General features: G+C 65.5%; 49 protein-coding genes (2 of these 49 cut by a window edge). 16 read left to right on the forward strand and 33 right to left on the reverse strand.

The window, feature by feature from the left end:
- The 7 genes in view from pyrF to pyrR are tightly spaced (each overlapping or abutting the next) and all read right to left on the reverse strand, a layout consistent with a single transcriptional unit that may run on beyond the window.
- On the reverse strand, positions 1-793 hold the 5' portion of the coding sequence (pyrF, locus tag WMN78_RS17735; RefSeq protein ID WP_340535051.1) for an orotidine-5'-phosphate decarboxylase. Its footprint begins 74 nt before the window's first position; 793 of the gene's 867 nt are visible here — the first part of the coding sequence; it begins with the start codon at positions 791-793; the stop codon falls past the left edge of the window.
- Entirely contained in the window at positions 786-4,085 is a 3,300-nt protein-coding gene (carB, locus tag WMN78_RS17740; RefSeq protein ID WP_340535052.1) for a carbamoyl-phosphate synthase large subunit, read from the reverse strand. Before carB ends, pyrF begins: the two co-directional genes overlap by 8 nt.
- Complete coding sequence (gene carA / locus WMN78_RS17745; RefSeq protein ID WP_340535053.1) at positions 4,085-5,392, reverse strand: glutamine-hydrolyzing carbamoyl-phosphate synthase small subunit; 1,308 nt, start codon at positions 5,390-5,392, stop codon at positions 4,085-4,087. The genes carB and carA overlap by 1 nt, the downstream gene beginning before the upstream one ends.
- On the reverse strand, positions 5,373-5,894 hold the full coding sequence (locus WMN78_RS17750) for a hypothetical protein (protein ID WP_340535054.1): 522 nt from the start codon (positions 5,892-5,894) through the stop codon (positions 5,373-5,375). Before WMN78_RS17750 ends, carA begins: the two co-directional genes overlap by 20 nt.
- Entirely contained in the window at positions 5,894-7,285 is a 1,392-nt protein-coding gene (locus WMN78_RS17755) for a dihydroorotase (RefSeq protein ID WP_340535055.1), read from the reverse strand. Before WMN78_RS17755 ends, WMN78_RS17750 begins: the two co-directional genes overlap by 1 nt.
- Positions 7,285-8,313 carry an aspartate carbamoyltransferase catalytic subunit gene (locus tag WMN78_RS17760; RefSeq protein WP_340535056.1) on the reverse strand — a complete coding sequence of 343 codons (1,029 nt, stop codon included), beginning with the start codon at positions 8,311-8,313 and terminating at the stop codon, positions 7,285-7,287. Before WMN78_RS17760 ends, WMN78_RS17755 begins: the two co-directional genes overlap by 1 nt.
- Positions 8,310-8,894: a bifunctional pyr operon transcriptional regulator/uracil phosphoribosyltransferase PyrR gene (pyrR, locus tag WMN78_RS17765; RefSeq protein WP_340535057.1), complete on the reverse strand. Its 585-nt coding sequence runs from the start codon at positions 8,892-8,894 to the stop codon at positions 8,310-8,312. Before pyrR ends, WMN78_RS17760 begins: the two co-directional genes overlap by 4 nt.
- A 221-nt stretch (positions 8,895-9,115) precedes the next feature.
- On the opposite strand from pyrR, the gene WMN78_RS17770 reads away from it, so the two are divergent.
- A complete protein-coding gene (locus tag WMN78_RS17770) occupies positions 9,116-10,396 on the forward strand; it encodes a PrsW family intramembrane metalloprotease (RefSeq protein WP_340535058.1) in 1,281 nt (426 codons plus the stop codon).
- Positions 10,397-10,476: 80 nt separating this feature from the next.
- Here the strand turns inward: WMN78_RS17770 and nusB are convergent, their stop codons facing one another.
- From nusB to WMN78_RS17845, 15 genes are all read right to left on the reverse strand, one after another.
- Positions 10,477-10,887, reverse strand: a complete 411-nt coding sequence (gene nusB, locus WMN78_RS17775) for a transcription antitermination factor NusB (protein ID WP_011692113.1) — start codon at positions 10,885-10,887, stop codon at positions 10,477-10,479.
- Positions 10,887-11,450: an elongation factor P gene (gene efp, locus WMN78_RS17780; RefSeq protein ID WP_340535059.1), complete on the reverse strand. Its 564-nt coding sequence runs from the start codon at positions 11,448-11,450 to the stop codon at positions 10,887-10,889. The genes nusB and efp overlap by 1 nt, the downstream gene beginning before the upstream one ends.
- A gap of 143 nt (positions 11,451-11,593) precedes the next feature.
- Complete coding sequence (locus tag WMN78_RS17785) at positions 11,594-12,127, reverse strand: tetratricopeptide repeat protein (protein WP_340535060.1); 534 nt, start codon at positions 12,125-12,127, stop codon at positions 11,594-11,596.
- Positions 12,127-13,218, reverse strand: a complete 1,092-nt coding sequence (gene aroB, locus WMN78_RS17790; protein WP_340535062.1) for a 3-dehydroquinate synthase — start codon at positions 13,216-13,218, stop codon at positions 12,127-12,129. Before aroB ends, WMN78_RS17785 begins: the two co-directional genes overlap by 1 nt.
- On the reverse strand, positions 13,215-13,754 hold the full coding sequence (locus tag WMN78_RS17795; RefSeq protein ID WP_340535063.1) for a shikimate kinase: 540 nt from the start codon (positions 13,752-13,754) through the stop codon (positions 13,215-13,217). Before WMN78_RS17795 ends, aroB begins: the two co-directional genes overlap by 4 nt.
- Before the next feature lie 59 nt (positions 13,755-13,813).
- A complete protein-coding gene (gene aroC / locus WMN78_RS17800) occupies positions 13,814-15,013 on the reverse strand; it encodes a chorismate synthase (protein ID WP_340535064.1) in 1,200 nt (399 codons plus the stop codon).
- Between the two features lie 26 nt (positions 15,014-15,039).
- Positions 15,040-15,900, reverse strand: a complete 861-nt coding sequence (locus WMN78_RS17805; RefSeq protein WP_340535065.1) for a shikimate dehydrogenase — start codon at positions 15,898-15,900, stop codon at positions 15,040-15,042.
- Positions 15,897-17,429 (reverse strand): endolytic transglycosylase MltG, encoded by a 1,533-nt coding sequence (gene mltG, locus WMN78_RS17810; RefSeq protein ID WP_425341175.1) that lies wholly within the window; start codon positions 17,427-17,429, stop codon positions 15,897-15,899. Before mltG ends, WMN78_RS17805 begins: the two co-directional genes overlap by 4 nt.
- Positions 17,430-17,596: 167 nt before the next feature.
- The gene (ruvX, locus tag WMN78_RS17815) at positions 17,597-18,196 is read right to left on the reverse strand and encodes a Holliday junction resolvase RuvX (protein ID WP_340535068.1); all 600 of its coding nucleotides are present in this window, start codon (positions 18,194-18,196) and stop codon (positions 17,597-17,599) included.
- A 7-nt stretch (positions 18,197-18,203) separates the two neighbouring features.
- Entirely contained in the window at positions 18,204-20,882 is a 2,679-nt protein-coding gene (gene alaS, locus WMN78_RS17820; protein ID WP_340535070.1) for an alanine--tRNA ligase, read from the reverse strand.
- A gap of 112 nt (positions 20,883-20,994) precedes the next feature.
- A complete protein-coding gene (locus tag WMN78_RS17825; protein ID WP_305941194.1) occupies positions 20,995-21,225 on the reverse strand; it encodes a DUF6167 family protein in 231 nt (76 codons plus the stop codon).
- A gap of 17 nt (positions 21,226-21,242) precedes the next feature.
- On the reverse strand, positions 21,243-21,617 hold the full coding sequence (locus tag WMN78_RS17830; RefSeq protein ID WP_011692124.1) for a DUF948 domain-containing protein: 375 nt from the start codon (positions 21,615-21,617) through the stop codon (positions 21,243-21,245).
- A 145-nt stretch (positions 21,618-21,762) separates the two neighbouring features.
- Positions 21,763-22,389, reverse strand: coding sequence for a 30S ribosomal protein S4 (gene rpsD, locus WMN78_RS17835; RefSeq protein ID WP_078027880.1), 627 nt, complete (start codon positions 22,387-22,389; stop codon positions 21,763-21,765).
- 276 nt (positions 22,390-22,665) lie between these two features.
- Positions 22,666-23,064 carry a cupin domain-containing protein gene (locus WMN78_RS17840; RefSeq protein WP_340535071.1) on the reverse strand — a complete coding sequence of 133 codons (399 nt, stop codon included), beginning with the start codon at positions 23,062-23,064 and terminating at the stop codon, positions 22,666-22,668.
- 242 nt (positions 23,065-23,306) lie between these two features.
- Entirely contained in the window at positions 23,307-24,731 is a 1,425-nt protein-coding gene (locus tag WMN78_RS17845) for a replication-associated recombination protein A (protein WP_340535072.1), read from the reverse strand.
- A 22-nt stretch (positions 24,732-24,753) separates the two neighbouring features.
- On the opposite strand from WMN78_RS17845, the gene WMN78_RS17850 reads away from it, so the two are divergent.
- The 6 genes from WMN78_RS17850 to WMN78_RS17875 all read left to right on the forward strand — a co-directional run bounded on the left by WMN78_RS17850 (position 24,754) and on the right by WMN78_RS17875 (position 33,205).
- Positions 24,754-25,431 carry an acVLRF1 family peptidyl-tRNA hydrolase gene (locus WMN78_RS17850; protein WP_340535073.1) on the forward strand — a complete coding sequence of 226 codons (678 nt, stop codon included), beginning with the start codon at positions 24,754-24,756 and terminating at the stop codon, positions 25,429-25,431.
- Between the two features lie 292 nt (positions 25,432-25,723).
- A complete protein-coding gene (locus WMN78_RS17855) occupies positions 25,724-28,249 on the forward strand; it encodes a galactose oxidase early set domain-containing protein (RefSeq protein ID WP_340535074.1) in 2,526 nt (841 codons plus the stop codon).
- Between the two features lie 59 nt (positions 28,250-28,308).
- Positions 28,309-28,992, forward strand: a complete 684-nt coding sequence (locus tag WMN78_RS17860) for a hypothetical protein (protein WP_340535075.1) — start codon at positions 28,309-28,311, stop codon at positions 28,990-28,992.
- An 85-nt stretch (positions 28,993-29,077) separates the two neighbouring features.
- Positions 29,078-30,367, forward strand: a complete 1,290-nt coding sequence (locus tag WMN78_RS17865) for a glycosyltransferase family 2 protein (protein ID WP_340535076.1) — start codon at positions 29,078-29,080, stop codon at positions 30,365-30,367.
- 58 nt (positions 30,368-30,425) lie between these two features.
- On the forward strand, positions 30,426-32,042 hold the full coding sequence (locus tag WMN78_RS17870) for an ArnT family glycosyltransferase (protein WP_340535077.1): 1,617 nt from the start codon (positions 30,426-30,428) through the stop codon (positions 32,040-32,042).
- A gap of 11 nt (positions 32,043-32,053) precedes the next feature.
- The gene (locus tag WMN78_RS17875) at positions 32,054-33,205 is read left to right on the forward strand and encodes a glycosyltransferase (RefSeq protein ID WP_340535078.1); all 1,152 of its coding nucleotides are present in this window, start codon (positions 32,054-32,056) and stop codon (positions 33,203-33,205) included.
- A 120-nt stretch (positions 33,206-33,325) separates the two neighbouring features.
- On the opposite strand, the gene WMN78_RS17880 is transcribed toward WMN78_RS17875, so the two are convergent.
- The 5 genes from WMN78_RS17880 to WMN78_RS17900 all read right to left on the reverse strand — a co-directional run bounded on the left by WMN78_RS17880 (position 33,326) and on the right by WMN78_RS17900 (position 38,912).
- Positions 33,326-33,649: a 2Fe-2S iron-sulfur cluster-binding protein gene (locus tag WMN78_RS17880; RefSeq protein WP_340535079.1), complete on the reverse strand. Its 324-nt coding sequence runs from the start codon at positions 33,647-33,649 to the stop codon at positions 33,326-33,328.
- A 13-nt stretch (positions 33,650-33,662) separates the two neighbouring features.
- Entirely contained in the window at positions 33,663-34,979 is a 1,317-nt protein-coding gene (locus tag WMN78_RS17885; protein ID WP_340535080.1) for an NAD(P)/FAD-dependent oxidoreductase, read from the reverse strand.
- Positions 34,980-34,989: 10 nt separating this feature from the next.
- A complete protein-coding gene (locus WMN78_RS17890) occupies positions 34,990-36,276 on the reverse strand; it encodes a cytochrome P450 (RefSeq protein WP_340535081.1) in 1,287 nt (428 codons plus the stop codon).
- Positions 36,277-36,381: 105 nt separating this feature from the next.
- Positions 36,382-37,149, reverse strand: a complete 768-nt coding sequence (locus tag WMN78_RS17895; protein ID WP_340535082.1) for an IclR family transcriptional regulator — start codon at positions 37,147-37,149, stop codon at positions 36,382-36,384.
- A gap of 20 nt (positions 37,150-37,169) precedes the next feature.
- On the reverse strand, positions 37,170-38,912 hold the full coding sequence (locus tag WMN78_RS17900; RefSeq protein ID WP_340535083.1) for an FAD-dependent oxidoreductase: 1,743 nt from the start codon (positions 38,910-38,912) through the stop codon (positions 37,170-37,172).
- A gap of 151 nt (positions 38,913-39,063) precedes the next feature.
- On the opposite strand from WMN78_RS17900, the gene WMN78_RS17905 reads away from it, so the two are divergent.
- The 5 genes from WMN78_RS17905 (at position 39,064) to WMN78_RS17925 (ending at position 44,180) form a co-directional block, all read left to right on the forward strand.
- Entirely contained in the window at positions 39,064-39,849 is a 786-nt protein-coding gene (locus tag WMN78_RS17905; RefSeq protein ID WP_340535084.1) for an IclR family transcriptional regulator, read from the forward strand.
- Positions 39,850-39,970: 121 nt separating this feature from the next.
- Entirely contained in the window at positions 39,971-40,732 is a 762-nt protein-coding gene (locus tag WMN78_RS17910; protein WP_340535085.1) for an SDR family NAD(P)-dependent oxidoreductase, read from the forward strand.
- Positions 40,733-40,785: 53 nt separating this feature from the next.
- Positions 40,786-42,462, forward strand: coding sequence for an FAD-dependent oxidoreductase (locus WMN78_RS17915; RefSeq protein ID WP_340535086.1), 1,677 nt, complete (start codon positions 40,786-40,788; stop codon positions 42,460-42,462).
- The gene (locus WMN78_RS17920; protein ID WP_340535087.1) at positions 42,431-42,793 is read left to right on the forward strand and encodes a Dabb family protein; all 363 of its coding nucleotides are present in this window, start codon (positions 42,431-42,433) and stop codon (positions 42,791-42,793) included. Before WMN78_RS17915 ends, WMN78_RS17920 begins: the two co-directional genes overlap by 32 nt.
- Positions 42,794-42,803: 10 nt before the next feature.
- Entirely contained in the window at positions 42,804-44,180 is a 1,377-nt protein-coding gene (locus tag WMN78_RS17925; RefSeq protein WP_340535088.1) for an MFS transporter, read from the forward strand.
- Positions 44,181-44,328: 148 nt separating this feature from the next.
- On the opposite strand, the gene WMN78_RS17930 is transcribed toward WMN78_RS17925, so the two are convergent.
- Complete coding sequence (locus WMN78_RS17930; RefSeq protein ID WP_425341176.1) at positions 44,329-45,108, reverse strand: GNAT family N-acetyltransferase; 780 nt, start codon at positions 45,106-45,108, stop codon at positions 44,329-44,331.
- Between the two features lie 113 nt (positions 45,109-45,221).
- Positions 45,222-47,006, reverse strand: a complete 1,785-nt coding sequence (gene aspS, locus WMN78_RS17935; RefSeq protein WP_340535090.1) for an aspartate--tRNA ligase — start codon at positions 47,004-47,006, stop codon at positions 45,222-45,224.
- 109 nt (positions 47,007-47,115) lie between these two features.
- Here aspS and WMN78_RS17940 point away from each other — a divergent pair, with 109 nt between their 5' ends.
- Positions 47,116-48,372 (forward strand): APC family permease, encoded by a 1,257-nt coding sequence (locus tag WMN78_RS17940; RefSeq protein ID WP_340535091.1) that lies wholly within the window; start codon positions 47,116-47,118, stop codon positions 48,370-48,372.
- A gap of 6 nt (positions 48,373-48,378) precedes the next feature.
- Here the strand turns inward: WMN78_RS17940 and hisS are convergent, their stop codons facing one another.
- Positions 48,379-49,722 (reverse strand): histidine--tRNA ligase, encoded by a 1,344-nt coding sequence (gene hisS, locus WMN78_RS17945; RefSeq protein ID WP_340535092.1) that lies wholly within the window; start codon positions 49,720-49,722, stop codon positions 48,379-48,381.
- Positions 49,723-49,977: 255 nt separating this feature from the next.
- On the opposite strand from hisS, the gene WMN78_RS17950 reads away from it, so the two are divergent.
- From WMN78_RS17950 to WMN78_RS17960, 3 genes are all read left to right on the forward strand, one after another.
- Positions 49,978-50,778 carry a peptidylprolyl isomerase gene (locus WMN78_RS17950; RefSeq protein ID WP_340535093.1) on the forward strand — a complete coding sequence of 267 codons (801 nt, stop codon included), beginning with the start codon at positions 49,978-49,980 and terminating at the stop codon, positions 50,776-50,778.
- 61 nt (positions 50,779-50,839) lie between these two features.
- Positions 50,840-52,564, forward strand: coding sequence for a DUF349 domain-containing protein (locus WMN78_RS17955; protein WP_340535094.1), 1,725 nt, complete (start codon positions 50,840-50,842; stop codon positions 52,562-52,564).
- Between the two features lie 101 nt (positions 52,565-52,665).
- Entirely contained in the window at positions 52,666-53,301 is a 636-nt protein-coding gene (locus tag WMN78_RS17960) for a hypothetical protein (protein ID WP_340535095.1), read from the forward strand.
- A gap of 39 nt (positions 53,302-53,340) precedes the next feature.
- Here WMN78_RS17960 and WMN78_RS17965 read toward each other — a convergent pair whose 3' ends face one another.
- The 3 genes from WMN78_RS17965 to secD form a co-directional block, all read right to left on the reverse strand.
- A complete protein-coding gene (locus tag WMN78_RS17965; protein WP_340535096.1) occupies positions 53,341-55,734 on the reverse strand; it encodes a bifunctional (p)ppGpp synthetase/guanosine-3',5'-bis(diphosphate) 3'-pyrophosphohydrolase in 2,394 nt (797 codons plus the stop codon).
- Positions 55,735-55,867: 133 nt separating this feature from the next.
- A complete protein-coding gene (secF, locus tag WMN78_RS17970; RefSeq protein WP_340535097.1) occupies positions 55,868-56,890 on the reverse strand; it encodes a protein translocase subunit SecF in 1,023 nt (340 codons plus the stop codon).
- Positions 56,891-57,671, reverse strand: the end of a protein-coding gene (gene secD / locus WMN78_RS17975; RefSeq protein WP_340535098.1) for a protein translocase subunit SecD. 977 nt of this gene lie beyond the right edge of the window; 781 of the gene's 1,758 nt are visible here — the last part of the coding sequence; the start codon falls outside the window, past its right edge — the gene reads right to left on this strand; its stop codon occupies positions 56,891-56,893.

Below are 57,671 nucleotides of genomic sequence, written 5' to 3' on the forward strand. Positions count from 1 at the left end.
GGATGTCCCGGCTTGAGGTGCCCAGGACCTGTGAGTAGGCGGCACCGAAGGTTGCCCGCAGATCAGCGGCCGTGGCGCCCTGCGCACCGAGCCCGGGTGCGAGGATGATTCCCCGCACGGCGGGCAGGTCCAGTTGCAGCTCCTGAAGGGCTCCGCCCACCGTCGCGCCCACTACCAGGCCCACCGAGCCCAGGTTGCCCTGGTACCGGAGGTTTTCCCCCGCCGCCGCCTCGGTGATCCGGCGCGCCACGGAATCCGCGCCGCCCACGTGCTGGACGGAGGCGCCTTCCGGATTGGACGTCAGCGCCAGGACGAAGACGCCGCGGCCGTAGTCAGCCGCCAGGTCCAGGGCCGGCCGCAGCGACTCGAAGCCAAGGTAGGGGCTCAGGGTCACCGAGTCCGCGGCCAGTGACGAGCCGTCCCGGAGCCAGGCGTCGGCATAGGCCGCCATCGTGGAGCCGATGTCGCCGCGTTTGGCATCGGCGATGGTCAGCACCCCGGCGCCGGCAGCGGCCGCGAGGGTGCGTTCGAGCACCGCCATGCCCGCCGAACCGTGACGTTCGTAAAGGGCCACCTGCGGCTTCACGGCGGCAGCGAGCGAACCTACCGCCTCCACGACGGTGAGCGAAAAGCGTTCCAGGCCGGCGGCGTCGTCGTTCAGTCCCCAGGCCTTCAACAGCGCCGGGTGCGGATCGATGCCCACACACAGCGGACCGCGGTCCGCCATGGCCCGGCCGAGCCGGGAGCCGAAGGACTCCCGGCCGGCCGTCACTGCTGCCGCTGGCTCAGCCATTCTGCAGGGCCTTAAGGTTCTCGGCGTGCTCCTGCAGGCTGGTCACGGACCATTCGTAGGTGCGCTGGGCTTCGATGGCCTGGACTGCTGCGTTGAACTCGGCCACCGTGGTGATGCACGGAATGCCGATGGACGTTGCCGCAGCGCGCAGTTCGTAGCCGTCGATGCGGGCCTCGCCGCCGGATGGCGTGTTGAAGACCATGTCGATCTCGCCGGCAATAATGAGGTCGGCAATGGTGCCTTCACCCTCGGCGCTGCTGCCCTCGGCGACCTTGCGGACCGGGGTTGCCTGGATGCCGTTGCGGCGCAGGACGTCCGCGGTGCCGCCGGTGGAGACGATCTCAAAGCCGAGGTCGGAGAGGCGCTTCACACCCATGATCACCGAGCGCTTGTCCCGGTTGGCCACGGAGACGAAGATCTTTCCTTCGGTGGGCAGGGCGTTGTTGGCGGCTGCCTGGCTCTTGGCGAAGGCGGTGTCGAAGTGCTTGTCGATGCCCATGACCTCGCCGGTGGACCGCATTTCCGGCCCGAGGAGGGAGTCCACGACCTTGCCTTCCGGCGTGCGGAAGCGGCTGAACGGCAGTACGGCTTCCTTGACCGAGACGGGTGCATCGAACGGCAAGGTGGAACCGTCACCGGTTTCCGGCAGCATCTTGTATGCGGTGCGGAGCTGGTTGATGGTCACTCCGGTGCCGATCAGTGCCGCCGCCTTGGCCATCTGGACGCCCGTGGCCTTGGACACGAAGGGCACGGTGCGGGAGGCCCGCGGGTTGGCTTCGAGGACGTACAGCACGTCGGACGCCAGGGCGAACTGGATGTTGATGAGGCCGCGGACGCCCACGCCCTCGGCGATGGCCAGGGTGGCGGTCCGCACGCGTTCGATCACGTTGTTGCCGAGCGTGATCGGAGGAAGCACGCACGCGGAGTCGCCGGAGTGGATGCCGGCCTCTTCAATGTGCTCCATGATGCCGCCGAGGTACATCTCGGTTCCGTCGTAGAGGGCGTCGACGTCGATTTCGACGGCGTCCTCCAGGAAGCGGTCGATCAGCACGGGGTGCTCGGTGGTGATCTCGGTGGCGTTGGCGATGTAGCGAGACAGGTTGGGCTCGTCGTAGACGATCTCCATGCCGCGTCCGCCCAGCACGTAGGACGGGCGCACGAGGACCGGGTAGCCGATTTCGTCGGCGATCTTCTTGGCATCCTCGAAGGACACGGCGGTGCCGTTCTTGGGCGAGATCAGCCCGGCCTCGTCCAGCACGCGGGAGAAAGCGCCGCGGTGTTCGGCGAGGTCGATCGCTTCCGGTGACGTGCCGAGGATCGGCACACCGGCATCGGCGAGCTGCTGTGCGAGCTTGAGCGGGGTCTGGCCGCCGAGCTGGACGAATACGCCCATGACGCCGCCGGTGCGCTCCTCCGCCGCGATGACTTCAAGGACGTCCTCGAGGGTCAGCGGCTCGAAGTAGAGGCGCGTGGAGACGTCGTAGTCCGTGGAGACGGTTTCCGGGTTGCAGTTGACCATGACGGTCTCGTAACCGGCTTTGCGGAGGGCCATCGAGGCGTGCACGCAGGAGTAGTCGAACTCGATGCCCTGGCCGATGCGGTTCGGGCCGGAACCCAGGATGATGATGGACGGCTTGGAGTGCAGCGCCACCTCGTCCTCCTCGTCGTAGGACGAGTAGTGGTACGGCGTGTAGGCGGCGAACTCAGCGGCGCAGGTGTCCACGGTCTTGTAGACCGGGCGGATGCCCAGCGCCTGGCGTACGCCGCGGACCACCGCTTCCTGGTTGTTGGTGAGGGCGCCGATCTGCTCGTCGGAGAAGCCGTGGCGCTTGGCGCGCTGCAGCATTTCCTGGGTCAGGGCGGTGGACTTGCGGATCTCCTGCGAGATCTCGTTCAGCAGCTGGAGCTGGTCCAGGTACCAGGGATCGATCTTGGTGGCCTCGAAGAGCTGCTCCACCGTGGCGCCGCCGAGCAGTGCGCGCTGCACCTGGTGCAGGCGTTCGGTGGTGGGCCGCTTGGACTTTTCGATGAGCTCCGGGACTTCCCATTCCGGAACGTGGCTGAAGTCCAGCTGCGAGCCCTTTTGTTCGAGGGAACGCAGGGCCTTCTGCAGGGCCTCGGTGAAGTTGCGGCCCATGGCCATGGCCTCGCCCACCGACTTCATGGTGGTAGTCAGCGTGGGATCCGCCGCCGGGAACTTCTCGAAGGCGAAGCGCGGAACCTTGACCACAACGTAGTCGAGCGTCGGTTCGAAGGAAGCCGGAGTCTTCTGGGTGATGTCGTTCGGGATCTCGTCCAGCGTGTAGCCCAGGGAGAGCTTGGTGGCGATCTTGGCGATGGCGAAGCCGGTGGCCTTGGAGGCCAGTGCCGAGGACCGGGAGACGCGGGGGTTCATTTCGATGACGACGACGCGTCCGGTGTGCGGTTCGACGGCGAACTGGATGTTGCAGCCGCCGGTGTCCACACCCACTTCGCGGATGACCGCGATGGAGATGTCGCGCAGGCGCTGGTATTCGCGGTCCGTGAGGGTCAGGGCGGGAGCCACCGTGATGGAGTCGCCGGTGTGGACGCCCACGGGGTCGAAGTTCTCGATGGAACAGACAACAACCACGTTGTCGTTCTTGTCCCGCATCATCTCCAGCTCGTATTCCTTCCAGCCGAGGATGCTCTCTTCGAGCAGGACCTCGCTGGTGGGGCTGTACTGCAGGCCCTGGCCGACGATCCGGCGCAGGTCGTCCTCCGTGTAGGCGAGGCCGGAGCCGAGGCCGCCCATGGTGAACGACGGGCGGACCACCATGGGGTAGCCGAGGTCTTCGGCCGCCTTCAGCGCCTCGTCCATGCTGTGGATGATGTGGCTGCGGGCGGACTCCGCACCGCAGCGCTCCACCACACCCTTGAACTTCTCGCGGTCCTCGCCAAGTTCGATCGCCGCGATGTTCGCGCCGATGAGTTCCACGTTGTACTTTTCCAGCACGCCGTTCTTGTCCAGCGCAATGGCGGTGTTGAGCGCCGTCTGGCCGCCCAGGGTGGGCAGGAGCGCGTCGGGGCGTTCCTTGGCGATGATCTTCTCCACCACCTCGGGGGTGATGGGCTCCACATAGGTGGCATCGGCGAACTCGGGGTCCGTCATGATGGTGGCCGGGTTGGAGTTGACCAGGATAACGCGCAGGCCTTCCTCCTTGAGGACGCGGAGAGCCTGGGTACCGGAGTAGTCGAACTCTGCGGCCTGGCCGATCACGATCGGGCCGGAACCGATGACCAGGACGCTCTTAAGGTCAGTTCTCTTGGGCATTACTTCTTGTCCTCAGTCTTGGAGTCGGTGGAAGTCTTTGCGGCGTCAGCCGTGGGCGATACAGCCGCGGGGGCGGCAGCCGCGGCCGCTGCCTTCGTGTCCGCCATCAGCTCGATGAAGCGGTCAAAGAGGTAGGCGGCGTCGTGCGGCCCCGAGGCGGCTTCCGGGTGGTACTGCACGGAGAAGGCGGGGATGTCCAGGCAGGAGAGGCCTTCCACGACGTCGTCGTTGAGGCTGACGTGGCTGACTTCTACGCGGCCGAAGCGCTCCTCGGGAGCCTGGGTGGCGCCGTCGAGCGGGGCGTCCACGGCAAAGCCGTGGTTCTGCGAGGTGATCTCAACCTTGCCGGTGCGGCGGTCCATGACGGGCTGGTTGATGCCGCGGTGTCCGTAGCGGAGCTTGTACGTGCCGAAGCCGAGGGCTCGGCCCAGGATCTGGTTGCCGAAGCAGATCCCGAAGTAGGGCAGCTTCTCGTCGAGCACCGAACGGAGCAGCTTGACCTGGTTGTCCGCGGTGGCGGGGTCGCCGGGGCCGTTGGACATAAAGAACCCGTCCGGGTTGACGGCCTTGACGTCAGCCAGGGTGGCCGTTGCGGGCAGGACGTGGACCCGGACTCCGCGTTCGGCGAAGCGGATGGGCGTCATCCGCTTGATGCCGAGGTCGATGGCGGCGATGCTGAAGCGCGGCTCGCCGTCCCAGCCCCAGTCCTTGGGCTCCACAATGTAGGCCTCGTCAACACTGACTTCCTCGGCGAGGCGGGCGCCTTCCATCGGGGCGCTGGCCAGCACGGCGTCGAGCAGTTCCTTGTCCATGGCTTTGGCTGCCTCGCCGGAGAAGATCCCGGCCCGCATGGTCTTGTGCTCGCGCAGGTGCCGGGTGATGGCCCGGGTGTCCACGCCCTGGATGCCCACGATGCCCTGTTCCACGAGCTCGTCGTCCAGGGAGCGCTCGGAGCGCCAGTTGGAGGGCCGGCGTGCGGCGTCGCGGACAATGTAGCCGGCCACCCAGATGCGGCGGGATTCGGCGTCGTCCCCGTTGACGCCGGTGTTGCCGATGTGCGGCGCCGTCTGGACCACCAGCTGGCGGGCGTAGGAGGGGTCGGTGATGGTCTCCTGGTAGCCGGTCATGCCGGTGGCGAAGACTGCCTCGCCGAGGGCTGTTCCGGTGGCGCCATAGCTGGTGCCGCGGAAGGTGCGCCCGTCCTCGAGCACCAGCACCGCGGGCAGGGAAGTTCCTTGTTCAGGTGCAGTAGCTGCGTTTGCTGTTACTTCGGTTTCTGTCACGTTGTTACTTTCCACTATCGGCATCTGCCTGAGGGGCTGCGGAGATCAATTCTTGAAAGGCTTCGAGGACGGCCGGTTTGTCGTCGGCCCGCCGCGTCCGGAACCCCGTATCCAGTTCGCGGCCGCCCAGCGTCCAGGTGACCACCAGGAGTCCGTCTTTTTCGACGAACTTTCCGGCCATGCCTCTGTCCTGGCGGACGCCGGTGAGCCTGTTTGCCGGGATAAACAAGGGACCGGCTCCGGAACGCTCGAACAGCACGCCTTCCGGGTGGACGGTAAGTTCGGCGTTGGTGCGGATCCCCAGGCCGCGGACGGCGATGCGGTCCAGCCAGTCGCCGGCCGTGGTGGTGGCAACGTACTGGCCGTCGGCGGCGGCAAGCGGAAGGCTCAGTTCCTCCGGAACGGCGGGGAGCTGTTCGACGTCGGACTGGCGCCGCAGGCGGTTGCGCCAGCCGAGGCCAATCAGGACCAGCACGAGGGCGATCAGCGGCAGCGTGATGACCAGCGTCAGGATCTTGTTGTCCATCAGTGCCCGCTGGCCGGCGCTGCGGCCGGGCCTGTTTCCTGGCCGGACCCGTGCCTGTACGGGGTGTTGAGCTCGCCGTTCAGGACGGTGGGGTGGCCCTTGAAGAAGGTCGCCACCACCTTGCCCGGGAGTTCCCTTCCGGCGAACGGAGAGTTACGGCCCATGGTTGCCATCTTAGAAGGGTCCACGGTCCAGCGTGCAGCCGGGTCCACCAGTGTGACGTTGGCGGGTTCGCCGGCCTCCAGCGGACGTCCCTGGTCCGCCACCCGTCCGATCACGGCGGGCACGATGGACGTGACGCGGGCGAAGTCGTCCCAGCCCATGAGGCCGGTTTCGATCATGGTCTCCTGGACTACGGACAGGGCCGTTTCCAGCCCGGTCATGCCCATGGCCGCCTGCGCCCATTCGCATTCCTTGTGTTCGCTCGGGTGCGGGGCGTGGTCGGTGCCGATGACGTCGATGGTGCCGTCCGCCAGTGCGGCGCGCAGGGCCTGGACGTCGGAGTCCGTGCGCAGCGGCGGGTTGACCTTGTAGACAGGATCGTAGCTGCGGACCAGTTCGTCGGTCAGGAGGAGGTGGTGGGGCGTCACTTCGGCAGTGACGTTGATCCCGCGGGCCTTGGCCCAGCGGATGATCTCCACCGAACCTGCCGTGGAAACGTGGCAGACGTGCAGCCTGGATCCGACATGCTGGGCCAGCAGGACGTCGCGGGCGATGATGCTTTCCTCGGCAACGGCGGGCCAGCCGGCCAGACCGAGTACGGCGGACACGTCGCCTTCGTTCATCTGGGCGCCGGCGGTGAGCCTGGGCTCCTGCGCGTGCTGTGCCACCACGCCGTCGAACGCCTTGACGTATTCGAGCGCACGGCGCATGAGAACGGGATCGTGGACGCAGATGCCGTCGTCGGAAAAGACCCGAACCCGGGCGCGGGAGTCGGCCATGGCGCCGAGTTCGGCGAGCTGCTCACCCGCGAGGCCAACGGTGACCGCACCCACGGGGCGGACGTCCACCCAGCCGGCAGCACGTCCCAGGGTGTGCACCTGTTCCACAACGCCGGCGGTGTCTGCCACGGGGTTGCTGTTGGCCATGGCGTGCACCGCGGTGTAGCCGCCGAGGGCTGCGGCCCGGGTGCCGGTCTCCACCGTTTCGGCGTCTTCGCGGCCGGGTTCGCGGAGGTGTGTGTGGATGTCCACCATGCCGGGCAGCGCCACCAGGCCGGCGGCCTCGATGACGGTGGCACCGTCAGCAGCGTCCGTGCCCGCCAGGTCGGTGCCGCGTGCGGCGATGATGCCGTCGCGGATCAGGAGGTCTTCGGCTGCGCCGCCGAGAATCGCTGCGCCGCGGATGAGGTATGCCCCGGGGGTGGCTGCATCCTGGTGATCGTGTGCCATCAGTGGCTCTCCTTGGTGGAATGGGCGGCGTTGGAATAGGCGGCGGTGGAGGCTGCGGCTGGTTCGCGGGTGTCCCCGGAGAGCAGCAGGTACAGGGCAGCCATGCGGACGGAGACGCCGTTGCGCACCTGTGCCAGCACGGTGGAACGGGGCGAATCCGCAGCCGCGGAGGAAATCTCCAGCCCGCGGTTCATGGGACCGGGGTGCATGATGATGGTGTCCTTCAGGCCCAGGCTGTCCAGGGCACGGAGGCGGTTGTCGTCGAACCCCCAGCGGCGGGAGTACTCGCGTGTGGTGGGGAAGAAGGAGGCGTTCATCCGTTCGCCCTGGACCCGCAGCATCATGACGGCGTCCACGCCCTTCGCCAGGGTTTCGTCCATGTCGTAGCTCACGCTGCAGGGCCATTGCCCGACGCCGATGGGCAGCAGGGTGGGTGGCGCCACCAGCGTGACCTCGGCACCGAGGGTGCGGAGCAGCCACACATTCGAGCGGGCCACCCGGGAGTGCAGGACGTCGCCGGCGATGGCGACGCGCATGCCCTTCAGGTCCGCGCCGGCGGACGGCGTCCCGTGAAGCCTTGCCCAGTGCCGCCGCATCGTGAAAGCGTCCAGCAGCGCCTGGGTGGGGTGCTCATGGGTGCCGTCGCCGGCGTTGATCACGGCGGCGTCGATCCAGTCCGTGGCCGCCAGCCGGTGCGGCGCACCGGAGGCCCAGTGGCGGATGACGACGGCGTCCGCCCCCATGGCGGCCAGCGTCTGGGCGGTGTCCTTCAGGGATTCACCCTTGGAGACGGAAGATCCCTTCGCGGCGAAGTTGATGACGTCCGCGGACAGCCGCTTCGCTGCCGCTTCGAAGGAGATGCGGGTGCGGGTGGAGTCCTCGAAGAACAGGTTCACCACCGTCCGGCCCCGGAGGGCGGGGAGCTTCTTGACTTCGCGGTCCCCCACGGCCGCCATCTCTTCTGCCGTGTCAAGGATGCGGACGGCGTTGGCCAGGCTGAGGTCTTCGGTGGAAAGCAGGTGCTTCATGCGCCTGCCTCGATGACCACTTCGTTGACCGGAGTGCCGTCAATGGAGTCGGTCTCTTCGAGCCGGACCCGGACCTTTTCGGAGGAGGACGTGGGGAGGTTCTTGCCGACGTGGTCTGCGCGGATGGGCAGTTCGCGGTGGCCGCGGTCAATCATGACTGCCAGCCGGACAATGCGGGGACGGCCAAGGTCAACGATGGCGTCCAGCGCGGCGCGGATGGTACGGCCGGAATACAGCACGTCATCAATCAGGACCACTACCTTGTTGTCGATGCCGGTGCGGGGCAGCTGCGTGGGATAGGGCGGCCGCGTTGGCTGGTGGGACAGGTCGTCCCGGAACATGGTGACGTCCAACTGGCCCACGATGGCGGCGGCATCCACGGCGGGATCGGCGGCGGCGATTTTCTTGGCCAGGCGCACGGCCAGCGGATAACCGCGGCGGGGTATGCCCAGCAGCACCAGATCCTGGGAACCCTTGTTGGCCTCGAGGATCTCATGGGCGATACGAGTGAGTGCACGGTCAATGTCCCCAGAGTTGAGCACAACCCTGGCCGGAACCGGTGCTTCTGTGACTGATGTCAACGCTCGTCTCCCCTTTCCCCGCCTCACGGGACGGAATTAAAAAAGGAACATTTGCTCTTCAAAATTACCACACGCAGCATCCCTGCCCGGCTGCCCGTCCGGCGCCGGGAGAGCGTTTAACATCACACCCGCGGGCTCGTGAGGCCTGCCCGGGGAGGCCTCTCCTCGCCGCCCGCCTGTCGCCTTGGTAGCGGCAGTTACAGGGACATAGGCTCAGTTCCATGACATCGAACGCGCCCTGGCCGCAGCAGGATCCGTCCGGCGGCCACAGGGACGGGCAACAGCCCCCCTGGCCCCGGCAGGACCTTCCGCAGCAGACCAACCCCACTTGGATGGGTCAGGTCCGGCCCGATCATTACCATGCGGCGCCTGCCAGCAACTACGCGGCTGCGGCGAACACCATCATGCCGCCGGCCGCGGTACGCAGCCGCTCCAGTGCCGGAGTGATCGGCCTCGTGGGCGGTGGCGGCTTCCTGGCTTTCGCCAGCCTCTTCCTGGTCCTCCCCTATCTTGTGGGCAACACCGGCATCACCGGGTTCGTGATCGGCTTCATCGCGTCACTGATTCCACTGGGCGCGGTCCTCCTGGCCGTGTACGTCATTGACCGCTGGGAACCCGAGCCCAAGCGCCTGCTGCTGTTCGCCTTCCTCTGGGGCGCCATGGTGTCCATCTCCGTCACGATGCTGATCCAGCCGTTCTTTGCCCTGGCGGCGGCTCCCCCGGCCGGCATGGACTACAGAACCTTTGCCGTCACCGTCCAGGCGCCCGTGGTGGAGGAATTCGCCAAGTCCCTAGGCCTGCTGCTGCTCCTGCTGCTGGCCCGGAAGCACTTCGACGGGCCGGTGGACGGCGTGGTGTTCGCGTTCACGATTGCGGGCGGGTTCGCGTTCACGGAAAACATCCTCTACTTCGGCCGGGCCATCGCCGAGTCCGATACACCGGGCGCCGACCTTGCGGTCGTCTTCTTCCTCCGGGGCGTCATGTCCCCGTTCGCCCACGCCATCTTCACCGGCACCACAGGACTCATCCTGGGCTTCGCGGCGCGGCGCTGGCACACGGGAATGGTGGTAGTGGCGTTCGGCGTCGGCCTGGTCCCGGCCATGATCCTGCACAGCATGTGGAACAGCATGGGCCAGAACTTCCTGCTCCAGTACATCGTGGTGCAGGTGCCCATCTTCGTGCTGGCCGTCGTCGTCATTGTGCTGCTGCGCGTGGCGGAGAACCGGCTGACGCGGCAGCGGCTTCTGGAATATGCGGCGGCAGGGTGGTTCACGCCGCCGGAGGTGGACATGCTGGCCACGGCCGGCGGGCGCCGTTCGGCGGTCCGGTGGGCGAAGCAATCGGGCCGGGGGCCGCAGATGAAGGCTTTCGTGCACTCGGCCACCCAGCTGGCCTTCATCCGGCAGCGGATCCTCAGCGGCCGGGACGTTCCCGCCCACCAGCTCGATGAGCACCGCCAGCTCGCGGAAATCACGGCCCGCCGGGACGCGGTCCTGCGCTGAGCAGGCAAACGAAAAGAGCCGGTGCCCGCCATGTTGGGCGGGCACCGGCTCTTCTCTTTGCTGCTAAGCCTCGAGCGGGCTCACGCCAGCAGCGAAGGCTTAAGCTGCTGGAGCCTTCCCAGCAGGCCGTTGATAAATGACGGCGACTCATCCGTGGACAGAGTCTTGGCGAGGGCTACGGCCTCGCTGACCGCCACGCCGTCGGGAACATCGTCGTTGTAGAGCAGTTCCCACGTGCCGATGCGCAGGATGATGCGGTCCACCGAAGGCATGCGCTCCAGGGTCCAGCCCTGGGAGTAGGTCTCCAGGAATTCGTCGATGGCGGCCTGGTGGGACACCACGCCCTCGACAATCTCGAGGGTGTAAGGGTTGACGATCTGGTCGGTTTTTTCACGGCGTGACCGCAGCACATCAAAGGCCGAGAGGGAGCGCTGCTCCGCCTCGAAGAGAACATCCAGGGCCCGGTTACGGGCCTTACCGCGGGCGCTCACTAGTCGTTGACCCGGCCGAGGTAGCTGCCGTCGCGGGTGTCGACCTTGACTTTGGTGTTGTTCTCAACGAACAGCGGAACCTGGATCTCGTAGCCCGTTTCCAGCGTTGCCGGCTTGGTGCCTGCCGAGGAGCGGTCGCCCTGCAGGCCCGGCTCGGTGTAGGTGATTTCGAGCACGACGCTCGGCGGCAGTTCAATGTACAGCGGGGTGCCTTCGTGGATGGCGATATTGACCAGCTGGTTTTCCAGCATGAAGTTGGTGGCGTCGCCCACCGTGGCACCGGAGACGGTGATCTGGTCGTAGTCCTGCGTGTCCATGAACACGAAGTCCGCGCCGTCCTGGTACAGGTACTGGTAGTCGCGGCGGTCAACAGTGGCGGTTTCGATCTTGAGGCCGGCGTTGAACGTCTTGTCGACCACCTTGCCGGACATAACGTTGCGCATCTTGGTACGGACAAAAGCGCCGCCCTTGCCCGGCTTGACGTGCTGGAACTCGATGATGTTCCAGAGCTGGCCCTCAAGCTTCAGCACGGTTCCGTTCTTGATGTCGTTTGTGGTTGCCACTGATATCCTCTGGTTTGTCTCTGACTGCCTTTAGCTGCCAGCCGGTTATTTCAGGCAGGCACGCCAAGGGGCGGCCAGCGAGTATTTGTCAAAAATCCAAGAACCATTCTACCGGTAATGCCGGCGGGCTGCTGCGACAGCCGCTACGAGGCCATTTCCAGGACGTTCCGGGCCCGTTGCAGCGCGACGGTGGAGGAGTAGATCAGCGCGGCATCCGCGGCCCCGGCGACCCGCAGGTCCAGGGCCTTGGCGAACTCCTCAACGGCGGCCGCGGTGTTGCCGCCGGCGTAGTAGGCGCGCCCGAGGTGCTGGTGCGCGAGGGCCTCCAGCCCGGTTCCCTGAACCTCGGCCAGGAGCTGGCGGTAAAGGTCCACGGCCCGGTCATAGCGCTTGGAAACCCGAAGGACTTCGGCTTCAAAGGCGCGCAGCCGGAAGGATTCGGGATCGTTGTAGCGGGCTTCGGCGAGGAGCTCCGCGGCGTCGCCGGCATGGCCTTCGGCCAGGAGGACCATGATGCGGTCCGCCGGATCGGAGGATGCCTGGAGCGCGGAGTTGCAGGCTTCTTCGTTGACGATTCCCGGCATCAGGGTGTCCGGGTTGATCTTGATGCCCGGGAACCCCGCATCCGGCCACTCGCTCGTGCCGCCCATAGCATCAATCATGACGTCGGTCATCATCAAGAGGCAATCTCCTGGTAGGCGGCGAACAGCAGGGACGTGTCCGGAACGTCCAGGATTCCCGGGCGGCCAATGCCGTCGAGCACCACAAAACGCAGCAGGTCGCCGCGTGACTTCTTGTCGCGGCGCATACCGTCCAGAAGCCCCTGCCAGCGGTCCCGGCGGTAGGTGATCGGCAGTCCCAGCGTTTCCAGGATCGTGCGGTGGCGGTCGGCGTCGGCATCGCTGAGGCGCCCCACGCTGCGGGCGAGTTCGGCGGCGAACATCATCCCCACAGACACGGCAGCGCCGTGGCGCCAGGAATAGCGTTCCACCAGCTCAATGGCGTGGCCCAGGGTGTGGCCGTAATTGAGGAATTCCCGCCGGCCCGTCTCTTTCAGGTCCTCAGACACGACGTCGGCCTTGACTGCAATGGCGCGTTCGATGAGCTCGCGCAGCACCGCTGACTGCGGATCGGTGACGGCGGACGGGTCCTTTTCAACAAGGTCCAAGATGGCGGGGTCTGCGATGAAACCGCATTTGATGACTTCGGCCATCCCGGAAATCAGCTCATTCCTGGGCAGGGTGTTGAGCGTGTCAAGGTCGGTGAGGACGGCGGCGGGCGGGTGGAACGCACCCACCAGGTTCTTGCCTTCGGCTGTGTTGATGCCGGTTTTGCCGCCGACTGCTGCGTCCACCATGCCGAGCAGGCTGGTGGGCATATGGATGACTTTGACTCCGCGGAGCCAGGTCGCGGCAACGAACCCGGCGAGGTCGGTCACGGCTCCGCCGCCGACCGCCACCACGGCGTCGGACCGGGTGAAGTCGTTTTGTCCCAGGACCTGCCAGCAGAACGCGGCGACCTGGATGTGCTTGCCTTCTTCGGCGTCGGGGATCTCGGCGGTGAGGGCGGTGAAGCCGGCCGAGGCCAGTTCATCGCGGACGGTGTCGCCGGTGAGCCGCAGCGCCCGCGGGTGGATGACCAGGACCCGTTTGACGCGCTCCCCCAGCAGTTCCGGAAGGCGTTCGAGCAGGCCGCGGCCCACAACGACGTCGTAGTTGTCAGCGGCAGTCTTGCCGGTGACTTTGATGACGGTTGATTCGCTACTCACTTTTCAACTTCCTTTGTTGCGGCCACTGGCTCCGCCGCTGCGGTCTGCGCCGCCGCGTACCCGCGCAGCGCCTCTTCCAGCCGATGCCCCAGATCCGCAACGGACCCCTTGCGGACATCGAAAACGAGATCGGCAAGCCGTTCATACACGGGCTGCCGGGTGGCAAACAGCGCACGCCAGCGGCCCATGGCATCGCCGGCCAGGAGCGGGCGGCCCGAATTCCGGGCAATGCGCTCCGAAACGGTGTCGGCGTCGCACTCAAGGTAGACAACGGTGCACCTGCCCAGCAGCTGCTGCGTGCCGGAATCAAGGACCGCTCCCCCGCCGAGGGAAATGACGGTGGCGGTGTTCTCCGCTTCTTCGATGACCCGGGCCACGGTCCGGGCCTCAATCTCGCGGAACGCACGTTCACCGCGGGCGGCGAAGATGTCCGCGATCGTGCCGTGGTTTTCAACGATCACGACGTCGGTATCGACAAACGCTGCCCCGAGCTGCTGTGCCAGCTGATGGCCGATTGCCGACTTGCCGACAGCCATGGGTCCGATAAGGGCGATGGGCCGTGATGGCGCAGCGCCGTTCCTGCTGCTGACGGGCACTACTGGCCGATCGAGTCCAGGGACGCCGGAATGTTGTCCAGGTAACCCTTGATGTTTCGTGCGGTCTCCGCGACCGAATCGCCGCCGAACTTCTCCGCCACTGCTTCGGCGAGGACCAATGCCACCATGGCCTCGGCCACGACCCCCGCGGCCGGGACTGCACAGACGTCCGAGCGCTGGTGGTGCGCCTTGGCGGCCTCCCCGGTGCTGACATCGATGGTTTTCAGGGCGCGCGGAACGGTGGCGATGGGCTTCATGGCGGCACGGACGCGCAGCACGTCGCCGATGCTCATGCCGCCTTCGATGCCGCCTGCCCGGTTGCTGGTCCGGATGATCCGGCCGTCGGAATCCTTGACGATTTCGTCGTGGGCGGCAGAGCCCCGGCGGGAAGCGGTCAGGAAACCATCGCCGACCTCAACGCCCTTGATGGCCTGGATGCCCATCAGGGCTGCGGCAAGCCGGGAGTCAAGGCGCCGGTCCCAGTGAACGTAGCTGCCGAGTCCGGGCGGAAGGCCATATGCCAATACCTCCACCACACCGCCGAGGGTTTCGCCTTCCTTGTGGGCGGCATCCACCTCGGCCACCATGGCGTCCGAAGTCTCCCGGTCGAAGCAGCGGAGGGGATCTGAATCGAGCGCGATCACGTTGGCGGGCACGGGCAGCGGGCGCCCTTCAGGCACGGAAACGCTGGCGATCGAAACTGTGTGGCTGACCAGTTCGATGCCCAGGTGCTTGAGGAACTGCGACGCCACGGTCCCCAACGCAACGCGGGTGGCGGTTTCGCGGGCGCTGGCGCGCTCCAGCACGGGCCGCGCTTCGTCGAAGCCGTACTTCTGCATTCCGGTGAAGTCAGCGTGGCCGGGGCGCGGCCGCGTCAGCGGTGCGTTGCGCGCCTGGTCGGCGAGGACCTCGGGGGCCACAGGGTCCGAAGCCATGATCTGCTCCCACTTGGGCCACTCCGTGTTGCCCACCTGGATGGCCACCGGACCACCCTGCGTAATGCCATGGCGCACGCCGCCCAGGACGGTAACGACATCCTGTTCGAACTTCATCCGGGCACCACGGCCGTACCCGAGGCGCCGGCGGGCCAGGGCATCGGCGATCTGGCCGCTGGTGAGTTCAACACCGGCAGGGACGCCTTCAATAATTCCGACCAGTGCCGGTCCATGGGATTCACCGGCAGTCAACCAACGCAACATAAAATCCATCCTGCCACGTAGGGCGGTTAGAACACTCGTCGAGGTGCCCCGACTGCGTCACACATCACATCTATGACTTCGGCCGTGACGTCGTCGCCAAGGCCGCTGAAAAACCGGACCTGCTCCACTGCCTGGTACAGCAGCATCTCCAGTCCGGGAACCACGGCGCCTCCCCCGTCGCGCCAGACGGAGGCAATGCGGCTGGGCCAGGGGTCGTACGCGACATCCAGCAGCACCCCCGGAGTCGGGATCCGGAGGGATGCCAGCTCCTCCGCCAGGGCGTCGGCCCCGTGCGGAGGGAGCGTGGAAATGACGACGTCGGCGGCGGCCATTGCGGGTGCCGCGCCGGAGAGCGGAAGAACGCGGACCGGAAGGCCCACGCCGTCGGAAGCGGCCCGTGCTTCCGCAGCACGCCCCACATCACGCACGTAGATATCAGCGGACTGCGCACCCAGATCCTTGAGCGCTGCGATCGCGGCAGCGGCGGTTCCGCCGCCGCCCAGGACCACGGCGGACGGGGCGGAGGCCACGCCGGCGTGGCGCACGGCGTTGACGATGCCCGCGACATCCGTGTTGTAGCCGATACGGCGGATGGACGGCCCGTCGGCTTCAAACACGACAGTGTTCACCACACCGAGGACGCGTGCCACCCCGCGGACCTCGTCCACTTCGGAAAACATGGCGGTCTTGAGCGGCATGGTGACGGACAGTCCGCGCCAGCCGGGCTCGTTGCGGACTGCTGCCATGAACGCCGGGAGGCCAGCGACGGTGACATCGACGGCGGAGTACTCCACGTCCACGCCGAGGCGGGCGTAGGCGGCACGGTGGAGTGCCGGGGACTGCGAATGGCCGATCGGGTGCCCAAGAACGGCAGCCTTCAAGGTCACGTGCAACGACCCGCGTTGGCGGCACACCAGGCGTTGTACTGCTCCACGTAGACGTTGTGCTCAGCCAGCGTCTTGGAGAACTTCGTCTCCTTGGTATCCAGGTTGATAGTCACCCAGTACATGTATTCGTTCGACTTCGGCTTGGCGGCCGCATCGATGGCATTCTTGCCCGGCGAACCGATGGGACCCACCGGGAGACCCTGGTTGGCGTAGGTGTTGTAGGGGTTCGACTTGTCAGCCTTCTGGTCCTCGTCGATGTGGAAGCTCTTGATTCCCAGCCCGTAGGTTACCGTGGCGTCGGACTGGATCAGGCCGGCCGTCTCGGTGTTGTTCGGCTTGAGGCGGTTGTAGATGGCACCGGCGACGTCGCCATACTCGGCCTGCCCGCCTTCGGCCTGCACGATGCTGGCAACCGTCACGACGTCGTACTGCTTCGCGGGATCCGTGACACCCTGAGCCTTGAGTTCGTCGACCGTGGTGGTCACGAGGTTTTGGAGGATCTCCTTGGCCGGTGTCCCCACCGGGAAGCGGTGCTCGCCGGGCGCCAGGTAACCCTCTAGGTTCTTGGCCTTCTCCGGCAGCCCGAACTGGACCGGGGAGTCGCTGAGGGCCTTCAGTTCCGTCACCGGGATGCCGGACCCCTGCGATATAGCCTGCAACGACTCGCCGATCCGCAGTCCGGCGCTCAGGGCGAAGTACATGACCTTGCCTTCGCCCTTGCCCAGCAGCACGGCCACGGCATCGGAGTTCTTCATTTCCTGGCGGAACTGGAAATCCCCTGGGGCAACAGTGCCCCCGGACGCGGTGAGCTCCCGCAGGAACGTGTCCGCATTGGCGACGACCTTCTGCTCCGCGAGCTTGGTGGCGACAGAGCGGGTGCCTTCACCGGGCTCCACGGATACATTCACTTCCCCGGTGCCGGGGCCGGGGTAGTCGGCGATGGTATCCCCGCCGAGCAGGGGTTTCAGGAACTGGGCTCCTACCACCAAGGCGGTGACGAAGACCCCGAGCGTCAGCAGGAGCGCCAGCCATCGGCGGCGGCGGCGGACCTTCTTGGACTTGGCCGGGGCGGCAGCGACGGTCGCGGCTCCGGCCATCAAGGGATGTTCCGGTTCGTCAAAGTGCTGCTCGGAGTGGTGTCCGGCTGCATAGACGTCGGCATCCTCGTAGACATGATGCGCCTCGTCCTCGTGGTGCACCGCGTAGCCCGCGTGCCCGATGTCGTCTGGGTGCCCGGCGTAGGGCGTGTGCCCGACGTCGTCGGGGTGCCCGGCGTAGGCGTGGTCCGCAGCGAAGTCCGGGTGAGCGGCTTCTCCGTGCAGGTCAGCGTGCGGATCATAGGCATCCGGCTCAGCGTGCGGGTCGCCCTCCGCGGAGGTTGCTTGGTGCACGGGTTCTTCGTGGTGCACGGGTTCCTCCTGGTGCGACGGCACGTTCTGGTACGCGGGTTCTTCGTGGCGCAATTCGTCGTGCGCAGCAGCATCGGGCTGAACAGCATCGTGCTGAACAGTGGGCGGCTCCGCCGGCATGGCGGGAGGAACCTGCGGCGAAGGGCCGGTTTCGAATGCCTGCGGTGGGACGACGTCGTTGCCTTCGGTCGTCAGGGATTTTTCCCTGGCCCGAATTTCCTTGCGCGTCAGCTGACGTCCGGAGTCGCTGAATTCCTCTCCCGAGGACTCGCCGCTGTTGACCGGGCTCACTGTAGCCTTCCATTTTCTGAAGATTGCACATTGATTCCTGAGACGGCCTGCCCTGCGTTTTCCGCTGCGGCGTCTCCGGACAGCCCCGGCTGGGAAGCCGCAAACACGCGGCTTCCTACATCCGTTCCCCTGGCTTTTTGCATGTCGATTGCGTGCTGCAGAATTCCTGCGGCGGCAACCTGATCCACTACCTTACGGTGATTCCGGCTGCTCATGCCAGCTTCGTGCAGGTTGCGGTGGGCCGTCACCGTACTCAAACGCTCGTCAATAAGCTGCACCGGAATGTCGGAACCGCGGCCCGCCAAGGCCTGCGCCAACAGTTCCGCGTAGTCCGTCGCCATCCTGGCCGACGCGTGCTCTTCACCCTTGAGGGTGCGCGGCAGGCCAACGAAGATCTGGACGGCGCCAAGTTCGGCGGCCAGAGCCGCCAGCACACGGACATCCGTATTCTTCTTGGCGTTCCGCTCCAGCGTCTTCAACGGTGTGGCCAGGATGCCGTCGCGGTCGCAGACGGCAACGCCCACGCGGACGGTGCCCACGTCCACCCCCAGTTTGATGCCTTGGGGGTAGGCGTCGGGTGCAGCAGATTGATTCACGGTCCGGTTATCGCCTCGTGATGGCGTCCACGACGGCGGTAAGCGCCGCCGGCACCTTCGCGGCGTCCGTGCCGCCGCCCTGGGCGACGTCGTCCTTGCCGCCGCCGCCGCCGCCGAGGATCCCGGCCGCGAGCCGAACGAGGGCTCCTGCCTTGACGCCCGCAGCACGGGCGGCTTCATTGGTGGCAACCAGGATCACGGGGCGGTCGTTGCTCACGCCTGCTACCGCGACTGCAGCGGCTTCGGAGCCGAGGCGGCTGCGCAGGTCGAGCGCCAGTCCGCGGAGGTCGTCAGCGCCGCTGACCTGTCCGGCGTCGTGGGCAATGACCTTCACTCCGGCCGCGTCCGTTGCCGTGCCGACCAGCTGCGCAGCGGCAGCGGTCAGCTGCTCCTTGCGCAGGCGCTCCAGTTCCTTTTCCACCGTCTTGAGCTTGGTGAGGGTGGTGGCGATGCGGTCTGCCAGCAGGCCCGACGGCACCTTCAGCATTTCCGTGAGCTCCGTGACCAGCGCGCGTTCGGCGGCGAGGTGGCGGAACGCCTCCATTCCCACGAAGGCTTCCACGCGGCGGTTCCCGGAGCCTACGGACTGGTCGCCCAGCAGCGAAAGGCTGCCGATGAGCGAGGTGTTGGCCACATGGGTGCCGCCGCAAAGCTCGCGCGACCAGGCGCCGTCGATCTCCACGACGCGCACTTCGTTTCCGTAGTTCTCTCCAAAGAGAGCCATGGCACCGAGCGCCTTGGCCTCCGCCAGTGCCATGACCTTGGTCTCCACCTGGAAGTTGTTGCGGATGGCGAGGTTGGAAACTTCCTCGATCTCTGAGCGCGTGGCGGCGCTGAGCCCCTCGCCCCAGGCGAAGTCAAAGCGCAGGTAGCCGGCTTTGTTGTAGGAGCCGCGCTGCAGCGCCTCCGGACCGAGGATCTGGTGCAGGGCGGCATGCACGATGTGCGTGCCTGTGTGTGCCTGTTCTGCGGAGTGGCGACGTTCGCGGTCCACCGCGGCCTGGACGAGTGAGTCCGCGCCGATTTCGCCCTCGCGGACGATCGCTTTGTGGACGCTCAGTCCCTTGACGGGCCGCTGGACGTCCAGGACCTCGACGACGAAGCCGTCGCCAGTGATGAGTCCGGTGTCGGCGGCCTGGCCGCCGGCCTCTGCGTAGAACGGGGTCTCAGCAAGCACCAGCTCGATTTCCTCGCCCGTGGAGGCCTGGGAGACCTTGCGGCCGCCGGAAAGGATGCCGCGGACCTTGGACTCGCCGGCGAGCTCTGTGTACCCGGTGAAGACTGTCTCACCCTCGGCAAGCAGCTCTTGGAAGGCGCTGAGGTCGGCGTGCGATCCCTTCTTGCCCTTGGCGTCCGCCTGGGCGCGCTGCCGCTGTTCCAGCATCAGCTTCCGGAATTCGGGTTCGTCGACCTTGAGGCCGGCTTCTTCCGCCATTTCCAGGGTCAGGTCGATCGGGAAACCGTAGGTGTCGTGCAGGGCAAACGCATCGGCCCCGGAGAGCGGCCGGCCGGCTGCCTTGGAATCCTTGACAGCGTCCTCGAGGCGGGCCGTACCGGACGCAATGGTCCGCAGGAACGCCTTCTCTTCGGCGTAGGCGATCCGGCTGATGCGGTCGAAGTCGGTCTCCACTACCGGGTAGACACCCTTCATCGCGTCACGGGAGGCGGGGAGGAGGTCCGGCAGGCACGCCTTTTCGACGCCCAGGAGGCGCATGGAGCGCACGGCACGGCGGATCAGGCGGCGCAGCACGTAGCCACGGCCTTCGTTCGAGGGGGTCACGCCGTCGGCGATCAGCATGAGCGCGGACCGGATGTGGTCGGCCACCACGCGCATCCGGACGTCGTCAGTGTGGTGGGGGTCGTCGGCGGACTCGGCGGAGGTGTATTCCTTGCCGGAGAGTTCAGCGGCCCTGTCGATGACGGGACGGACCTGGTCGGTCTCGTACATGTTCTCGACATCCTGCAGGATCATCGCCAGGCGCTCCATGCCGAGGCCGGTGTCGATGTTCTTCTTGGGCAGCTCACCCGTGATGTCGAAGTCCACCTTCGAGCGGACGTTGTCGATCTGGTACTGCATGAACACGAGGTTCCAGATTTCGACGTAGCGGTTCTCGTCGGCGATCGGGCCGCCCTCGACGCCATAGGACGGACCGCGGTCGTAGTAGATCTCGGAACAGGGGCCGGCCGGACCGGGCTGGCCGGTGGACCAGTAGTTGTCCGCCTTGCCCATCCGCTGGATCCGCTCGGCGGGCATGCCCGTGTTCTTGAGCCAAAGCTGCTCGGCTTCGTCGTCCTCTTCGTAGACCGTGACCCAGAGTTTCTCGGGCGGCAGGCCGTAGCCGCCGTCGTCAACGCCCGTGGTGAGCAGTTCCCAGGCGAACTTGATGGCGTCTTCCTTGAAGTAGTCCCCGAAGGAGAAGTTGCCGCACATCTGGAAGAACGTGCCGTGGCGTGCGGTCTTGCCGACTTCCTCGATGTCGCCGGTGCGGATGCACTTCTGCACGCTGGTGGCGCGGTTGTAGGGCGCCTCTTCGCGGGCTGTGAGGTACGGAATGAACGGCACCATGCCGGCCACCGTGAACAGCAGGGAGGGGTCGCTGGAGACGAGGGATGCGGATGGCACCGCCGTGTGGCCCTTGCTGACGAAAAAGTCGATCCAGCGCTTGGTGATCTCCTGCGACTTCATAACCTGGTTACTTACCCTTCTTGGCTCACGCGTTCAGCCGCGTGACAGTTTGATTCAGATGGCAGTACCGAAATACCTGGGTACTGCCCGTTTAATTCTCCCGCAACTGCGGCTAGCGCCGCACCACGTCCTGGGTGTCGATGCCCAAGGCTGCCCTCAGGTCGGATTCCCGTTCCTGCATGCCGTCCCGGACCGCGTCAGCGAAGTCGTAGATGCCGTCGGCGAGCCGGCCCACCGCCCGGTTGAGGCCTTCCGGCCCAAGGGTGGACTGGGCTTCAGTGATCTTACGGAAGGCGATCACGCCAATGGCGACGCCGATTCCCATCCAGAGGATTCTTTTCATTGGGTGCTCCGTCAGGATTAGCGGCTGCGGCGGCCGGTGGCGGGTTTCTTGCGGGCGGACAGGGCGGAGCGGACTCCGTAGCTGAAGGCTGCCACCTTGATCAGCGGGGATCCCACAGTTGCCGCCACGAGGGAGGAAAGCGCGGAAATGTTGGCCGAAGCGTCCGAGACGTTGGACGAGATGCCGTCAACCTTCTTCAGTTGCTGGTTCGTGGTGGAGACCGTGGCCGTGACTTCGTCCATGAGGGGCGTGGCGCCGTCGCTGATCGAACGGATGGACGTCCGGACTTCGTCAAAAACCCGTCCAAGCTTCAGGATGGGCACGGCGAGTAGCAGCACCAGGAGCGCAAACACCCCTGCCGCGATCAGGCCGGCAATATCGCCACCAGACATAGACGTTCATCTCCTTGTGTTTCCGTGGAATGCTGCGGGTTCCGCACCGGCATCATGGCCGCTCTTGCGGAACTCCCCCCAGTACCTTACATACAAAGAAGCCCGCGGCGCTTGCCACGGGCTTCTTTGTATACGCTGCTTTTATTTAGCGTGCGTAGAATTCGACGACGAGCTGCTCTTCGCAGGTTACGGGAACCTCAGAGCGCTTCGGGCGGCGAACCAGGCGGGCCTGCAGGGCGTCAAGCTTGACGTCCAGGTAGGCCGGAACCTGGGGCAGGACGTCGCGGTGGGCGCCGGCTGCTGCAACCTGGAACGGAGGCATGGTCTCGCTGCGGCTGTGGACGTGGACCAGCTGGCCCTCGGAGACGCGGAAAGACGGGCGGTCAACGCGGATGCCGTCAACCAGGATGTGGCGGTGCACAACCAGCTGGCGGGCCTGGGCGATGGTGCGGGCGAAGCCGGCACGCAGCACGAGGGCGTCGAGACGCATTTCGAGCAGTTCGATCAGGTTTTCACCGGTCAGGCCCTTGGTGCGGCGTGCTTCTTCGAAGGCACGGGTCATCTGGGCTTCGCGGATGCCGTACTGGGCGCGCAGGCGCTGCTTTTCGCGCAGACGTACGGCGTAGTCGGAGTCCTGCTTCTTGCGGGCACGGCCATGCTCACCGGGGCCGTACGGGCGGCGCTCCATGTACTTGGCGGCCTTGGGGGTCAGAGCAATGCCGAGTGCACGCGAGAGGCGTGCGGTACGGCGAGCACGAGTGTTGTTAGCCACTTGTGTCCTTCCAATATCTGCGGTGTGTCAGTGTTACTGGCCTCCACGATGGAGAGCATCGGCCAACCGCTGCCTTTTGCTACTGGGCACAGGCGTAACCTCACGAACAGCATGAAATGCTGAATATCAGTGGGATTGCGCGTCCGTGCCTTGCCAGACAACGAACAATCCTACCATGATGAGGCCTGCCGCCCCGGCCGGGTCCAGCCTGCCTGGTCCTGCCTGCCTGGTCCTGCCTGCCTGGTCCTGCTTGCCGGCCGGTTCAGTTATCGCGCATCAGATACGCGCGTGAACGCCGCGGCTGGCCGGCCGGCCGAAGGAAGCGGCGCCCAGGAACTCGACGGCGATGAACGGCTGGTTGCCCACCACCCACTCGTCGTGGCCCGGAGGCAGCGTGTAGGTGTCATTGGCATGGATCGTGGAACGGCCTCCGTCGGCGGTTTCCACTTCCAGCACACCGGACACACAGAATCCGAGGTGGTTGTGCAGGCAGAAGTCGGTCTTCTCGAGGGGCTTGATGCTCTCCGACCACCGCCAGCCGGGGTTGAGGATCAGCCGGGTTACTGAGTAGTCGTTGACAGTGACAAGGTCGAATTCCGCCTTGTCAGGGCAGCGCTTCTTATCGGGCATGTCAAAGGACTTCACGGACACTGCTGTGACGAAATTTACGGACATGGGACACTACCTCGGAGCTGGAAAGAGACCTGGGAACTGAAAGAGGACGCATGAAGGTTGTGCCAAGCTGATGCTGTGCCGGCCGCCGACCTGTGGCCTGGGTGTACGAACAACCGGCATTTGTGCTGATATCCCCCCTCAAGGCACGCACGTCAAACAGATCTGTGCTGGCGTAATTCAACGTTAGCCCTCCCCCGTCGGAAGTCAACGGGTATTTGCCCAGCCAGCCCCGGCAGATCCCGTCACCCGCCGCGGATGATCTTCCGGAGCCGCTCCAGCCGGGTGGAAATGTCGCGTTCGGCCCCGTTGGCGGTGGGCTGATAGTAATCCCGGCCCACGAGGTCGTCCGGCGGATACTGCTGTGTGGCCACACCATGCGGTGCGTCATGCGCATATTTATAGCCCTGACCGTGCCCGAGCTGTTTGGATCCCGGATAGTGCGCGTCCCGCAGGTGGGCAGGGATACCGTTGCCCAGCCCGGCCCGGACGTCGGCCGTGGCCTTGTTGATGCCCATGTAGGCGGCATTGGACTTCGGGGCCGTTGCCAGGTGGACCACGGCCTCAGCAAGCACGATCCGCCCCTCGGGCATCCCGATCAGCTGCACGGCCTGTGCCGCGGCGACGGCGGTCTGCAGCGCCGTGGGGTCCGCCATACCGACATCCTCCGCGGCCGAGATCACGATCCGGCGGGCAATGAACCTGGGGTCCTCCCCTGCTTCCAGCATGCGGGCCAGGTAGTGCAGTGCGGCGTCCACGTCGGAGCCGCGAATGGATTTAATGAAGGCGCTGGCAACGTCATAGTGCTGGTCGCCGGCACGGTCGTATCTGACTGCGGCAACGTCCAGGGCACGCTCGGTATGCCGCAGTTCCACGGACACGGGGCCGTCGTCGGCGTCGTCGGCGTCGCCGAAAGCTACGCCGGCCGCCGCTTCCAGCGCTGTCAGCGCACGGCGCGCGTCTCCGCCTGAGAGCCTGACCAGATGGGCCAGTGCTTCCTCGCTGAGCTTCACCTTCCCGTTCAGCCCGCGGGCATCCGCCACGGCGCGCTGCACCAGTCCCTCGATGTCGGCGTCGGTCAGCGGGCGGAGCGTCAGCAGCAGTGAACGGGACAGCAACGGGGAGACGACCGAAAAGGAAGGATTCTCCGTAGTGGCTGCCACGAGCACCACCCAGCGGTTTTCCACCCCGGGCAGCAGCGCGTCCTGCTGGGCTTTGTTGAAGCGGTGGATCTCGTCGAGGAAAAGCACCGTGGTGGTCTTATAGAGGTCCCGGGCCGTGAGCGCTTCGTCCATAACGCGCCGGACGTCCTTCACACCTGCCGTGATGGCGGAGAGTTCCACGAACTTCCGGCCAGGACCCTTTGCGATCACATGTGCCAGCGTGGTTTTGCCGGTCCCCGGAGGTCCCCACAGGATGAGGGAGGTCGGGCCGGCAGGTCCGGCGGAATCGGCACCGGCGCCGGCAGCCAGCTGCCGCAACGGGGAGCCCTGGCCCAGCAGGTGCTGCTGGCCCACGACGTCGTCCAGGGTCCGCGGCCGCATCCGGACCGCCAGCGGGCTCCGGGGCTGCGTCCGGCCGGCGGCCAGCCCGGAAACCGCCGACCCGGAGGGCGTCACTGTCCCGCCGTCGTCGTCGTTGTCCGGCCCCTGGCCAAAGAGATCATCCACATAGATAGGCTACTTCTAGTTCATGACGCCACTAACAACGGAGAACCACACGATGCCCGCACCAGAGTCCCGCGTGGCATACGTCTCCGGGGTGCGGCTGCCGGGGTGGGTGGAGCGTTTTGCCGCAAGCCACGGCAAAGTCACCATGGAAGAGCTCGACGGCGGCCTGCAGGTGTCCGCGGCGGACGGCGCCGTGGCGCTTCTGCAGGCCCCGTGGCCGGCGGACGGCCGGCCGGGCCGGGGCAGCGATGCGTTGGAGCGGCTAGCTTCGCTGGCGGCGCAGTCACGCACCCTGGGCCTGGTGCTTGTCCGCCGCGGCGGATACTCCGTGGCGGTGGTCCGTGATGGTGCCGCAGTGGTGTCCAAGACAGGTACCCGCCACATCCAGTCGCGGACCGCCGCCGGCGGATCGTCCCAGCAGCGCTTCGCCCGGCGGCGCTCCAACCAGACGGACGCCCTCGTGGAGGCAGTTTCCGAGCACGCCGGCCGGATCTTCGAAGGGCAGCGAATCGAGTACCTCGTGCCTGGCGGAGACCGCCCGCTGGCCGAGCAGGTGCTCAGCCAGCCGGCACTGAAGCGCTACGCCGCGCTAAGCCGCCTGCCGTTCCTGGACGTCCCGGATCCGCGCGCCTCCGTGTTGAAGCAAACCGCGGCGGAGGCGTGTTCAGTTCGAATCACGGTAACAGACCCGCCCGCCTAGCCTCCCCAGGCTCATCGCACTCAGGTGTCACAGGAGTTGCCCCCTTGTTCGTTAGGTAGCCAACTCCCCCTTCGAGTGAATGCGCAAAAATAACAAGTAGTCACCACTCGTTTCTGCGCAATATGCCCAAAGTTAGACTTTCCCCATCAATTCGTCTCAAGTCTCGATTAATTGCGGGGGGCCGCGCAATGGGAACGTTAGTAGCGCAATTCTCATGTGCTATTCATAAAGGCCGAGGCACCCTGCGTTCATTGCAATCGGGCAACCCATGGATAACGGCAGGTGCATCACGATGAAGAAATCCCCCCGCCTGACCGGAATAATTGCGGCGACGCTGGCACTCCTATGTACAGCCAGCTACTTCAGCGGTGATCCCATGGTGGCATCGGCTGCCGAACCCGTTAATTTGGTCAAGAATCCTTCCCTGGAACTGGGCACCGGTCAGCCCACTTGCTTCAAGCCCTCAGGCTGGGGAACGCCAGGCAAGTGGTCCTTCGCCCAGGGCCGGAATGGCGGCCGCTCCTATGGGGTGACGGTCACCGGCTACACCCAGGGGGATCGCAAGCTGCTTCAGACGGAAAGCGTTGACTGCGCCCCCAAGGTCGCGCCCGGACAAACCTACGAGATGGGCATCTGGTACAAGTCCACCGCACCGGTGTCGCTGACGGTCTTCCGGCATACTGCGCAGGGGTGGAGCTACTGGGGCGACATCGAGCGACAGGCAGCCGCGGTCGGCTGGACCCTCGCCGCCGCCACTACCCCGGTAATTCCTGAAGGTACCGATCAAATTGCCTTTGGCCTTTCGCTCTCGGCAAATGGGACTTTAGTCACCGACGATTATTCATTAGTGCAAAACGTGGCGGGTGAACCGGTGCCGAACACGGGGCAACTAATTGTCAATGGCAATTTGGCCGCCGGCGCACAAACCCCCACCTGCTTTAGCATTGGCGGCTGGGGAAACCGACAGCTCGCCTCGTCCCTTTCCACCGACGTTCCCGTGAATTCGCCGGCAGGCACGCGGTCACAGGATCTTACAATTTCCGCCTATGTTTCCGGCGATGCGAAACTCATCCAATCGGAGGCGGCAGGCTGTGCGCCTGCGGTACTGCCCGGCTCGCAGTACGATCTCAAGGTCGATTACAAGACAAGTGCCATTCCGGGGGCAAACCTCACGGTCTTCGCTCACACTGCCACGGGCTGGCAATACTGGACCGACCTGAAAACACTGCCGGCCAGCGCGGCCTGGACCACGGCACAGGCGCGGACCCCGGTGATACCCCAAGGCGTTGACCGTATCTCCTTTGGCCTGTCCCTCAGTGCCAACGGCTCGCTGAAGACCACCAATTATTCAATGGTCAAGTACGACCCCGCGCCCCCGCCAGTCGCCGGCGCGCCGGAGCTCGTTGGTTCCTGGGACGTCCTTACAACCCAGCTTCCCATCCGCGCCATCCATTCGACGCTGCTTCACGACGGGCGCCTGCTGCTGATCGCGGGTTCGGGGAACGATGGGGCAGCCTTCACTGCGGGCTCGTTCAAGGCCGTGGTCTGGACCCCGGGAACCAACACCTTCAAGGACGTCCCGGTCCCCTACGACATGTTCTGCGCGGGCCACGTCACCTTGCCGGACGGGAAGGTCCTCCTGGCCGGCGGCACCGAAGCCTTCCCCGGCAACACTGACGGGCCCACCGCCTTCAAGGGCGCAAAAAAGAGCTATTACTTCGATCCTGCCGATAACCAGTTTCACCAGATCGGTGACATGACCGGTGCCCACTGGTACCCGTCACTCACCAAGCTCGGCAACGGGGACGTCTGGTCCGCCGGCGGCATTGACGAACAAGCACAGGGAACCGTCCTGACAGAAATGTTCGACACCTCGGCTATGGACTGGCTGCCGCAGAACCAGGTCCCGCAGACATGGAGCTACTGGGGCACCTACCCCCACATGTTCCTGCTTGACGACGGCAAAATGTTCTACACCGGCGGCCACACGTTCGGAAACGGCCTCCCCGGCACCGGTGCCCGGGTATACGACTGGACCACGGCGCAAATGTGGGACGTCCCGGGGCTGCGTCAGAAGGACATGAGGGACCAGGCCGGTTCTGTCTTCATCGGGCCGGCCCAGGACCAGAAGCTGATGATCGTGGGCGGCGGTAATACAGACGGAAACGCTCCTGGCATCAACCTCGTGGACATTATCGACTTCAAGCAGCCGTCGCCCGCATATGTGCCAGGACCCGATCTTCCGGGCCCCGGAAAGACGTACGTCAACCTCGTCAATCTGCCGGATCGTACTGTCCTCGCGGCAAATGGTTCCCAGCTGAACCGCGCAGGGAATGTGCAAAGCGCCTCCGTGTACAACCCCGCCACCAACACGTGGAAGGAAATCGGGGCTGATCCGGTGGGACGCAACTACCACTCGACGTCGATCCTGCTGCCCGACGGCAAGGTGGCCATCATGGGGTCGAATCCCCTGGATAACTCCTTCGAGCTTCGGATCTCCGTCTACAGCCCGCCATATCTGTTCAAGGGCACGCGGCCCACCATAACTGCCGCTCCGGCGGCAGCCACGTACGGCCAGTCCCTTCAGTTGGGGGTTACAGGCAACGTTTCCTCCGCATCCCTCATGTCGCCGATGTCCGCGACCCACCAGACAGACACCAATACGCGTCTCGTGGACCTTCCGATCTCGGGAACGGGCGGCAACCGCACAGCCCAAGTACCGAATAACCCGAATCTCCTTCCGCCCGGACCCTACATGCTTTCAGTGCTCGATGCTGACGGTGTCCCGAGCATCGCCAAGTGGGTGTGGATCTCATGATCATTCTCAGGAAAGTAAACCGGCGCACATCAAACCGCGGCGGCAGGCGCTGGACCACCGTGTTGGCCACTTCAGGCCTCGCCGTGGCGGCAGCGGTGACCTGGGGTGGCATTTCCGCCGTCTCCACGGTGGCAACAGTTGATGCTGCAACACACGTGGCCGCGGCCCCGGCGGAACGTCTGCCGGAACCGCTGCCGGGACCGGGTTCAGTGTCCGGCGGGACCGCCGACGCTGCACACCACGGCCCCGAAGCCGAACAGCTGGCAGGCCGGCCGGAAACACTCCCGGACAGCGCCCGGATCGACAGCCCTGCGGCGGGCCGCGCTGATGAGGCACCCGGAATCGGCAACAAGGCCGAGACTTCACTCAATGAGGCTGCGGGCGCCGAAGTAGGTCCGGCGGCGGACGCTGGGCGCGCCGGCCGGGATCGTTCGTCCGGCCTCGCGGAGCAGGCAGCCGTGGACCCGGCCGCGGTGCTGGGGTCCCGGGAAGTTTCCCTTGGCGGCTGCCTGCCCGAGTACGGCGAGGACGGCCAGTGCCTGCCCGCGGTTCCGCCGAGCCAAAGCCAGCACCTTCAGGACATGAAAAACGCCGGCCTGGATCCCGGTTCAATGGCGCACGACTGGAACTGCGCTGAAGTCCGCGAATACTTCCCGAATGGCATCGCCGTCCGGCAGGTAAGCGTCGACCCCCAGAAGCTGGACCCGAACGACGACGGAATGGCCTGCGGCCCGGCCGACTGACCACCAGCGCTAAACCCCGAGCTGACCGCCTGAGTTTCATCCACCGAGCCATTCCGAGCCCGCCACCTTTCATTGGAGCTACCCCATGCCTGTTTCCGTGCTGGCCAGCGCCCTGGTCGTCCTGATTGCTTTGGCGCTGTTCGCCATTGCGTTGTCCACCCTGTACCTCAATACGTATGCGTGGTGGGATCCCAAGACCCAAATCCGCACGTCCTACTCCGGCCTGCAGGAGTCGGAAGCGTGCTCTTTCTCGCTGATCATGCCCTGCAGGAACGAGCGGGAGGACGTGATGCGGGCAACCCTTTCAGCGCTGCTGGCTCAGACGCATTCCCGTAAGGAAGTGATCATCTCGGTAGGTCATGACGACCCGGAGACCGTCCAGACGGCGTATACGCTCGCCCGCGAATATCCGGACTTCGTCCGCGTCAGCATGGACGTCAGCGAAACCAAGAACAAACCGCGGCAGCTCAACAACGCGCTGTCCATGTGCCGCAACAGCGTGGTGGGTGTCTTCGATGCCGAATCGATCGCGGCGAAAGAGCTGCTCGCACACATCGACAGCGTCTTCGCGACGAAGAACGCGGACGTGGTCCAAGGGGCCGTCCAACTCATCAACTACCGTGACACCTGGTACTCACTGCGTAACTGCCTGGAGTACTTCACCTGGTTCAGGTCCCGGTTGCATGCCCATTCACGGCAGGGGTTCATTCCCTTGGGCGGCAACACGGTGTTCATCAAACGCGAGCTTCTCAACGAAGTCCGCGGCTGGGACGGGAACTGCCTTGCCGAGGACTGCGACCTGGGTGTCCGGCTGTCCACCCTCGGGCGGAAGATCATCGTTGCCTACTCCCCGGAACTGGTCACCCGCGAAGAGACTCCGGACACCCTGAAGGCCCTGGTGCGCCAGCGGACCCGCTGGTCGCTGGGCTTTATGCAGGTTTTCGCCAAAGGCGACTGGAAAAACCTGCCCACCCGAAAGATGCGGGCCATTGCCTGGTGGACCCTGATGCAACAGCACTTCATGGCCTTCGCCGGCGTCTGCATTCCCGTGGCAATCTTCGCAGCCGTGTGGGGCGGGTTCCCGCTCGTTGTCACGCTCGTGGCTTTCCTTCCCCTGGTCCCCACCCTGGCGACCATTGCCTTCGACATCTGCATGCTCCAGGAATTCGGCCGGGACCATAAGTTCACCATCACCTGGTACGACTACTTGCGCCTGATTGTCGGCACACCCCTCTACCAGCTGGTGCTTGCCTTTTCCGCCCTGCGCGCCCTGATCAAGTTCATCCGCCGCGACTTCGGCTGGGAAAAGACCGATCATTCCGGCGCGCATCTTTCCTACCTCGAACCCGCAGTGACCGCCCCGGTCCGCTCCTAGGTTCAACCCCGTCCGTCCCTAGATACACAGCATCAACCAGGCAAAGAAGGAGGAAATCATGGCAGTTGCGGAGATGGAACCGTCCGTCATTGAAAGCAAGAACAGCGGTTCACCCCTGCACCGGGGCCCGGGACCCGACGCACCGTTCTCCCTGACGCAGCTGTCCTTCTGGGACCGCATCACGTTGTGGGTGCTCATAGCAGCGGCGGCCGTCCTCAGCCTGTGGAACCTGACCGGTGCCCCCAGCTACCAGGACGACGAAGGGACATACACAGCCCAGGCCTTCGCCGTTCATTCCGGAAGCCTGGCTCCCTACACCTACTGGTATGACCACCCGCCGCTCGGGTGGATCCAGATCGCGGCCCTCAACTGGATTCCGACGATGCTGGGCGTGGGCGACGGGACCGCCATCGGTGCCACGAGGTATGTCATCGCCGCATTCTTCGTTGCCAGCGCTGCCCTGCTCTACATGGTTGCCAGGCGCCTGAAGGTCCGTATTCCCTTCGCGGCCCTGGCAACGGTGATCTTCATCCTGTCCCCGCTCTCCCTTGTCCTGGGCAGGCAGATCTACCTGGACAACATCGGAGTTCCCTGGCTCCTGCTGGCCTTCTACCTCGCGCTGTCCTCCCGCGACGCCCTGTGGCACCACGTATGCGCCGGGATCTGCTTCGCCGTGGCGGTCCTTTCGAAAGAGACCCTTGCGATCTTCGGGCCGGCGCTGTTGATGGCGCTCATGTACCGTCCGCGCTGGAGCAACCGTTCGTTCTCCGTGGTGGGATTCCTCACAGTAGGAGGCCTGATTCTCGCTTTCTACCCATTGTCGGCGCTGCTGAGGAACGAGCTCTTCTCCGGGTCGAACCACGTGTCTCTCCAGGACGCTCTTTCGTACCAGTTCCTGGAACGCTCAGGTTCGGGAACAATCTTCGAAGCCGGTTCGAGCCGCGCGGAGCTGCTGGCGGGCTGGCTCTACTTCGACAAGTACCTCATAGCTGCCGGCCTTGTGGCAGCCACCCTCTGCCTGCTGAGGAAGCAATCGAGGGTCATCGCGGTGGCCATTATCTCCTTCGCCATCCCGATTGTCCTGGGCCAGGGCTACCTGCCTGCGATGTACATCATTGGAGTGATACCTTTCCTGGCCTTGGCGCTCGGCACCGGCGTGGACATCGCGTGGTCCCGGCTGGAGAAATTCGGCAGCGCCCGGCCAAACCTCAAGCGACCCTTGCGGTCAGCGTTCGTGGCGGTCCTTTGCTCCTCGCTGGTCCTCATGTCCGTGCCGCAATGGTTCGAACAGGACAGGGACCTGCTGACGGCCGAAAACAACGCCAACTGGCGGCAGACCCTCACCTGGGTTCAGGACAACATCTCCCGCGAGGATGTTGTCCTGGCACCCTACTCCATGTGGTACGACCTCAATTCCAGCGGGTGGAACGATTCCTGGACCATGATCGCCACGGAGAAACCTGACCTGGACAAACAATTTGAAACAGCCCACCCCGACGGATGGCAGGAGATCGACTGGATCATCGTCGGGCCGTCCGTAACGGCCAACATCGACAGCCTGGGCCTGAGCCGGGCAGCTTCCGCCCTGAGGCACTCCACGACTGTCCGGACGTTTGGCGAGTGGAGTATCCGCCGGGTGGAAGTCCCGGTCCCACCGCGAACCAACGAGCGATAGGAGCAGGTGCAGTGAAACTTTCTGTGATCGTACCTACTGCCAACGAAGCGCCCAACATCGAGCAACTCGTCTACCGTGTGGCGGGCGCCTGCAAGGACCTGGATGCCGAAATCATTTTCGTTGATGATTCCTCTGACAACACGCCTGAGGTCATTTGCCGTGCTGCAGCGGCTGCGTCGCTCCCGGTCCGGTTGATCCACCGGGCAGAGCCCAATGGCAATTTGAGCGGGGCCGTCATCGAGGGGTTGCAGTCCAGCTCAGCGGACTACTGCCTCGTCATGGCTGGTGATCTCCAGCACCCGCCTGAGATGATCCCCGTCCTGCTTGCGGAGCTCGAGGGCAGCGGCAATGACGTGGCCCTGGCTTCCCGGTATTGCGGCCCGGGAAGTAGCGCCCACGGGCTCGCCAACCTGTACCGGCGGATAGTTTCCGGCAGTGCATCGCTGCTGACACGATGTCTGTTCCCGTCGAAATTGCGTGACTGCTCCGACCCCTTGACCGGTTTCTTCGCGCTGCGCCGCTCGACCGTGGATTACGACAGACTCCGCCCCGGTGGATTCAAAATCCTTCTTGAAATTCTGGGCAGGCATCGCCTGGCTGTCTCGGAAGTTCCCTTCATTCTCGAAAAGCGCGCGGCCGGAAAATCCAAGGCAGGCGTCCGCGCGGGCATGGGCTTCCTCCATCAGCTCTTGCACCTCCGCATCGGCCGGGCCGGGCTTTTCGCAGGCGTGGGCGCAGTCGGCACCGTGCTCAACCTCCTGATTATGGGCCTCCTCCTGGCGTCGGGGTCACACTACGTTTTCGCGGCCGTCGTCGCTGCGGAACTGACCATAGTTTCGAACTTCCTGATGCAGGAGCGACTGGTTTTCGGCGCGGCGCTGCACAAAGCGAATTCGCGGACAACCCGGTTCCTGCACTCCTTCGGGTTCAACAACGCCGAGGCACTGCTGAGGCTGCCGGTCCTGATGTTCGCCGTCGAAACGCTCATGATCAACAGCGTCATTGCCCAGGGAATTACTCTTCTGGCCGCGTTCACCGTGAGGTATCTCTACCACTCCAAGGTCGTCTACCGGTCAAGGCAGGCTGCACCGGCCGCGACCACCATGCCGGGCATCCGTCGCGAGCCTTTCGTGCCCCAAGCACAGGGCGACCCTGTCATGTAAGGAGTCCGGCCGCACCTGGCGCCATTTCGACGGTTCCGTGCCCCATTCGACCTTGCTGTGACAACAGCTTGATATGCCGGCCGGACATCCAATGCGCAGGGAACCGTCGAACCGGGCGCGCTAGTCTTCGGGTGCCAGGGTGACGGTTGCTCCGTTGAGCTCCCGGCCGAAATTGACCTGGCAGGAGAGCCTGGAGCCGCATTCCTGGTAGCCCTCGGCCTCGACGAGCAGTTCCAGTTCATCCTCGCTGCGATCGCCCAGCGTGTCGAAGACCTCCCGCTCAAGGAACACGTGGCAGGTTGCGCAGGAGGCGGTGCCGCCGCATGATGCCAGGACGGGCAGGTCGTTGTCACGGAGGGCCTCCATCAGCGTCTGGTCCGGCTCCCATTCGAGGCGGTGGGTGGAGCCCTCGCGGTCGATGACGGTGAGTTCGTTGTTGCTCATGTTTGCGGTTCCTTTAGATTCGGGCTGTAGCAAGGTCAGCGTGGGTGGGAGCGGGAGCGTCAGGAATGGCGCCGGTGAGAACGGCTTCGGAGAGGGGGATGCCGGGGTCGGCCGCCAGCGCCGGATTAATCCGGGCTCCCTGGGCGATCAGTTTCCGGGCCGGCCGGAAGTCGGTCAGGCCAGCGACGGTGTCGACCGCGGCGAGGCGGCCGTCCCGAAGATAGACGACGGAGAAGCCCCCGGTGGCCGGGTCGCCGCGCACGATCACCTCATCATCGGGGTGCCGCACACCGGCTGTCTGCAGCCGGACGCCGTGCTGGACGGTCCAGAACCAGGGGATCTCCGGAACTGCTGCCTTCTGGACAGTGATGTGGGCGGCAACCCTGTCAGCCTGCGCCTGCGCGTTCTGGATGCATTCCAGCCGCTGGCTGGCCCCGTCAATCGGGCTGGTGAACCGCGTGACATCACCGGTGGCGTAAATTGCCGGGTCAGAAGTTAGGCCGTCCGCGTCCACGAGGATGCCGTCCCGGCACTCGAGTCCGGCTTCCGCGGCCAGTTCCTGGTTGGGAATGACGCCGATCCCGGCCAGTACGACGTCGGCGTGGAACACGGCGCCGTCGGCGGTGACCACCCTTTCCGCGCGTTCCCTGCCTTCAATTGCCGTCACCGCCGCACTGAAGACGAACCGGACACCGTGCCGCTCGTGGAGTTCTTCGAAGTGCCGCGACACCGGCGCTGAGGTCACACGGCTCATCACCCGGTCCTGGAACTCCAGTACCGTGACGTCACACCCCCTTGCGGCCGCCGCGGCGGCTACTTCCAGGCCGATGTACCCGGCGCCGATGATGGCAACCCGGGCGCCGGCAACCAGGAGCCGCTTGAGCTCGAGGGCATCGTCCTTGGTCCGAAGCGCCTGCACCCCGGAAAGGCCTGCGCCGGGCACAGTGAGCGGCCTTGCCCGCGAACCCGTAGCGATGACGAGCCGGTGGTAGGCGTGACGGCTGCCGTCGGACAGCAGGACGGTCCTGCCTGACCTGTCAATCGAGTCGACGGCGATGCCCGCAACACGGTCGATGCGCTTGTCCTGATAGAACTTCTCCTTGCGCAGGACGGCGGACTCGTCAGGCGCGCCGTCCTTCAGGAGTTCCTTTGAGAGCGGAGGGCGTTCATACGGCGTCCCCTTCTCCGCTTCGAGCAGCAGAATGCCGCCTTCCCAGCCCCGGGCACGGAGTCCCGCGGCCACTGCCACCCCGGAATGTCCGGCTCCTACGATCACCACGGGCGCAGTGACCGAACTCGTCAGTTCCGGTTCCACTTGTTCGCGACTCATCGCCTCGCGCTCATGCATTGGACTGCTCCAGGATCACGTGGAGGTGTTCCGGGCCCGAGTTCGTCAGGTTGTTGCCACGCACGTATTCGATCGGCTTGTCCGGATCCAGCGCCACGGATCCCAGCTTTTCAGCGAGGAGCTTCACGGTCACCAGGACCTCAAGCCGTGCGAGGGGCGCGCCGAGGCAACTATGGACCCCGTGGCCGAAACCAAGATGGCCGTCAGTGTTGCGGTCCATATCGAAGCGCTCGCCGTCGGGGTATTTGTTGCTGTCCCGGTTCGCAGCGGCAGGCAGCAGGCGGACGATGGCGCCGGCCGGAATCGTCACCCCGGCGACCTCCACTTCCTCCGTCGTGATCCGGCTGGCCCGCTGCACCGTGCCGCGGTACCGGGCAAGTTCTTCGACAAAAAGGTTCGCGTCGTCCGGGTTCCGGCGGATCCGCTCCAGCAGTCCGGGTTGTTCGCTGAAGACGCGGAACGCGTTGGCCAGCAGGATGGTGGTGGTGTCGTGCCCGGCGACGAAGACGAAGGCGCAGAGTTCCTTGGCTTCCTTCTCGCTGAGCAGGCCGTCCTTCCACATGCGGGCAATGTGGCCGCCGACGGAGTCACTCTCCTCCTTGTAGAGGCGCTCCATGGTGTCCTTCAGGTAGGCGAAGAACTCGAAGGTGCTCTGTTCGTCGGTGCCGGTGCCCTGGGCGTTGCGGGCCAGCCGGCCGAAGTAGCTGAAGGTCTCGTCGGACCAGAACTTCATCTTCTCGAAGTCCGCCGCCGGCACGTCGAGCAGGGCGCTGATGGTGGACATGCTGAGCGGGATCGAGTAGTCGTCCACTGCGTCCCCGCCGCCGGCGGCGAGCATCGGGGCGAGGTACTTTTCGGCGTTTTCGCGGACCCGTTCCTCGAACCGGGCAATGGCCTTCGGGATGAAGGCCTGCGCCACGACCTGGCGCAGCCTGGTGTGGTTGGGGGCATCGAAGAGGGTCAGGAAGGTCAGCGGAACCGGGTCCACCACCTGGGAGGAGAAGACCTTGGGGGCCCGCATTGCTTTGCGGACATCGTCGTAGCGGGAAATGAACCACACATCCGATACGGGTGAGTGGGCACGGAGTACAGGGGCGTTTTCCCGCATCCATTCATAGTGGGCGTAGGGATCACCCTGGGTCCCGTCATCGACGACCTTGAAGGGAGCCATGCCCTCAGGCCAGCCCAGTTCATGCGAATACGGGGGCAGGCCCGGAGCCTCCACAGTTTGCTCCCCCGGAGTACGTGCTGCTGAAATCTCTGTCGTGGCGGAAGACATCGTTGTCCTTCTTTCGGAGTTTTCGGACGTGATTTACGTCTCAGGCAACAATGCCCATCGCTTCCCCGCCGGCCCCATAGGACTTCCGTTCATCGGTTGTAAAAGCTAGCGCCGCGGCGGCCGGGCGGTTTTCAAACCGCGCGAAATCCCGTGGGCTGCGGTCAGCAGCGCAGGGACGGTCAAGGGGACTGCGGCTTCCTGCCGCGGAACAATGGCATTGAGCGCGGCGGCGATGCCGTTGTCAGGGCCGAAGACGGGCACGGCGATGCCGGTCCACTCCGTGACGCCTATGCCCGGCAGTGCCACGTAGCCCCGCTGCCTGATTTCCGCCAGGTGCTTCCGGATGAGCGCCGGGTCTGTAATGGTCTCGGGGGTCACCCCCTCCAGCGGGCGCGAGAGCACCTCGTCCTGGACGGCAGGCGGCGAGAAAGCCAGCAGCACCAGTCCGGACGAGGCGGCGTGTATCGGCATCCGCTGGGCGATGTGGGCCGCGTTCAGGCTGGATTCCGGCGAGGACAGGCGCTCCACGTAGAGCACCGTCCCGTGGTCCAGTACCGCTAGCGTGGTGTGCTGATGCACGGCCGCCTGCACATCCTCCATGAACGGCAGCGCCAGCTCGCGAAGGTTCAGCGCACGCGACCCGCGTGCGGCCAGCTCCCACATGCGCATCCCGGAGCGCAGGTTCCCGTCCGGTAGCCGCTCAATCAGGCCGTGCAGGACCAGGTCGTCCACGAGCCGATGGGCGGTGGTCAGGGGAAGCCCCGCGCGGCGGGCGAGGCCGGAGATCGTCATGGTGGGCAGGTCCCGGTCGAACGCACTCATGAGCCGTACGACCCGGCTGATTACCGATTCCCCCGATGGTGAGTTTGCCATAGACGCCTCCGGCCGCTGCCCTAGCCCGCTACGACGCTGGCGGCGCGGTCCGTATCCCGTCCGGCTGCGAGCCTGGCGATGTCCCGGCCCGCCCGGTAGCCGAACACGAGGGCCGGTCCGATGTGCGAGCCGTAGCCCGGGTAGCCGCCGCCGAATACGCTCACCGCAGCCGCACCGACGGCCAGGAGGCCGGGGACTGCCGTTCCCTCCGTGGTGACAACTTCCGAGCGCTCGTTGACTCCGACTCCGGCGAAGGTGCCCAGGTCTCCCATCTGAATCTTCGCGGCGTAGTACGGGCCCCTGCCAACCGGGGCGAGGTTCGGATTCGGCTTGTGCTCAAGGTCGCCGCGGAAGTGGTTGTACAGCGTGGAACCGCGGCCGAACGCCGGATCCTCCCCGCGCACCGCTGCCGGGTTGAATTCGGCCACGGTGGCGTTGAGGCCCTCAGCATCGATGCCGAGCTTTCCGGCCAGGTCCGCCAGCGTGTTCCCCTTGACCAGGTATCCGGTCCGGTAGAAATAGCCACGGGGCATCGGCCAGGGCTTGGCGTACCCGATGCCGTACTTGTGCATCGTCTTCGCGTCGCCGATCACGTAGCCAAACGTCTTGTCCTCTTCCTTGTTGTGCCCGATCATTGCGCCGCCGAAGTCGTGGTAGCTTAGCGCCTCGTTTCCAAACCGCTTGCCGTGACGGTCGACGGCGATCAGGCCCGGCAGGCCGATGGCCCGCAGGTGCGGGAAGAGCCGCTCCTTGCCGTTCAGGTACTTGAACACGGTCACCGGAGCCCAGGAACCCACGCTGAACACCGAGTCATCGATGTGCCCGCCGGCACTCATCGCCAAAATTGCGGCGTCCCCGCCGTGTCCCACGGTGGGCGTGAAGTGGTCGTCTCCATCGGCATCGTGAGGGAAGTACTGCTGCCGCAGTTCCTTGTTGCCGGAGAAGCCGCCGGCGGCAAGGATGACGCCGAGACGTGCTGTCACTGTGGTGGCGTGCTCTCCCCCGAGGACAGCCCCTGTGACGGTTCCGGCGTCGTCCCGCGTCAATGCGAGGGCCGGCGAGGACTTCCACAACCGCACTCCCAGGTCATCGGCGCTCTTGACCATGCGGGTCATCAGGGCGTTGCCGTTGGATCGCAGGACGGGACGCTTGTAGCGGGCGGCGTCGGCCCACGTGCGCAGCAGCTTCTTCGCCACATAGATGAAGGATTTGACCGACTGGTTCACGTGGAAGAACTCGTTGATGTCGGGTCCGACCTGCGGCATGTAGCCGAACACGGTGTAGGAGCTCATGTAGGGCTGCATCAGGAGCCGCTTGTCCCCCAGCACGCGGGCGTCAACATCCTGCGGCAGGATGGCACGGCCGGACAGCTTCGCCCCCGGGAGGTCCATCTGGTAGTCCGGGGACTTTTCCGGGTACGTGAACTTCACTTCTGTTTCGTTTTCGAAAAAGGAGATCGCCTCAGGCACCGTATCCAGGAAGTCCCTCACGCCAGCGTCGTTGAACGTCTCCGGGGCCAGGTTCTTCAGGTACGTCTCGGCGTCTTCCCGGGTATCGCCCTGCGCCACTCCCTGCTTGTTGCCGGGGACCCACGCCCAGCCGGCGGAAATGGCCGTGGTGCCGCCAAAGTACTGTTCCTTTTCCGCAACGATCACGGTCAATCCCTGCGACGCGGCTTTCAGTGCGGCGGCCATTCCGGCGACGCCGGAGCCAATGACGAGGACATCACAGACAGTCCGGCCCGTGCTTGGCGTTTTGCTCATGGTTCTTGCCTTGGTCATAGATCCTGCTCCATTCAGTCGGCCCGCGCGCATCCTCGCGGCGGCCGGGTGGAAGGCTAAACCCCCAGTAGACCCGTCGGCACCCGCGCACGGGAGGAGGATTACCATTGAGCGGGAATCCAGAGGAGGAATAGTGGCCAATTCCACGTCGGGCGAGTCGATCATCGGCCGCTTCGTGAAAATCGTGAGCGCGTTCGACGACCGCCACACCTCCATGAGTGTCGCCGAACTCGGGCGCAGGACCGGGCTGCCCGTGACTACCACCTACCGGCTGGTCAACGATCTGCTCGGGGAACGGCTCCTCGAACGCGAGCCCGGCGGCGACATCCACATTGGTACCCGGATGTGGGAGCTCGTCTCACGGGGGTCCAAGATGCTGGGCTTGAGGGAGGCCGCCCTGCCGTTCATGGAGGACGTCCAGGCAGTGGTGCAGCACTCCACCACTCTCGGCGTCCTGGATTCGGACGAGGTGCTGTACATCGAGCGGCTTGGCTCCGACAAGACCATCGTGGACATCACCAAAATCGCCGGCAGGCTGCCGCTGCACGCAACGTCCTCGGGCCTGGTCCTGCTGGCGCACTCCCCGGCCGTCTATCAGGACAGCTTCCTTGCCCGGCCCCTGACGAAGTTCACCGAAACGACCCTCACCGAACCTTCCCAGCTGCGCCGCCACCTGGCCGAGATCAGGCAGCGCGGCTTTGCTGCCATGCCGGGCGTGATTGTGCCCGAATCCAGCGGAATCGCTGTCCCCGTCTTCGGACCGGACAATACCGTCCGCGCCGCGCTCAGCGTTGTGGTCCCGCGCAACGAGGAGAACGCGGCCGCCCGGGTTCCCGTCCTGATGGCTGCCGCCCGGGGCATCTCGAGGGCCCTTGGCTGGCGGGGCGAGCTGAAGGGCACTCTCCGCCAGAGTCACTGAACAGAGCCCCTGACGTTGCTTTTTCCGTTCATCGGTAATCATGTGGTTCCAGTCACACCTTCCCTGCGACTCTGGCTAGGACGCAGCAATGAGGCTGCAGGAGTTGCGAGGAGCACATCACATGAACACCACAGCGAACCGCGTGGCCGGTAAGACCGCCATCGTTACCGGCGGCCGCGGCGACCTGGGCAGCGCCACCGCCGCCCTACTGGCTGAACACGGCGCAGTGGTCGCCAGCCTGGACGTTGCCGGCATTCCGGCTGGCGCGGCTCACCCAAACATCAGCGAGTACGACGTCGACGTCACCAGCGAGGACAGCGTCGCCGACGCCATCCGCCGGGTCCGCGACGACCTTGGCACGCCGGACATCCTGGTCAACGCCGCCGGAATCATCGGACCCGCCGGAGCCTCCCACACCGCCTCGGAGACGGACTTCGACACGATCTTCAACGTCAACGTCAAGGGTGTCTGGCTGATGACCAAGCATGTGGTCCCCGGCATGATCGAAAAGGGCGCCGGCAGCATCGTCAACTTCTCCTCCATCCACGGCATCACTGGCGGACGGAACGTGCCGCTTTACCATGCGACCAAGGGCGCAGTGCGGTTGCTGAGCAAGTCCGATGCGGCGGCGTACGGCGTCCACGGCATCCGCGTGAACTCCATCCACCCAGGCTCCATGGACACCCGGATGAGCCGCCGCTCCGCCGAACAGTCCGACATCGGCGCGGAGGCCTACTACAAGCAACTGGTCGGCTCCAACCCGCTTCCCCGGCAGGGCAAGCCGGACGAGATCGCCTACGGGGTGCTGTACCTCGCCTCCGACGAATCCCGCTTCACTACCGGTTCCGAGCTCGTGATCGACGGCGGCTACACCGCCGTCTGACCCGGCCCCACGGCCGTCCCCACTTTTTTCTCCTGAAAGGCAAGGCAACACCCATGAAATTCGTCAATGGAACCGCAGCGGAAAATTACGACGTCGTCGTCGTAGGTTCCGGCGCCGGCGCCCTCACCGCGGCAGCCACGGCCGCGCGCGCCGGCAAGTCCGTCGTCGTCCTGGAAAAGAGCACCCTGCTGGGCGGGACGTCGGCCGTGTCCGGCGGCATGCTCTGGGTGGCGGACAACCACCACGCCCGCGAGGCCGGGATTGCGGATTCCAAGGAAGCGGCTGCAGAGTACGTGCGCGCCGTGGCCAGGGGACGCGGCCGCGATGAGCTGCTGGATGCGGCACTCAACTACGGCGACCGGATGCTCCGCTTCGTCGAAGAGGAATGCGGGCTGCGCTTCATCTTCCTCAACAACTTCCCCGACTACCGCCAGGACCTGCCCGGTGCCGTGGAAGGCGGCCGCACGGTGGAACCTGAGCTGTTCAACAGCAGGGAGGCCCTCGGCGGCCTCAAGGAACATGTGCGTAGCGACGGCCGTGCCCCGTTCACCATGCAGGAATACGAAAACTGGGGCGCCTTCACCAAGTTCCCCTGGGACGACCTCAACCAGCGCCAGGAAGAAGGCCTCGTGGCCAAGGGCCAGGCCCTCGTGTCCATGCTGCTCGCCAGCCTGGTCCGTGACGGTGCGGCACTCGTCACCGGAGCGCGGGGGCACCGCCTGCTCACCGACGGCGGCCGGGTCACCGGGGTGGAACTCGAATCCGGTGAGGTGTTCCACGCGAACGACGGCGTGGTCCTTGCCACCGGCGGCTTCGAATGGGACAAGGCCCTGGCCGACTCGATGCTCGCCTCCCGGCTTTACACAATGTGCTCGCCGCCCTCGAACACCGGCGACGGCCTGCGGATGGCGCAGCGGATCGGCGGCCAGACCCGCGGCACCCGGGAAGCCTGGTGGGCCCCCATGTCGGTCACCGGCGACACCCGCGACGGGCAGCCGATCGGCACCCTGCTGCGCTTCGAACGCCAGGGCCCGGGATCGATCATGGTGAACCGCCACGGCCGCCGCTTCGCCAACGAGTCGCAGAACTACAACGACCTCGCCCGGAGCCTGCAGTCCTGGGACTCCGCCGCGAACCGGACCCTCAACACTCCCGCCCACGTCATCGTCGGCCACGCCTACATGGAGCGGTACGGCATCCTGGCCCACCGCGCCGGCCAGCCCACCCCCGGCTACCTGATCGAGGCGGCAACGCTGGAGGAACTGGCGGCAAGGATCAACGTACCGGCGGAAAACCTCAGCGCAACGGTTGCGCGGTTCAACGAGTTCGCCGTCAAGGGCGAAGACCCTGACTTCGGCCGCGGTGAAAGCGCGTACGACAAGTACTGGGGCGACGAGGAGAACCTGTACCCGAACCCGTCCCTGGGTCCGCTGCAGACCGGACCGTTCTACGCCATGGAAGTGGTCAACGGCGCCTTCGGCACCAACGGCGGCGTGGCAACCGACGGGCTTGCCCGCGTCCTCGACGTCGACAGCCGGCCCATCGAGGGCCTGTTCGCCGCAGGCAACACAACTGAAAACGCCTACGCCGCAGGCTACCCGGGCGCAGGCGCCACCCTCGGGCCGATCATGACCATGGGCTACCTCGCCGGGCGCACCATCGCCGGCCAGTCACCGGAGTACCGCCCGACTGACCGGAATGAAGCAGCAGCGGAACTGGTGGGCGCCTGAGATGATCCGCCACACCGTACTCTTCAAGTTCGAACCCGACTTCCCGCCCGCCGATAAGCAGGCATGGATCGCCGGACTCAACAGGATGGCCGGGAACATCCCCGGCATGCTCAGCCTGACCCACGGACCGGACGTGCTCAACACCGAGCGCTCTTTCGACTACGCCATTGTGGCCGACTTCGAAACGGTCGAGGACATCGCGGTGTACAACACCCATCCGCTGCACGAGCCGCTCAAGGCCTACTCATTCCCCAACAGCCAGCAAATCCTCTCGGTGGACTTCCACCTCGGGGTTTCCCAGCCGGCTCCCGATAAGACACCGACGTCTTAAGGAGATCACCATGCAGTCTGCATCCGCAACACGCGGCGCACAACACGAGACCCAAGGCACCACCCCGCGCAAAACCCCGGGCAAGGCAGCCCTGGCGTCATTCCTCGGCAGCACCCTGGAGTATTACGACTTCTTCATCTACGGGACCGCCGCCGCCCTCGTGTTTCCGCACCTGTTCTTTCCCTCGGCGGACCCCGCCATCGGCCTGATCGGCGCCTTTGCCACCTTCGGCGTCGCCTACGTGGCACGCCCGGTGGGCGGCCTGGTGATGGGCCACTTCGGCGACAAGCTGGGCCGGAAGAAGATCCTGCTGCTGACCCTGGGCATCATGGGCCTGGCATCGCTCGGCATCGGGTTCCTGCCCACCTACGAACAGGTCGGCGTCCTGGCCCCGATCCTCCTGGTGGCCGGCCGGCTGGCACAGGGCTTCTCGGCCGGCGCGGAATCGGCCGGTGCCTCCACACTCACGCTGGAACACTCGCCCGAAGGCAGGCGCGGTTTCTTTACCAGCTTCGTGATGACCGGTTACGCCTCAGGTATGGTGCTGGCCACCCTGGTCTTCATTCCGGTCACGGCGCTCCCCCAGGAAGCCATGATGAGCTGGGGCTGGCGCATCCCGTTCTGGCTCTCCATCGTGGTCCTGGCCATCGCCTACTGGGTGCGGACGCACCTGGACGAAACACCGGTTTTTGAGGAGGCCCAGGAAAGCCGCAAGGTCGCCCCGATGCCCGTCAAGGAAGTGCTCAAGTTCCAGGGCCCGGATGTGCTGCGCGTTGTGGGAATGTCGATCATGTCCGTCATGCAGACCATCTTTACCGTTTTCGGCCTGGCGTACGCCACCTCCACGGCAGGCTTTGACCGGGCATCCATCCTGACCGTCAATGCCGTTGCCATCGGGCTGTCCATGTTCGCCATGCCGCTGGCGGCCAGGCTTTCGGACCGGATCGGCCGGAGGCCTGTGCTGCTCGCTGCCGCCTTCGGCTGCTCAGCAACGATCTTCCTCTACTTCCTTGCGCTGTCCTCCGGCAACATCGTCCTGGTGTTTCTGGCGGCCTTCCTGAACATGACCGTGCTGTATTCGGGGTTCAACGGCATCTGGCCCTCATTCTTCGCGGAACAGTTCGCCGCCCCGGTGCGCTACACCGGCATGGCGATGGGAAACCAGCTGGGACTGGTCCTGGCCGGCTTCGCCCCGATGATCGCCGGCCTGCTCCTGACCCCGGGCGTCACCGGCTGGGTTCCCGTGGCTGTCTTTGGCACGGTCTGCATGCTCGTCGCGGCAGCCTCGGTGTACTACTCCCGCGAGACGTTCAAGACGCCGATCGAGGAACTGGGTGCTCCCTACCTGGACGGCACCGCACGCCGCCGGGAGCTGCAAAACCTGTGACTCCCGCCGACAGCCTGGAAGCAGGCCTGATGCCGCAGCCAGATCCGGCGGCGACCGTGGAGGGAGGCGAGTTGGCATCCTCGCCGTGGGTCGGGCTGCACTATGCGACCGAAAACTATGCGACCGAAAACCATGCGGCTGACGGAACCTAGCAGCCGGTCAGGTGTCGCTTGGGCCGCTCCTGCCGGTAGTAGTAGCGGCCGGCTTCTGCGAATCCCGAGCGGGCATACAACTCCCGGGCTCCGGCATTGGCCGCCGTCACCAGCAGCCAGTAGCTGCTGACGCCCCGGACGTCACCTTCCCGGACCAAGCACCGGAGAACACGGGTGGCGTATCCGCGGCGCCGAACCTCCGGACGGGTGGCCATCGAGTACAGGCCGCCGTCCCCGCCGGGAGGAAGGGCAAGACGTCCGACGGCGGCCGGCACGCCGTCGTCGTCCCTCACCAGGGCATACAGCGACCGGCAGCCTTCAAGGATTCCGCGGGCGGTGGCGAGGGACTCCTCGCCACCGCGGCCGTCCACACTCCACCACAGCCGCAGCCATTCGTCCGACGGCTCTGCCGAAAGTTCGACGCCACTGTCAGGCGCCTCGTCCGCCGATGCGGGCGCCAAGTCCAGAGGCGCGGGTACTGCGCACGCGTCGCGGACCAGGATGAGGGTTTCGGACTGCCGGGTGAAGCCCTCCTCATCCAGGACAGCGTTCAGCGCAGCACTCCGGGAGTCGTCGAAGACCTGGAAGATCACAGGGAGCCGGCGGCTGCGGTACCAGGCACGGGCTTCCCGGAGCAAAGCCAGCCGGCTGTGGTTTGTGCCGGCAGGCTCCGAGCGGGGCCAGATTGAGTTGGCCCGCTGGGTCACACCGCCCGCCGCACGCAGCACCCAGCCGCCGGATTCCTCCCGGTCGGGAGCGGGCCAGGCGGCATCCATTGCGGCTTCAAGGTCCGGCAGGGCGGTTTCCGCCACGGCACTCCATCCTTCGTCAACGGCAAGAGGCTCCCCGGTAGTCCGGGGAGCCTCCAGTTCAGCTGTGAGCCTTAAGCCTATTTGGCGTCCGGTTCGGCCTTCTTGGCCTCGGGCTTGAAGTCGACGCCGGCTTCCTTGCGCTGCTGCGCGGTGATGGGCGCGGGAGCCTGGGTCAGCGGGTCGTAGCCGCCGCCGGACTTCGGGAAGGCGATGACGTCGCGGATAGACTCCACGCCGGCCAGCAGTGCGACAACACGGTCCCAGCCGAAAGCGATGCCGCCATGCGGCGGTGCGCCGAACTTAAAGCCTTCCAGCAGGAAGCCGAACTTCGTCTCGGCATCCGCCTTGTCCAGGCCCATGAGCTCGAACACGCGTTCCTGCACGTCACGCTCGTGGATACGGATGGAGCCGCCGCCGATTTCGTTGCCGTTGCAGACAATGTCGTAGGCATAGGACAGGGCGGACTCAGGATCCTGCTCGAACGAATCCATGAATTCCGGCTTGGGCGAAGTGAAGGCGTGGTGGACTGCTGTCCATTTGCCGGCGCCGACAGCAACGTCGCCCGAGGCCACCGCGGCTGCGGCGGGCTCGAACATCGGGGCGTCAACCACCCAGCAGAACGCCCAGTCCGAGGGGTCGATCAGTCCCGTGCGGTGACCGATTTCGACCCGGGCGGCGCCCAGGAGCGCGCGCGACGGCGTCTTCTCACCGGCAGCGAAGAAGATGCAGTCCCCGGGCTTGGCACCGACGGCGTCGGCGAGGCCGGCGCGCTCAGTGTCCGTAAGGTTCTTGGCCACGGGACCGGCCAGTTCGCCGTCTTCCTTGAAGAGGACGTAGGCGAGGCCCTTGGCACCGCGCTGCTTGGCCCATTCCTGCCAGGCGTCCAGCGCACGGCGTGCCTGCGAGGCCCCGCCGGGCATGACCACGGCACCGACGTAGGGTGCCTTGAACACGCCGAAGTTGGTGTCCTTGAAGAATTCGGTGAGTTCGGTCAGCTCCAGGCCGAAGCGGAGGTCCGGCTTGTCCGAGCCGTAGCGCGCCATGGCGTCGGCGTAGGTGATGCGCTGGATGGGCGTCGGGATCTCGACGTCGATCAGCTGCCACAGGGCTTTGACGATGCTTTCGCCGAGCGAAATGATGTCGTCCTGCTCCACGAAGCTCGCTTCGATGTCCAGCTGGGTGAATTCGGGCTGGCGGTCCGCGCGGAAGTCCTCATCGCGGTAGCAGCGCGCGATCTGGTAGTACTTCTCGAAGCCGCCCACCTGCAGGAGCTGTTTGAAAAGCTGCGGTGACTGCGGCAGGGCGTACCAGGAACCCGGTGCGAGGCGGGCGGGGACCACGAAGTCGCGGGCGCCTTCCGGCGTCGAGCGCGTCAGCGTGGGGGTCTCGATCTCCACGTAGCCGTCGCGGTGGAGCAGTTCGCGCGCCACGCGGTTCGCCTCGGAGCGCAGGCGCATGTTGCGGGCGGGGCCCGGGCGGCGCAGATCCAGGTAGCGGTGCTTGAGGCGGGCTTCCTCGCCCACTTCGACGTGCTCGTCGATCTGGAAGGGAAGCGGATCAGACGTGTTGAGGATGGTCACCTTCTCGGCGATGACCTCAATCTGGCCGGTGGCCAGGGCCGGGTTTTCGTTGCCCTCCGGACGCTGCGAAACCGTACCGATGACCTGCAGCACGTACTCATTGCGGAGCCCGTGGAAGACCTCTTCTTCGCGGACCACCACCTGGGAGACGCCTGAAGCATCGCGAAGGTCAACGAATGCCACGCCACCGTGATCACGACGCCGGCCCACCCAGCCGGCCAGGGTTACGGTTTGTCCAATGTGCTCGGAGCGAAGGGATCCGAGGTCATGTGTGCGCAGCACAGCACGCCTTTCTGAAGGAGACAGCAGGAATACAGAGATGATGTTGAATGGGACCGTTACGGGAACAGTCCCGTTCGAGTTTACCCGTTGGAGAGGCTTTCCTTCCGCCATGCAGACCCATCAACGGCTTCAGCGCCGCCTCGGAGTGTTTGACGCCACCTCCATTGGACTTGGTTCCATGCTCGGCGCCGGTGTGTTCGTCGTCTTTTCCCCGGCCGCCGCCCTTGCCGGTCCGCTGATGATTGTCTCAGTCCTGATCGCCGGCGCGATTGCCTACTGCAATGCTGTAGCGTCCGCCCAGCTGGCTGCCAAATACCCGGCCAGCGGAGGGACCTATGTTTACGGCCGCAAACAGCTGGGCGAATGGCCGGGCTTCATCGCCGGCTGGGGTTTTGTCACCGGGAAGACGGCATCGTGCGCGGCCATGGCTCTGACGTTCGGCCATTACGTGTCACCGGGCTATGCCATGCCCGTGGCCATCGCCGCCGTCGCAGTGCTCACGGCGGTCAACCTCATGGGCATCACCCGCACTGCGCTGCTGACCCGGGTCCTGCTCGGAATAGTCCTGGCCACCCTGGTCTTCGTTGCCGTCGCGGGCCTCGCCGGTCCCCATCCTGAAGCCGTGTCCCCGGCGGAAAACGCCGGCAGCGCCTGGGGAATCCTTCCGGCCGCCGGGCTGATGTTCTTCGCCTTTGCCGGCTACGCCCGGATTGCCACACTCGGTGAAGAGGTCAAGGATCCCGCCCGCACTATTCCGAGGGCAATTCTGTCCGCCCTGGCCGCTGCCTTCGTGATCTACCTGGGACTCGCCGCGCTGCTGCTCTGGCACCTGTCCCCCGGACGGCTGGCTGAATCACTGTCACCGCTGCTGGACGCCGTTGCCCTCTCAGGCTTCAGTGCGGGTGGCCCTTTTGTCCAGGCGGGAGCAGCCGCCGCCTGTCTGGGAGCCCTGCTGGCCCTCATCACCGGAGTGGGCCGCACGGCCCTGGCTATGGCCCGGGAGCGGGACCTCCCGTCCGGCCTGGCCCTGGTGCACGGCCGCCACACTGTGCCGGTCGTGGCCGAACTCTCGGTGGCTGCCGCCGTGGTGCTCCTGCTCGTCACCACTGATGTCCTCACCGTGGTGGGCTTTTCCAGTTTCGGCGTGCTGATCTACTACTCAGTGACGAATGCCGCCGCCTTCACCCTGACCGAGCGGCCTGGAAGCGCACCCCGGTGGCTGAACGCCGCGGGCTTCGCCGGCTGCCTCATCCTGGCCTTCACCCTGCCGTTGGGCTCGGTGGCGGGCATGGCGGCCGTACTGGCCGCCGGAATCGCGGGCCGGTTCCTGGTGCTGCAGTTCCGGAACCGGCCACCCAGGCCTTAGGGCCGCTCAGGCTTTGAGGATCCGGACGTGCAGGTCCTCGTCCGACGGCGTCCAGGTGGCCGGATCGGCGTCTGCCTGCTCGCCCGAGCGGATGTCCTTCACCTGGTGCCTGCCGTCGTCGTCCGTGAACCAGACGAACGGGATGCCCCGGCGATCGGCGAACTTGATCTGTTTGCCGAACTTGTCCGCCTTGGCGGCAACCTCGGTGGAGATTCCGCGGCTGCGCAGCTGGGCGGCGACGTCCTGTGCCGCGCCCCAGCTGTCATCGTTGGTCAGTGCGACGAGCACTGCCGTGGGCACTGAACGGGAGGCCTGCGCCAGTTCCTGGCTCAGGATCCTGGAGACGAGGCGCGTCACACCGATCGACAGCCCGACGCCCGGGAACTTCCGGTTTCCCTTGCTTGCCAGCGCGTCGTAGCGCCCGCCGGAGCAGATGGAGCCCAGCTGCTCATGGCCCACGAGGACGGTTTCCACCACGGTTCCGGTGTAGTAGTCGAGGCCGCGGGCGATGCTGAGGTCCGCCACCACCTTGCCGGGCGCACGCTCCGCCGCTGCGGCGATGACCTGTTCCAGCTCGTTCAGGCCCTCCTCCAGCAGCTCGTCCTTGACACCGAGGGCCCGGACCTTTTCAACGAAGGACGTATCCTCGGTGCGGATGCCCGCCAGGCCCAGGGCAGCCTGCGCCTGGTCCTCCGAGGCTCCCAGCTCGGTTTTCAGCAGCTCGGCCACCTTGGCGGGACCAATTTTCTCGAGCTTGTCGATGCTCCGCAGGACTCCCGCGGTATCCGTCAGGCCGATACCGCGGTAGAAGCCCTCAGCCAGTTTGCGGTTGTTGATGCGGAGGCGGAAGTCCGGAATCGGGAGGGCGCTCAGCGCCTCGGCGATCACCAGCGCGATTTCGACGTCGTAGCGGAAGGGCAGCTCGCCGTCGCCCACGATGTCGATATCCGCCTGGGTGAATTCGCGCGCGCGGCCCTCCTGCGGACGCTCACCGCGCCACACCTTCTGGATCTGGTAACGGCGGAACGGAAACGACAGATAGCCGGCGTTTTCCACCACGTAACGGGCGAACGGCACCGTCAGGTCGAAGTGCAGGGCCAGGGAGTGGTGTTCGCCCTTGGCGGCCCTGGATTCCTCTTCGTCCTCCTGCAGCCGGCTGAGTCCATACACCTCTTTGTCGATCTCACCCTTGCGGAGGAGCTGGCCCACCGTTTCCACTGCGCGGGTCTCGATCGAGGAGAAGCCGTGGAGCTCAAAGACGCGCCGAAGGGTGTCCAGCACATGGAGCTCCACCAGCCGCTCCTCGGGAAGCCACTCGGGGAATCCGGACAGGGAGGCGGTGCGTGCCATGGTGGATTTTCTCCTCAGGTAACAGAAGGCTGGAGTCCGCTGCCCGGTATTCCGGTTCCGCCATGTGATCAAAAGCGGCGGGTAAGGGCGGGAGTCCAGCCAGTCATGCATAAACTATGTGCGGCAGTCAGTTTATGCTTTCGGCGCCCGCAACTCTAATGGGGCGGCCCGGAACGTAGCCTGCCGCTTGCTGCCGGACACCGGACGCCGCCCTTGGCCCGTTCGGGGGCCCGGCCCGACAAACCAGGAGGACTTTTGGCGGCCAGTTCACGGAGCGCCCGCGACGCAAAGCGGCGCATCCTGCAAATGGAAGCAAAGCGCGAGCTGCGGCGGCAGCAGGAGAAGCGCCGCAAGCGCGACAATACCGTCGCAGCCGGCGCGGGCGCCGCAGCGCTGGTCCTCGCCGTCGTCCTCCAACTAACTGTCTTCTCGAGTAATCCGACGGAAGACGAATACGCGGCGGCACAGGCCGGGCTGACCAGCCCGTCAGCAACTCCAACGGCTCAGGCCACGAATGCCGCCAACATTCCCGGCCCGGAGACCGCGGCGGGAAAGGTGTTCACCGGCGAGCTCAAGCTCAACAGCGGCGCCCTCGGCGTTGAGCTGGACGGGACCAAGGCGCCGCAGGCAGCGGCAGTCTTCAAGTCCCTTGCGGACGAGAAGTACTACAACGGGATCAGCTGCCACCGGCTGACTACGGGCGAAACGTTCGGCGTCCTGCAGTGCGGCTCAAAGACCGGCGACGGCCAGGGCGACCCCGCATATACGTGGGGTCCGCTGGAGAACACGCCGGCAGACAACGCCTATCCGGCCGGCACCATCGCAGTGGCCCGTACCGGCGGCAACGCCTACGGGAACGGCACCCAGTTCTTTATCGTCTACAAAGACACGGTCATTCCACCGGATGAAGCCGGCGGGTACACGGTGGTGGGCAAGGTGACCTCCGGCCTCGATGTGGTGTCAAAGATCGCCGACGGCGGTATTAAAGCGGGCGGAAGCGCAACAGACGGCGCTCCTGTGGAACCAGTCACGATAGACTCGTTCTCTCTGAAGTAACCTGCCCCGGCCTCCACGCTGCGGGTGCAGGTATTTCCCTCCAAGCGAAAGACTTTTAGCGGTGACAGACAGTCAGAAATCCGACGAAACAGTAACAGCAGCCTCCGAAGAAGCCGAGACCGGGGTTCAGGTGGTTGACGACGCGCAGGCGGCCGGCAACGACGCAGCTCCCGAGGCAGCGGCAGAAACGCAGTCAGCAACGCCCGAATCTTCCGCTCCGGCTGCTGAGACCGCTGCTACCGAGGCTGAGGCCTCGGCCGCCGAAGCGCCCGCCGAGGAGGCCCCGGCTGCCGAGACCGCTGCTACCGAGGCTGAGGCCCCGGAAGCTGAGGCTGAGCCGCCCGCCGAGGAGGCAGCAGCTGCCGAGGCTGAGGCACCGGCTGCCGAGGAAGCGCTCGCCGCGGAGGCACCTGCCGCTCCGGCCCCGCGTCCCGCAGCGCGCCCGGCGCCCTCACCGGCCGCCTTTGCTGCCCGGCCGAAGGCCGCGTCCTCCCCTGCGGTTCCCGCCCCCGCTTCAGTCTCCTCTGCCGCCTCACTGGCCGAGGCCGCACGCTGGGGCCGGGTTGAAGGCGACGGCCACGTCTTCCTGACTATTGACGGCGCGGAACACCCCGTGGGTCAGTACCCGGACGTGAGCGACGAGGAAGCCCTCGGTTACTTCGCCCGGAAGTACGACGACGTCGTCGCCCAGATTGTCCTCCTGGAACAGCGTGTGGGCTCCAAAGCCCCGACCACCGACATGCAGAAGACCGTGACGCACCTGCGCGAGCAGCTGGCGGAACGGAACATGGTGGGCGACATCCGCGCGGCCGAAGCCCGCCTCGACACGCTGTCCACGCAGATCGCGGAACTCGAAAAGGCGGAAAAGGCTGAACACGACGCCGTCCGCGCCGCCGAGATGGCCGCCCGCGAAGCGATCGTTGCGGAAGCGGAAGAAATTTCCGGCCACGATCCCGCGCAGATCCAGTGGAAGACTTCCAGTGCCCGCATGAACGAGCTCTTCGAAAGCTGGAAGGCTGCGCAGAAGAACGGCGTGCGCCTGGGCCGCAGCAACGAGGACGCCCTCTGGAAGCGGTTCAGGGCAGCGCGGACTGTCTTCGACCGCCACCGCCGCGCCTACTTCTCACAGCTGGACAGCAACAACTCAGCAGCCAAGGCGGCGAAGGAAAAGCTGATCGCTGAAGCGGAAGCGCTGTCCTCGTCCACCGACTGGGGCTTCGCCGCGGGCGAATACCGCCGCCTGATGGACGAGTGGAAGGCCTCACCGCGGGCCAGCCGCAAGGACGACGACGCACTGTGGGCCCGCTTCCGCGCCGCCCAGGACGTCTTCTTCACCTCGCGCCAGGCAGCCAACGACGAGATCGATCAGGAGTACGGCGCCAACCTGACCGTGAAGGAAGCCCTCCTGGTCGAAGCGAACGCACTGCTGCCCATCAAGGACCTGGCCGCCGCGAAGAAGGCGCTCCAGTCCATCCGCGACCGCTGGGAGGAAGCCGGCAAGGTTCCCCGTGCGGACATGGGCCGGATCGAAGCCGGGCTCCGGAAAGTGGAGGACGCCGTCCGCCACGCCGAGGACGAAAACTGGAAGCGGTCCAACCCGGAGACCAAGGCGCGGACCAACAGCGCCCTGTCGCAGCTGGAAGCTGCCATCGCGGGGCTGAAGGAAGACCTTGCCAAGGCCGAGAAGGCGGGCGACCAGCGCAAGATCAAAGCCGCCCAGGAAGCCCTCGAGGCCCGTCAGGCGTGGCTCGACCAGATCTCACGCTCCGCCAGCGAACTTTCGTAGGCAAGTAGACGCGTAGGCTGCCACTACAGGTCCCGTCCCGGTTATCCACATAACCGGAACGGGACCTGTACGCGTTTATGGGGGCAGGAAAAGATAGCTAAATGGCTCCCCCTCCCCCGGTCCCCGCACTTACGGTCCCCGCACGTACAGTCCCCGGACCCACAGCTACCGGGACCACTGAAATCTACTCGCCCGGCCGTGTCTTCTCATGGCCGGAACTGCAGGCCATGGCCGCGGACGGCATCCTGAGCCAGCTGTATCAGCGCGGTTACGTGCTGCCCGGAACGTCCGCCACTCCACAGCTGCGGGCCCGTGCTGCATCGTTCGCCGTCCCGCCGGCCATCCGGCAGCGCGTTGTTGCCGGGCGAATGACGGCGGCCTGGATCTACGGCTGCGCCGGGGAACCGGACCGCCTGGCGCTTCTCGTGGACGCCACCCGCCGCGTCTCGAGCCTGAGGTCCACCCGCGGGTGCACCCTGCACGAAGTCAGGCTCGGCCCGTTCGATGTCGTCAGCCTGGGCGGCCTGATGGTTTCCAGCCCGCTGCGGACAGCCTTGGACATCGCCCTCCACGTGGACGCAGAGCGCGCCCTGCCGGCACTGCGGAAAATGCTGGCGAGCCCGGAGCTGGACGTCAGGCTGCGGCTGCTCATGCTTGCGGTCGAAGCCACTCCCCGCGTGCCGCACAAGAAGGCGGCCCTGGAAATACTTACCGCCCTGAAGCTTGAGCCTCGCTGACCCGGCATGGCCGGGTGCGCAGCGGTGAGCCGCCCTGGCTCAGCTGCGCCGCCGGTTGCCGGTGGTCCGGTAAACGTCGAATACTCCGTCGATACGCCGCACCGCGCTGAGCACGTGGCTCAGGTACTTTGGATCGCCCATCTCGAACGCGAATTTGGAGATGGCCACCCGGTCAGTCGACGTGTGGACACTGGCAGCCAGGATGTTGACGTGGTTTTCGGAGAGGATCCTGGTGACGTCGGACAGCAGCGACTTCCGGTCCAGCGCCTCCACCTGGATTTCCACGAGGAAGACGCTGGACTGGGTAGGCGCCCAGTCCACCTCCACGATTCGGTCCGGCTGGTCCTTCAGGTCTGAGATGTTGGTGCAGTCCGTCCGGTGCACCGACACTCCGGAGCCCCTCGTCACAAACCCCAGAATGGGATCCGGCGGTACCGGCGTGCAGCAGCGCGCAAGTTTGACCCACACGTCCCCCACGCCGCGGACGATCACGCCGGAGTCGGAGTACTTCGTCTTGCTGACCTGTGTGGGGATGCTGACCTCGGTCAGGTCATCTTCCGGGCCCTCATTGCCGCCGAGGGTTTCAACAAGCCGTTCCATCACGGATTGGGCCGAGGTGTGTCCGTCGCCCACTCCCGCGTAGAGGCCGGAGATGTCCACGTACTTGAAGTGCTCGGCCACCTCTGCCAGGGCGTCGTGCGTCATCAACCGCTGCAGGGGAAGGTTCTGCTTGCGCATGGCCTTCGTCAGCAGTTCCTTGCCGCGGTCGATTGCCTCTTCGCGGCGTTCCTTGCTGAACCACTGCCGGATCTTGTTCCGGGCGCGGGCGCTCTTGACGAAGTGCTGCCAGTCCTGGCTGGGGCCGGCGCCCTCGGCCTTGGAGGTGAAAATTTCCACCCAGTCGCCGTGGTTCAGCTCGCTGTTGAGGGGAACGAGCTTGCCGTTAACCCTGGCACCGATGGTCCGGTGGCCCACTTCGGTGTGGACAGCGTAGGCGAAGTCCACCGGCGTCGATCCGGCCGGGAGAGCCATGACCTCACCCTTGGGCGTGAACACAAACACCTCGCGGGCGTTGATCTCGAAGCGCAGGGAGTCCAGGAACTCGCCGGGATCGGACGTTTCCTGCTGCCAGTCGACCAGCGACCGCAGCCAGCCCATGTCGCCGTCACGGGGACTTCCGGGGCCTGCGGCCGTCCGGTTGGGCTGGTCCTTGTACTTCCAGTGCGCCGCCACACCATATTCAGCACGGCGGTGCATCTCGTGGGTGCGGATCTGGATCTCCACCGGCTTGCCGCCCGGACCGATGACCGTGGTGTGCAGGGACTGGTACATGTTGAACTTCGGCATCGCGATGTAGTCCTTGAAGCGCCCCGGAAGTGGGTTCCAGCGCGAATGCAGCGTGCCAAGGGCTGCATAACAGTCACGGACGGAGTCCACCAGGACCCGGACACCCATGAGGTCGTTGATGTCGTCGAAGTCCTTGTCGCGGACAATCATCTTCTGGTAGATCGAGTAGTAATGCTTCGGCCGGCCCGTGATGGTGGCCTTGATCTTCGCCGTCCGGAGATCTTCGGTGATCTGGTTCCGGATGACGCTGAGGCTTTTTTCACGCTCCGGGGTGCGGTCCCCCACCATGCGCACGATTTCTTCATACACCTTCGGGTACAGCGCCGCGAAGGACAGGTCCTCAAGTTCCCACTTGATGGTGTTCATGCCGAGCCGGTGTGCCAGCGGAGCGAAGATTTCCAGCGTTTCGCGGGCTTTGCGGGCCGAGGACTCCGCCGAAACGAACCGCCACGTGCGGGCATTGTGCAGCCGGTCGGCCAGCTTGATCATCAGCACGCGGATGTCCTTGGCCATCGCAACAACCATCTTGCGGACCGTTTCGGACTGCGCCGCTTCGCCGAAGCTCACCTTGTCCAGCTTGGTGACGCCGTCAACGAGCATGGCCACCTCGGGGCCAAAGTCCCGTTTGAGGTCGGCGAGGGTGTAGGGCGTATCTTCAACGGTGTCGTGCAGGAGCGCGGCCGCCAGCGTGGTGCCGCTCAGCCCCAGTTCGGCCAGGATGGTGGCCACTGCGACGGGGTGCGTGATGTACGGATCCCCGCTCTTGCGTTTCTGTCCCCGGTGGCTTTGTTCGGCCACGACGAAAGCCCGCTGGATGAGGTCGAAATCCTCTTTGGGATTGTTGGCACGGACGGTGCGGAGCAGCGGCTCAAGGATCGGGGAATACGTGGCCGTTCCGCGGCCGGTCAGCCGGGCGAGCCTGGACCGGGTGCGTTCGCGGCGTCCGGGAAAGGTAGGCCGGAACCCGGAACTGTCAACCGGCACGCCTGCGTCCGGGCGCCCGGACGCGACTAATCCGGTCTGCGGACCCTGGCCCGGACCTTCCCCACCGTCGGCCGTTGGCGCCGACGTCGAACGTTCTTCCAATGAAGCACCCCTCACGACCCGTTAATTATCCCAGTCTATTCCCGCGGCAGGGCACTTCCGTAACCGGAACGCAGATGCGAAGGGCCGGGCACCGTCATGGATGACGGTGCCCGGCCCTTTACGGCCGAACAGTTCAGGCTGTTGCGGTCTCCGGCGCTGCAGTTTCCTTCGCGGCCGATTCTGCCCGACGGCGTGCTACCCGCTCGGCCTGCTTGACCAGCGGAGGTTCACTCTGGCGCAACCAGGCGTATAGCGGGGCCGCGATGAAGATCGTCGCCGCGGTACCGATCAGGATGCCCACGAAGAGTGCCAGCGAAAGATCCCGCAGAGTGCCGGCACCCAGCAGGCCGGCACCAATGAACAGGATGGCACCCACGGGGAGGATGGCCACCATCATGGTGTTGATGGACCGGACTAGCGTCTGGTTGACGGCAAGGTTGACCTCTTCCGCAAAAGTGCGCCGGGTGGAGGCATCGAGGTCGGCGGTGTTCTCACGGATCTTGTCGAAGACCACCACCGTGTCGTACAGCGAGTAGCTGAGCACCGTCAGGAAGCCGATAATGGCGGACGGCGTGACTTCGAAGTCGCTGAGGGCGTAGACGCCGGCAGTGACGAACATGGTCACGAGCATGCCCGCCAGCGCTGAAAGCGACATTTTCCAAGTGCGGAAGTACAGAGCCATCAGGACCGCTGCGATGACCACAAAGATAACCAGGCCCAGGAGGGCCTGCTTGGTGACGTCAGCACCCCAGGTGGGACCCACGAACGTGGACGTCACCTCGTTGTCCGTGACGCCGTAAGCGCTGGTCAGCCCCTCCTTGATCCGGAGGGTTTCGTCATCGGTGAGCTTGTCCGTCTGGATCCGCATGGTGCTGCCGGCAACGTTGGCCACGCGCGGAATGCTGCCCTCCACCACGTCCTGGACGGCTTTCTCGCCGAGGGCCGCTTCCGTCGTCTTCACGTTGGAAACAGTGAATTCGGACCCGCCCCGGAACTCGATGCCGAGGTTGAATCCGCCCTTGGCCACCGGGAGGAGGATGGACAGCGCCACGGCGACGGCCGCGATCACGAACCAGATCTTCTTGGAACTGACGAAGTTGTACGAGCGCTTGCCCGTGTAGAGCTCATTACCGAACGTGGCAAAATTCGTGGTCATTTACTTGCCCTCCTTGGACGTGCTCTTGGAGGAACCGGCAAGCTGCTCCTGCTTTTCCGCCAGGCGGCGTTCTGCAATGGTCATCCGGCGCTCGGCTTCAGCTGCCGCGCCGGTGTTCTTGGCGCGCACCACCCCCGGCTTCTCGTCCGGCGTGCGGAGCCTGCCCGCCCCGCGGTAGAGCGGCACGGCGCCGAGGCGCTTCGGGTCAAGGCCGGAGAACCGGTGGCCCTCGCCGAAGAACTTGGTGCGGGCCAGGAGCTGCAGGGTCGGGTGGGTGAACATGAACACGACGATGAGGTCGGCGATGGCCGTCAGACCCAAGGTGAAGGCAAAGCCGCGGACGTTGCCGACGGCGACGAAGTAGAGCACCAGGGCTGCAAGCAGGTTCACTGCCTTGGACGCCAGGACGGTGCGCTTGGCACGCTTCCAGCCGTTCTCCACGGCGGAGACCAGTCCGCGGCCTTCCCGAAGTTCATCGCGGATTCGTTCGAAGTACACGATGAACGAGTCGGCAGTCTGGCCGATGGCGACGATGAGGCCGGCCACACCGGCGAGTGACAGGCGGTAGTTTTCAGTCCAGCCCAGGATGGCAATCGCGAGATAGGTCAGCGCTCCGGCTACCACAAGGGAGAAAATGGTGACGAATCCCAGCGCCCGGTATTGGAAGAGGGAGTAGACCACCACCAGGAGCAGGCCGATCACGCCTGCAAGCAGGCCCATCTTGAGCTGCTCGCCGCCCAGTGTTGCGGATATCTGCTGTTCGCTCTGGATCTCGAAGCTG

The organism is Arthrobacter oryzae, from assembly GCF_037911235.1.
GTDB classification, from domain to species: domain Bacteria; phylum Actinomycetota; class Actinomycetes; order Actinomycetales; family Micrococcaceae; genus Arthrobacter; species Arthrobacter oryzae_E.

Bases quoted from the DNA above. Each gene is read 5' to 3' on its own strand.
- carB (WP_340535052.1), bottom strand. From the start codon at position 4,085: ATGCCCAAGAGAACTGACCTTAAGAGCGTCCTGGTCATCGGTTCCGGC.
- carA (WP_340535053.1), bottom strand. From the start codon at position 5,392: ATGCCGATAGTGGAAAGTAACAACGTGACAGAAACCGAAGTAACAGCA.
- WMN78_RS17750 (WP_340535054.1), bottom strand. From the start codon at position 5,894: ATGGACAACAAGATCCTGACGCTGGTCATCACGCTGCCGCTGATCGCC.
- WMN78_RS17755 (WP_340535055.1), bottom strand. From the start codon at position 7,285: ATGGCACACGATCACCAGGATGCAGCCACCCCCGGGGCATACCTCATC.
- WMN78_RS17760 (WP_340535056.1), bottom strand. From the start codon at position 8,313: ATGAAGCACCTGCTTTCCACCGAAGACCTCAGCCTGGCCAACGCCGTC.
- WMN78_RS17770 (WP_340535058.1), top strand. From the start codon at position 9,116: ATGACATCGAACGCGCCCTGGCCGCAGCAGGATCCGTCCGGCGGCCAC.
- WMN78_RS17785 (WP_340535060.1), bottom strand. From the start codon at position 12,127: ATGATGACCGACGTCATGATTGATGCTATGGGCGGCACGAGCGAGTGG.
- WMN78_RS17795 (WP_340535063.1), bottom strand. From the start codon at position 13,754: ATGGCTGTCGGCAAGTCGGCAATCGGCCATCAGCTGGCACAGCAGCTC.
- aroC (WP_340535064.1), bottom strand. From the start codon at position 15,013: ATGTTGCGTTGGTTGACTGCCGGTGAATCCCATGGACCGGCACTGGTC.
- mltG (WP_425341175.1), bottom strand. From the start codon at position 17,429: ATGCCGGCGGAGCCGCCCACTGTTCAGCACGATGCTGTTCAGCCCGAT.
- alaS (WP_340535070.1), bottom strand. From the start codon at position 20,882: ATGAAGTCGCAGGAGATCACCAAGCGCTGGATCGACTTTTTCGTCAGC.
- WMN78_RS17825 (WP_305941194.1), bottom strand. From the start codon at position 21,225: ATGAAAAGAATCCTCTGGATGGGAATCGGCGTCGCCATTGGCGTGATC.
- WMN78_RS17830 (WP_011692124.1), bottom strand. From the start codon at position 21,617: ATGTCTGGTGGCGATATTGCCGGCCTGATCGCGGCAGGGGTGTTTGCG.
- WMN78_RS17840 (WP_340535071.1), bottom strand. From the start codon at position 23,064: ATGTCCGTAAATTTCGTCACAGCAGTGTCCGTGAAGTCCTTTGACATG.
- WMN78_RS17850 (WP_340535073.1), top strand. From the start codon at position 24,754: ATGACGCCACTAACAACGGAGAACCACACGATGCCCGCACCAGAGTCC.
- WMN78_RS17855 (WP_340535074.1), top strand. From the start codon at position 25,724: ATGAAGAAATCCCCCCGCCTGACCGGAATAATTGCGGCGACGCTGGCA.
- WMN78_RS17865 (WP_340535076.1), top strand. From the start codon at position 29,078: ATGCCTGTTTCCGTGCTGGCCAGCGCCCTGGTCGTCCTGATTGCTTTG.
- WMN78_RS17870 (WP_340535077.1), top strand. From the start codon at position 30,426: ATGGCAGTTGCGGAGATGGAACCGTCCGTCATTGAAAGCAAGAACAGC.
- WMN78_RS17880 (WP_340535079.1), bottom strand. From the start codon at position 33,649: ATGAGCAACAACGAACTCACCGTCATCGACCGCGAGGGCTCCACCCAC.
- WMN78_RS17885 (WP_340535080.1), bottom strand. From the start codon at position 34,979: ATGAGTCGCGAACAAGTGGAACCGGAACTGACGAGTTCGGTCACTGCG.
- WMN78_RS17890 (WP_340535081.1), bottom strand. From the start codon at position 36,276: ATGTCTTCCGCCACGACAGAGATTTCAGCAGCACGTACTCCGGGGGAG.
- WMN78_RS17895 (WP_340535082.1), bottom strand. From the start codon at position 37,149: ATGGCAAACTCACCATCGGGGGAATCGGTAATCAGCCGGGTCGTACGG.
- WMN78_RS17900 (WP_340535083.1), bottom strand. From the start codon at position 38,912: ATGAGCAAAACGCCAAGCACGGGCCGGACTGTCTGTGATGTCCTCGTC.
- WMN78_RS17910 (WP_340535085.1), top strand. From the start codon at position 39,971: ATGAACACCACAGCGAACCGCGTGGCCGGTAAGACCGCCATCGTTACC.
- WMN78_RS17915 (WP_340535086.1), top strand. From the start codon at position 40,786: ATGAAATTCGTCAATGGAACCGCAGCGGAAAATTACGACGTCGTCGTC.
- WMN78_RS17920 (WP_340535087.1), top strand. From the start codon at position 42,431: ATGAAGCAGCAGCGGAACTGGTGGGCGCCTGAGATGATCCGCCACACC.
- WMN78_RS17925 (WP_340535088.1), top strand. From the start codon at position 42,804: ATGCAGTCTGCATCCGCAACACGCGGCGCACAACACGAGACCCAAGGC.
- WMN78_RS17930 (WP_425341176.1), bottom strand. From the start codon at position 45,108: ATGGATGCCGCCTGGCCCGCTCCCGACCGGGAGGAATCCGGCGGCTGG.
- WMN78_RS17940 (WP_340535091.1), top strand. From the start codon at position 47,116: ATGCAGACCCATCAACGGCTTCAGCGCCGCCTCGGAGTGTTTGACGCC.
- hisS (WP_340535092.1), bottom strand. From the start codon at position 49,722: ATGGCACGCACCGCCTCCCTGTCCGGATTCCCCGAGTGGCTTCCCGAG.
- WMN78_RS17960 (WP_340535095.1), top strand. From the start codon at position 52,666: ATGGCTCCCCCTCCCCCGGTCCCCGCACTTACGGTCCCCGCACGTACA.
- secF (WP_340535097.1), bottom strand. From the start codon at position 56,890: ATGACCACGAATTTTGCCACGTTCGGTAATGAGCTCTACACGGGCAAG.